Consider the following 56,147-nt stretch of genomic DNA (forward strand, 5'->3'; position numbering starts at 1 on the left):
CCGAGACCGGGGCCGCGTCCGTGCCCGGCCTGTTCGCCGCCGGCGAGTGCTCGGGCGGGATGCACGGATCGAACCGGCTCGGCGGCAACTCCCTGTCGGACCTGCTGGTGTTCGGCCGGCGCGCCGGTCTCGGCGCCGCCGACTACGTGCAGGGCCTCGGGCACCGTCCACGCCTCGCGGACGCGGACGTCGTCGCGGCGGCGCGTACGGCGCTGGCGCCCTTCGATCCCGCCGAGCCCGCGACGGCGGAGAACCCGTACACCCTGCACACCGGGTTGCAGCAGTGCATGCAGGACCTGGTGGGCATCATCCGGCGCGCGGACGAGATCGCCCGCGCCCTCGACGATCTCGCTGCGTTGCGGGCACGGATCCGCAACGTCGCCGTGGAGGGGCACCGGCAGTTCAATCCCGGCTGGCACCTCGCCCTGGATCTGCGCAACATGCTGCTCGTGAGCGAGTGCGTGGCCCGGGCGGCGTTGCTGCGCACCGAGAGCCGGGGCGGGCATACCCGCGACGACCACCCGTCGATGGATCCGAACTGGCGCCGGACGCTGCTGGTGTGTCGCACGGACGACGGCGACGGCTCGATCCCGGATGTCACCGTCGCGCCCGAACGTCAGGTGCCCATGCGTCCGGACCTGTTGGCGCTGTTCGATGTCGAGGAACTCGCCAAGTACTACACCGACGACGAACTCGCGGAACATCCGGGACGGAGGCCGTAGCCATGGGCTACCGAGCGGCATTCAGGATCTGGCGCGGCGACGACGGGGGCGGCGAACTGCGCGACTACACCGTCGAGGTGAACGAGGGGGAGGTCGTTCTCGACATCGTCCACCGGCTGCAGGCCACCCAGGCTCCCGACCTGGCGGTGCGATGGAACTGCAAGGCGGGCAAGTGCGGGTCCTGCTCGGCGGAGGTCAACGGCCGTCCGCGGCTGCTGTGTATGACCCGGATGTCGGTCTTCGCGGAGGACGAGGTGGTCACCGTGACCCCGCTGCGCACCTTCCCGGTGATCCGGGACCTGGTCACCGATGTGTCCTTCAACTACGCCAAGGCCCGGGAGATCCCGGCGTTCGCGCCCCCACCCGACCTGGCGCCGGGGGAGTACCGGATGCGGCAGATCGACGTGCAGCGGTCGCAGGAGTTCCGCAAGTGCATCGAGTGCTTCCTGTGCCAGAACGTCTGCCACGTGGTGCGCGACCACGAGGAGAACAAGGAGGCGTTCGCCGGACCCCGGTACCTGATGCGGATCGCCGAACTCGAGATGCATCCGCTCGACGTGGCCGACCGGCGCACCGCCGCCCAGGAAGAGCACGGACTGGGGCTGTGCAACATCACCAAGTGCTGCACCGAGGTGTGCCCGGAGAACATCCACATCACGGACAACGCGCTGATCCCGATGAAGGAACGCGTCGTCGACCGTCGCTACGACCCGATCGTCTGGCTCGGAAACAAGCTGTTCCGGCGCTGACCGGTCCGGCCGAATGTCACATGCGTTCAGTTGAACCGCACCGGTGTGACATTCGGTCCGGGCGCCTCGGCGCCGCCCGCGTGCACCCGGGTGCGGATGCCGTCGACGAACAGGGTCAGGCCGAAATCGAAGCGCACGGCCGGATCCCCGTCGAGCAGGTCGTCGTCCGAACCGGCCGCGGTCTCGGTGGCGACGTCGGGGGAGACGGGCTTGCGGGTCAGCGCCCCGAGTTCGGCGAGTTGCAGGCGGGACTGTTCGTCGACGGTGTGGCCGAGGACGTAGTGCAGCAGCGCGTATCCGGCGAGCTCGGCGTGCGCCCGGGACAACCGGGCCCGGAGCCCCGCCGCGACGAATGCCTCGCGCACCCGCGCAGTGGTCAGGCGCGACGCGTAGGTCGCGGCGACGAGTTCCGCGCCGTCTCGGTGCGCGAGCAGTGCGGCGCGGAAGCGATGCGCGAGTTCGCTGAGGGCGCCGTCCCACGTGGACGCGGTGGGCGGGGCCGCGACGCCGTCGAGGATGCGGTCGGCCATCGCCCCGAGCAGGGTCTGCTTGTTCGGGAAGTGCCAGTACAGGGCCCCGGGCTGGACGCCGAGCGAGGTGGCGAGCTTCCGCATCGTCAGGTCGCCGAGCCCGTACTCGTCGAGGATCGCCATCGCGCCGTCGAGGACGTCGCCGCGTCGCAACTGCACCGTTCGCTCCCGTCTGGTTCCCGAGCATCCGTCGCGTTGACAGTAGACCACCGTCACCCTAGCCTGAACGTCGTTCAAGTGAACGGTGTTCAAGTGTGCCGCGACCCGCATCCTCCAGGAGACTCCCGTGACCCAGGCCCCCGCCCGTGCCGACATCCTCGCCCTCGCCCGCGAACAGGTCCTGGGGCGTGGCGAGGGACTCGACCGCGAGCAGGTGCTCGAGGTGCTGCGGCTGCCCGACGACCGGCTCGAGGACCTGCTCGGCCTGGCCCACGAGGTCCGCATGACCTGGTGCGGCCCCGAGGTCGAGGTGGAGGGCATCATCAGCCTCAAGACCGGCGGCTGCCCCGAGGACTGCCACTTCTGCTCCCAGTCGGGACTGTTCGCCTCCCCGGTCCGCTCGGCGTGGCTCGACATCCCCAGCCTCGTCGAGGCCGCCAAGCAGACGGCCAAGACCGGCGCGACCGAGTTCTGCATCGTCGCCGCCGTCCGAGGGCCCGACGCGCGTCTGATGGCTCAGGTCGCCGCCGGTGTCGAAGCGATCCGCAACGAGGTCGACATCCAGGTGGCGTGTTCGCTCGGCATGCTCACCCGGGAGCAGGTCGACCAGCTCGCCGCGATGGGAGTGCACCGCTACAACCACAACCTCGAGACCGCCCGCTCGTTCTTCCCCCAGGTCGTCACCACCCACACCTGGGAGGAGCGGTGGGAGACGCTGCGGATGGTCCGTGAGGCCGGGATGGAGGTGTGCTGCGGCGGCATCCTGGGCATGGGGGAGACGCTCGAGCAGCGCGCCGAATTCGCCGCCGACCTGGCCGCCCTCGAACCCGACGAGGTGCCCCTGAACTTCCTCAACCCGCGCCCGGGCACCCCGTTCGGGGACCTCGAGGTCCTGCCGGCGGCGGAGGCGCTCAAGGCCGTTGCCGCCTTCCGGCTCGCGCTGCCGCGCACCATCCTGCGCTTCGCCGGCGGCCGCGAGATCACCCTCGGCGACCTCGGCGCCAAGCAGGGCATCCTCGGCGGCATCAACGCCGTCATCGTCGGCAACTACCTCACCACCCTCGGCCGGCCCGCCGAGTCCGACCTCGACCTGCTCGGCGAGCTGAAGATGCCGATCAAGGCGCTCGGCGAGACCTTCTAGGAGGCCGGTGTGTTCAATCCGTTCACCGGCCGGCCCGTGGACGAGGGCGCCCCGGTCCCGGCCGCGGCCCGGCTCGGTCTCGAACCGCCCCGGTTCTGCGAGCAGTGCGGACGGCGGATGATCGTGCAGATCGCCCCCGACGGCTGGTGGGCCCGGTGCTCACGGCACGGGATGCTCGATTCGAGCCTGACCGAACGTCGCTGAGACGGGGGCCGGCCGCCGGCGGGCACGGTCGCAGCGCGTCCGCCGGCGGCCGGACCCGGCTCAGTCGAGGATGGCGGTCGCTTCGACTTCGACGAGCACATCCGGCTCGAACAGGTAGTCCACGCCGACGAGGGAGGCCGGCGGCACCGGCACGGGCAGCCCGATCTCCTCGGCGACCTGTTCGAGGCCCGCCATGAAGTCGGTGATCTTCTCCGGTGCCCAGTTCGTGACGTAGAAGGTCAGCCGCAGGACGTCGCCGAACCCCGCCCCCGCACCGGCCAGTCCGGTTGCGGTGTTCCGCAACGCCTGGGCGACCTGTCCCGCCAGATCGCCGGGTGAGACGGGGGTGCCGTCCGCGAGCCGGGCGATCTGGCCGGCGACGTGGACATGGCGGGTGCCCGTGCCGACGGCGACGTGGTGGTACGGGGTGGGCTGGGTCATGCCTTCGGGGGTCAGGTATCGAACGGTCATGGGGTGCTCCTCGCTCATCGATCCGAACAGGTATCACAGTGATACTTGGTCTCCGAAGGTCACTTCAACGAGACTAGGTGTCGTGCGCGATACCACCTCGGACGCCCTCGGTGCACTCACGGTCACCGCACCGCATCGTGAGCTGCTCGATCAGATCCTCGACAAGTGGTCGTTGGCGGTGTGCAACGAGCTGTGCGAGCGTCCGAGCCGGTTCAACGAGCTGCGGCGCGCGATCCCCGCCGTGACGCAGAAGTCGCTGACCGCGACCCTGCGTCGACTCGAACGCAACGGCATCGTCGAGCGCACGCTCCTCAGTTCCCGCCCGGTCGCGGTCGAATACCGGATGACCCCGCTCGGTAAGACGCTCCGCCCGCCGGTCGACGTCCTCCTCGCGTGGGCCGACGCGCACCTGCCCGAAATCGACGCCGCCCGCGCGCGCTTCGATGCGGAGTCGGACCTCGCCTGAGGCGCCGCGTCCGGGGCTCGCGGAATCGGGGTGCGCGCGAACTCCGGGTGCGATCCGGGCGCCGTGCGGCGGGCCAGGGCGGATCACCCCGGGTGCTGACCCCCGCCCCGCCGGGTCCACCCGGGCGCCGGCACCGGTCAACCCGGCGGGCGCAGGGCGGCGAACTCGTCGGTGACGCGCAGGCGCGACTCGGTGAAGCGGAACAGCGCGGGAGGCCGGCCGCCGGCCCGGCCGGACGGCGCGGTGGTGCCGGTGGGGGTCAGGACGTCGCGCCGCTTGAGCACGCGCTGCAGGTTCGTGGCGTCCACCTGGTATCCGAGTGCCGCGCAGTAGATCTCGCGCAACGTGGACATGGCGAACTCGGCCGGGGCCAGCCCGAAGGCGATGTTGGTGTACGACAGCTTGGCGGCCAGGCGGGTGCGCGCGTTCTCGACCATGATCCCGTGGTCGAAGGACATCGCCGGCAGGTCCGAGACGGGATGCCAGGCGGTGTCCCCGGGTAGCCGGGGATCGGAGGTGATCGGCACCAGCCCGAGGTACGTCGAGGCGATCGTGCGCGGTCCCGGCACGCGGTGCGGATCGGAGAACACCGAGAGCTGCTCGAGGTGCGCCACCTCGCGCACGTCGACCTTCTCGGCCAGCTGGCGGCGCGCGGAGGTGGTGAGGTCCTCGTCGTCGCGGAGGCGGCCTCCGGGCAGCGACCAGGTGCCCGCCTGCGGGTCGAGGGCACGCTGCCACAGCAGCACTCCGAGCTCGGTCTTCGTGCCCCCGTGGGTGTCCGGGAATCGGCGGACCTGGAACACGACGATGAGCACTTCGTGAAGGGTGCTACCATGTGTCATGTTTTCGATCCTAAGTCGAAAACCACCGAATACGGAAATCCGGGCACAGCCCGCCCGGTGCACGGCGAAGGAGCAGGCCATGACCACTACGACGTGGGCGGGCGCACAGACCCCGATCCAGGACGGACCCGCCGGTTACACGGGCGTCGAGGCGACCCCGGAATGGGCCGAGGAGGTCCGGCGACTGGCGCGTGAGCGCAACGCCACGTTGCTGGCGCACAACTACCAGCTGCCCGCCATCCAGGACGTCGCCGACCACGTCGGCGACTCCCTCGCCCTCTCGCGCATCGCCGCCGAGGCCGAGGAGGACACCATCGTCTTCTGCGGCGTGCACTTCATGGCCGAGACCGCGAAGATCCTCAGTCCCACCAAGACGGTCCTCATCCCCGACGAGCGGGCCGGCTGCTCGCTCGCGGACTCGATCACCGCCGAGCAGTTGCGCGAATGGAAGGCCGATCATCCCGACGCGGTCGTCGTGTCGTACGTCAACACCACCGCCGAGGTCAAGGGCCTGACCGACATCTGCTGCACCTCCTCGAACGCGGTCGACGTCGTCGCCTCCATCGACCCCGACCGCGAGGTGCTCTTCCTGCCCGACCAATTCCTCGGCGCCCACGTCAAGCGCGTGACCGGCCGGCAGAACATGCACATCTGGGCGGGCGAATGCCACGTGCACGCCGGGATCAACGGCGACGAACTCGCCGCCAAGTCCAAGGCGCACCCCGACGCCGAGCTGTTCGTCCACCCCGAGTGCGGCTGCGCGACGTCCGCGCTGTACCTCGCGGGCGAGGGCTTCGTCGCCGACGACAAGGTCAAGATCCTGTCGACCGGCGGCATGCTCGACGCGGCCCGCGCCACCGGCGCGAAGCAGGTTCTCGTCGCCACCGAGGTGGGCATGCTGCACCAGCTGCGCAAGGCCGCACCCGGAGTCGACTTCCAGGCCGTCAACGACCGCGCGTCCTGCCCCTACATGAAGATGATCACCCCGGCCGCGTTGCTGCGCTGCCTGCAGGAGGGCAAGGACGAGGTCCACGTCGACCCGGCCGTCGCCGAGCGGGCGCGGCAGTCGGTGCAGCGGATGATCGCCATCGGCAACCCCGGCGGCGGGGAGTGACCATGTCCTCCGGTGTCGGCGCGGCCCGAGCGGAACGGCAGGACACGATCCGCTGGGAGGCCCGCGCCGACCTCGTGGTGGTCGGGGGCGGCGTGGCCGGCCTCACCGCCGCCCGCGCCGCGTCCCGGCGCGGACTGCGGGTACTGACCGTCAGCAAGGGCGGCCCCACCGACACCGCCACCCAGTACGCGCAGGGCGGCATCGCCGTCGTCGCCCCGGGCCCGGCGGATTCCGTGGACGCCCACGTCGCCGACACGTGCGCCGCCGGTGCCGGTCTGTGCGACGAGGCGGCCGTGCGGTCCATCGTCTCCGGCGGCCAGGATGCCGTCGCCGCGCTCACCGACCTCGGCGCCGTGTTCGACCGCGGCCGCGACGGCGGCATCGCCCGCACCCGCGAGGGCGGGCACAGCACCCGGCGCATCATCCACGCCGGCGGCGACGCCACCGGCGCCGAGATCCAGCGTGCCCTGGGCGCCGCCGGCCTGCCGGTGCTCTTCGGGGCCGCCGCCGCCCGCGTCCTCACCGACGACGGTGGAGTCACCGGGCTGCTCGTCCTCGACGGCCGGGGCCTCGGTGTCGTCCACGCCCCGGCCGTGCTGCTGGCCACCGGCGGTCTCGGGCAGCTGTACGCGTGCAGCACCAACCCGGCCGGCGCCACCGCCGACGGGATCGCGCTGGCGCTGGACGCCGGCGCCGCCGTCGCCGACCTCGAGTTCGTGCAGTTCCACCCGACCGTGCTGTTCGCGGCCGGATCCGTCGGCCGCCGCCCACTCGTCAGCGAGGCCGTGCGCGGCGAGGGCGCACGCCTCGTGGACAGCGCCGGCCGCTCGGTCACCGCCGGAGCGCATCCCCTCGGCGACCTCGCACCGCGCGACGTCGTCTCCCGTGCCATCGCCACCCGGCTCGCCGAACTCGGCGACGACCACGTCCTGCTCGATGCGCGGCACCTGGAGGGATTCGCGCGGCGGTTCCCGACCGTCACGGCCTCCCTCGCGCAGGTGGGCCTGGACCCGGCTCGGGACCTGATCCCCGTCGCCCCGGCCGCGCACTACTCGTGCGGTGGGGTCGTCACCGACGTGTGCGGCCGCACCGGCGTTCCGGGGCTGTACGCGGCGGGCGAGGTCGCCCGCACCGGCCTGCACGGGGGCAACCGGCTCGCCTCCAACAGCCTGCTCGAGGGCCTCGTCGTCGGCGAACGCGCCGGCGTGGCAGCGGCCGAGGAACGCGGTGGACTGCGCGTCGAGACCGCCGACGCCGACCTGCCCGCGCGGCCCCGCGCACCCCGGGCGGCGCTGCAGCAGCTGATGACCCGGCACGCCTCCGTCGTCCGCGATGCGACCGGACTCGCCGTCGCCGGGGCGAACCTCGCTGCCGCCCCGACCGACCGGTGCGCCGACGCGCCGGCACTCGAGGACGCCGCGCTCACCGTCGCGGCCCGGGCCCTGACCCTCGCAGCCGGCGCCCGGACCGAGAGCCGCGGATGCCACACCCGTTCGGACCATCCCGGCACCGACCCCGCCCAGCGTCGCAGCCTCGAGACGCGGCTCGATGCGGACGGCGAGATCACGCTGCACACACCACAACTCACAGGAGCGCACTGAATGGCCAGTACCGAGCTGCCCGCCGGACTCGATCGGGACGAGACGCTCGCGCTGGTGCGCGTCGCCCTCGACGAGGACCTGCGCTACGGCCCGGATGTGACCACCGACGCCACGGTGCCCGCCGATGCCGTGGCCACGGCATCGGTGGTGCCGCGCAGCCCCGGCACCGTCGCCGGGATCGACATCGGTCTGCTGGTGCTCGACGAGGTCCTCGGCGCCGGCACCTACGAGGTGCTCGACCGTGCCGTCGACGGGCACCGCGCCGAGGCGGGGGAGACCGTCCTGACGGTGCAGGCACCCACCCGGGGCCTGCTCACCGCCGAGCGCACCATGCTGAACCTGATGTGTCACCTGTCCGGCATCGCCACGGCCACCGCTCGGTGGGTGGACGCCGTCGCCGGCACCGACGCGAAGATCCGCGACAGCCGCAAGACCCTGCCCGGCCTGCGCGCGCTGCAGAAGTACGCGGTGCGGGTCGGTGGTGGGGTCAACCACCGGATGGGTCTCGGCGACGCCGCGCTGATCAAGGACAACCACGTCGTCGCCGCCGGTTCGGTCGTCGCGGCGCTGCGGGCCGTGCGGGCCCAGGCCCCCGGCCTCGAGTGCGAGGTGGAGGTCGACAGCCTCGAGCAGTTCGACGAGGTGCTCGCCGAGAACGTCGAGCTGATCCTGCTCGACAACTTCCCGCTGTGGCAGACGCAGATCGCGGTGCAGCGGCGTAACACCCACGCGCCGCGGACTCGGCTCGAGTCCTCCGGGGGCCTGACCCTCGACGTGGCCGCGGACTACGCCCGCACCGGCGTCGACTACCTCGCCGTCGGCGCGTTGACCCATTCGGTGAGCGTCCTCGACCTCGGTCTCGACATGTGACGCCACGCCGCGCCGCGCGTGGCGCCGGCCGCGCCGATCGCGTACAACTGGCTACGTATCCGCCGCCGTGAGGCACCTCACGGCGGCGGCGCGCGTCCGGCGGGTCACAGGGGGCCCACCACGAACGAGTTCCCCGGCGGGGGAGCGGAGAGAGTTCGCATGCGTCTGCCGATGGCACCGACCGACTCGATGTTCCTGCTCGGCGAGTCGCGCGAACATCCCATGCATGTCGGGGGACTGATCCTGCTGCAGCCGCCGCCGGGCGGCGACGCCCGTACCCTGCGCACCTTGTTCGACGCGGCCCTCGCCCGTGACGACGTGGCGTCCCTGTGGCGCCGACGAGCCGTCCGCTCGCTCACCACCTTCGGGATGTGGGCGTGGGAGGACGATCCGCACTTCGATCTCGAGTACCACGTCCGGCGCGACGCGCTGCCGCAGCCCGGCGGGAACGCCGAACTGCGCGCGCTGGTGTCCCGGCTGCACAGCACCCTGCTCGACCGCAGCCGGCCGCTGTGGGAGATGCACCTGATCGAGGGTCTCGCCGACGGCCGGTACGCGATCTACACGAAGATCCACCACGCCCTCGCCGACGGGGTCGGTGCCATGCGGCTGCTGCACCGGGCCCTGAGCGCCGACCCGGACCGCACCGACATGCCGGCGCCCTGGTCGCCCTTCCCGTCCCCGGACCCGGTGCACTCCGCGGTGGGGACCGCGCTCGACCTGCCGGGCGTGACGGTGCGCGCCGTGCGCGGCGTGATCGGCGAGACCGTCGGGATGGTGCCCGCCGTGGTCGGGACCGTGGACCGGGCCCTGCGGGGCCGAGGTGGCGCGATGTCGCTCGCGGCGCCGCGCACGATGTTCAACGTCTCCATCGCCGGTGGCCGCCGCTTCGCCGCGCACGACTGGTCGCTGGTGCGGCTGCGGCGCGTCGCCGAGGCGGCCCGCGCCACCGTCAACGATGTCGTTCTCGCGATGTCCGCGGGAGCACTGCGCGCCTATCTGCTCGAACACGAGGCCCTGCCCGACGATTCGCTCGTCGCGATGGTGCCGGTCTCGCTGCGGCGGGAGAAGACCACCGAGGGCGGCAACGACGTCGGCGTCCTGATGTGCCCGCTGGCGACCCACCTCGACGACTCGGCGGCGCGCCTGCTCGCCGTCAGGGACGCGATGGTCGACGGCAAGCAGTCCCTGCGGGGCCGCTCCCAGACGGCGCTGCTCACCGTGAGTGCCCTGGGCATGGCACCGCTCGCGGTGGGGGTGCTCACCGGCAACCGGGCCGTGGTCCGCCCGCCGTTCAACGTGATCGTCTCCAACGTGCCCGGCCCGACCGAGCCGCTGTACTGGAACGGTGCCCGCGTCGACGCCCTGTACCCGCTGTCGGTGCCGGTCGACGGGCAGGCCCTCAACATCACCTGCACCAGCACCGACGACCGGATCGCCTTCGGTCTGACCTCGTGCAGCCGCAGCGTCCCGCGGCTCGATCGTCTCCTCGGGCACCTCGACGACGAACTCACCGCACTCGAACGCGCCTTCGGGGTGCCGGCCGCCGGCCACGATCGGTCGGGCTAGGCTCGCCGGCGTGACTTCCTTCGAGCCCGCCGTCGTCGCGGCCGTGACCCGGCACATGAACGACGACCACGCCGACGACAACCTGCTGGTGGTCCGTGCGTTCGCCGAACCCACGGCAGACGTCGCGCGCATGACCGGCGTGCACACCGAGTTCGGCGAGTGGGTCGCCGAGGTGGGCGGCACCGAGACGACGGTGCGGGTGCCGTGGCTCGAACCCGTCGCCGACCGGGCGGGGATCCGTACCGCGGTCGTCGCCCTGTATCACGCCGCGTGCGAGCGGCTCGGCGTGCCGCCGCGACAGCACTGACCGGACGCTAGGCCGCGGTGGCCGTGCGGCGCACGGTGGCGAGGAACGCGGCGGCAGCGAAGAACAGCCCGGAGAACACCCGGCCGGTGAGGCGCTGCTGGTGTGGCGAGCGCATCAGCGTCAGCACCCGTGCCGCCAGACCCGTGTATCCGGTCATGACGATCATGTCGACGGTCACCATGGTCGCCGCGATGATCAGGTACTGCTGCAGCAGCGGAGCCCCGGGATCGAGGAACTGCGGCAGTACGGCCAGCATGAACACCACAGCCTTCGGGTTGCTCGCGTTGATCAGGAAGCCGCGGGCCACCAGGACCGGTGCCGAGCCGAGACCCGGCGCCGCGTCGGGGGTGACCTCGGTGGGCCGCGTGCGCCACTGGCGCACTCCCAGATAGACGAGGTAGGCGACGCCGAACCACTTGATCACCGTGAAGGCGGCGGCGGATCCGGCGAGGATCGCGCCGACGCCGGCGGCGACCACGACGATCTGCAGCAGCAGGCCGAGTTGCAGTCCGACGATGTTCCACCAGCCGCGCCGCAACCCGTGGGCGAGGCCCGAGGACATCGATGCGATGGCGCCGGCGCCGGGGGAGAGGCTGATCATCCAGGACGCGCCGAGCAGGGCCACCCAGGTCTGCCAGGTCATCCCGCCATGCTACGACCGGGCCGGGCGGGTCATCTCGGCACCGGTGCCGGCACCGGCACCGGCCAGGGCTCGCCGGTGACGGCCCGGTAGGCGGCGACCCCGTCGGTCGGGCGGCGCATCAGATCCGGATCGGTGCGCACGTCGACGGTGTAGAGGCCGAAACGTGGTGTGTAGCTTCCCCACTCGTAGTTGTCGGTGATCGACCAGTAGTTGTATCCGAAGACGGGGGCGCCGTCGGCCGCGGCTCGGCGCACCCGGTCGACGTGCTCACGCAGGTGTCGCGCCCGGGTCCAGCCGTCGGCGCGGGGCGCCCCGTCGGCGGTGGGCATTCCGTTCTCCACCACGTACAGCGGCAGCCCGGGGTAACGGTGGGTGTAGTGCATCAGCGCCTCGTACATCCCGTCGGGATGCGGAACGATCGAGGCGAAGTCGTCGGTGAGCGCGTGGATCGCGCTCGGGTTGTCCACCGTGGCGCCGTAGTAGTAGTCCAGGCCGAGGAAGTCGAGGGTGTCGCGGACCCGGTCGACGAACAGCGTGTCGAGTCCGGTCTGGACGCCGGGTATGTATGCGGTGTTCGACGTCACGCGCGCCCCCGGATCCAGTTCGTGGATCCGGGCATAGACGGCGCGGTGCGCGACGACCAGGGCGTCGAACATGCGCGGGACGTCGCCGGCGGTGAGCCCGCCGAAGGCGAGTTCCTTCTGGACGTAGATGGTCGGTTCGTTGATCGTCACCCACATCACCCCCTGCCCGGCGTACCGGGCGACGACCCGCTCGGCGTTGGCGAGCCACGCCTCGATCGTGGCGGGATCGCGCCAGCCGCCGCGGTCGGCGATCCAGCCGGGGTACACCCAGTGGTCGAGGGTGATCATCGGGATCATGCCGTGCCCGCGCACCGCCGCGACCACGTCGTCGTAGTAGCGCAGTTCGGTCTCGTCCCAGTCGTGTGGGGTGGGTTGGATGCGGGACCACTCGACCGAGAACCGGAACACGTCCACCCCGAGGCCTGCGGCGGCGGCGATGTCCTCCCGGTAGCGGTGCCGGAAATCCACCGACGTGCCGACAGGTTCGCGGGTGCGGCCCGCCGCGGCGTATCGGGTCCAGTTGCTGTCCGGCGGTGAGCCTTCGGACTGGAAGCCCGAACTCGACACGCCCCACAGGAACCCGTCGGCCGGGGCGTGGGCGGGCGCCGCCGGCGCCGCCGCGGCGGGGGTTGCGACGACGGCCAGTACCACCGCCACCGCGGCCGCCGCGACCGCGGCCGCCCGGACTGCGGTGGCGGAGATCCTCATCGGGAGTGCGCGGCGATCCGGGCAGCGAGCCGTGGCCACAGGTCGGCGAGGGCGCGCCGGCCGACGAACAACCCGAGGTGCCCGGCATCGACCTCGTGCACCGTGATGTCACCCGCGGGGGTGCGCACCTGGTCGGCGAGGGCGAGGACCTGTCCCGGTGGCACCACGAGGTCGTGTCGACCGAGGACGATGTGCACGGGGCACTCGACGGCGGTCAGGTCCACCGTGCCGGCAGCGGTGGTGACGGCGCCGGCGACAAGGTCGTTGCCGATGAACAGGTGCTCGAGGATCCACGTCCGGAACGCCGCAGGGATCTCCTGCCGCCAGAGGAACCACCGGCGTTCCTCGATCGCCTGGGCGAGGGTCTCGGGGTCGTCGAGCAGACCCAGCAGTTCGAGGCTGCGCTCGATCTCGCTCACCGGGTCGGTGGGCAGCACCCCGAACAGCCGGCCGGTGTCGTACCACAGGTTCAGCACGGACGTGGACACCGCGCGGGGCAGGTGGTCGAAGGCGACGGCAGCGGGACGGTCGGCGTGGAAGTCGATCGGCGCCCCCGCGACGGTGAGGCTGTGCACGGTCTGCGGGTGCAGGGCGGTGTGCATCGCCGCGAGCCAGCCGCCCTGGCTGCCGCCGATCAGGTTGACCCGACCGCCGAGCAGGTCGACGGCCTCGGCGAGGACGGCGAGATGGTCGTCGAGGGAGGCGCTGTCGGTGGCCGGACCGGCGGGGGCCCAGTCCAGGCAGTACAGCCGTGTCAGCCCGCCGCCGCGCAGGGCCTGGACCTGACTGCGGTCGGAGGAGAGATCGACGATGCACGAGTGCGACCCGGACTGCGGCGGCAGCAGCAGGGTGGGTACGGCTTCCGGTTCCGGGGCGTCGGGGTCGCTGCAGTCACGCAGCCGGGTGAGCGGCCAGGAGTGTGCGACGGGCCACGGATGCGCCCAGTGCGGCGGTTCGCGGTCGGTGAGCGCCCGCCACCAGTCGGCGATGTCGGTCGCGACGTCGAGTGGATGCGCGCCGCGCCGGGCCAGGGTGGCCAGGTAGCTGCTCCAACCGGCGATCGCCGCCGCCCCGAGACGGAACGGGGCGGCGGCGATCGCGACGGTCTGCAGGGCATCCATGGGGTTCATTGAACCGGCGCCCGGTGTGGTGGTACGGCTTCTCCGTCGTGATCGCGACGGAAAAGACGCACAATCGATCACTTGAGGAGATCGCGGGCGGTGGTGGTGACCGTGGCGGTCAGCTCCCGGGCGAAGGAGACCTGCGCCTTGGTGAGGTCCTCGACCCAGCCGACGGGGCTGGCGGAGGCGAGCTTCTCCTGCAGGTCGAGCAGGCTCGACACGGCGCGCTCGTAGGTATCGACGGTCAGGTTGCCGCTCTGCTTGGCGGCGTCGACGACCTTGTCGTTGAACTCGCTCAGGCGGGCGGCGCTGTCGTCGAGGGCCTTGGTGAACTCGGCGGTGGCCTGGTTGGCGGCGGCGGTGGCCGACTCGGCGATCTTCTGAGCGGCGGCGGTGGCGTCCGCGGTGGCCTTGGCAGCGGCCTCGTTGGCCTTGGCGGCGTCGGCGGTGGTCTTGGCGACGGCGGCGTCGACCGGGGTCTTGGCGGTGGTCATGGCGTTCCTTCCGTTCGAGTGTGCGACAGCGCCTCGGAGGACGCTGTTAGCAGGTTAGCAGGATGATTGCTAACGGGCAAGTCCTCAGCTGAAGACGTACGTACCCGGAGCATCCTCGAGCGGGGGATGGGCGGTACTCCCCATGGCCGGCGGCGCCACCAGTTCCCCGGCGCGCTTGTTCGACCACGCCGTCCAGTCCTCCCACCACGAGTGCTCGTAGCGGGTGGCGGCCTCGTCCCAGACCTGCGGATCCGCGGGCAGGGGGGTGCCGGACTCGGCGTCCGGCGCGCCGACGGCCTTGAACCACACCCGCTTGCCCGGGGGGTTCACCGCACCGGCGACGTGCCCGCCGTTGGTGAGCACGTAGCGCACGTCGCCCCCGAGCAGGTTCACCGCCTGGTACGACGACGTCCAGGGCACGATGTGGTCGTTGATCGCGCCGACGACATAGGTGTCACACGCGATGTCGTGCAGGTTCAGCGGCTGTCCGTCGAGCACGTAGAGGCCCTCGGCGAGCTCGTTGCGGCCGTAGAGCGACCGGAGGTAGTGCGAGTGCATCTCCGCGGGCATGCTCGTGCTGTCCTCGTTCCACGCGAGGATGTCGAAGGCCGCCGGCTTCTCGCCCTTCATCCACCGCGAGACCCAGTAGTTGAAGACGAGGTCCTTCGCGCGGATCATGTCGAAGCTGCCGGCCATCTCCTTGCCGGACAGGAAGCCCTGCTGCCGCATCCGGAACTCGACGAGGTCCAGCGTCGCCGGGTCGGTCAGCAGACCCAGTTCCCCGACCTGGCTGTAGTCGAGCAGCGTGTTGAGCATCGTGAAGGCGCTCACGCGCTTGTCGCCGACGGCGAACGCGCGCGCGGCGGCCATCGCGGCCATCGCGCCGCCGAGGCAGATGGAGAGCACCTCGATCTTCGGCGAGCCGGTGATCTCCTCGACCACGTCCAGCGCAGTGGCGATGCCGTCGACGTAGTAGTCGTCCATCGTGATGTGCCGCATCGACTCGTCCGGGTTCCGGTACGAGATCATGAACACGGTTCGGCCGTGCTGGACCGCCCATTCGGCGAGGCTCCGGCCGGGCGCGAGGTCGAGGATGTAGTACTTGTTGATCCAGGGCGGTGCGGCCAGGATCGGCACCGCGTGCACCTGCTCGGTCTGCGGCGCATACTGGATCAGCTCGATCAGGTCGTTGCGGAAGACCACCTTGCCGGGTGTGGCCGCGAGGTTCTCGCCGACGGTGAACGCGTCCGAATCCACCTTCAACGGCAGGCCGCCGCGGTTGAGGATGTCGTGCGCGGCGTAGCGGGCGCCGCGCAGCAGGCTCGCCCCGCCGGTCTCGAAGGCGCGGGTGAGCACACCGGGATTCCACAGGAAGTTCGACGGCGCCAACGCGTCGAACATCAGGTTCGCGAACTGGCGTGCCTTACCGTCCTGCAGCGGATCGCCGGAGCCGGCCTCGGTGAGTTCCTCGACGTAGGCCCGCGTGGCCAGGTAGCTCTGCAGGAGCGAGAAGTACGCGGGGTTCTCCTGCCACGCGGTGTCGGAGAAGCGGCGGTCCCGCGGGTCGACCGGCATCGGTGCGTCGGGATCGTTCGCGTTGAACACGCGGGTGGCCGCGGCCGGGATCTTCGCCAGCCGGCCCGCGTACTCCGCCGTCGCGGCGGTGACGGCCTGAGGGTTGCGGACCGCGCGTCCGGCCACCGACGTCACTGCGGGACCCCAGCCGATCGGGTCCAGGGTCGACTTCAACTTCTTGTGCACGTGGTCGAGCAAGGGACATCTCCAGACGAGGAAGAGGGGTGTGTCCCGAGGGTGACACCGCGTGCCGAGCCGCGCATCTTACCGCGAGGTACATGCGAGCTGCACGTGCCGGGCATGGTCCGGGGCGGGCCCCTCACCAGCCGAAACATGAGGAAGGCTCACATTGGCGGGTGCGATGTGAACTTCCTCACTCCGTGCCGTCGTCGGGGCGCGCGCCACGACGACGCTTGCCCACCGTCACCTCCCGGAACGCCTCGTACATCTCCACCAGCGACCGGCGCTGCGCGTTGGTCAGGTCCGGATCCTCGTGGATCGCGCGGACCACCGCCGACTCGCCCGGGTCCGGCCGGCCCACCTCCGCCGTCAGCGCGTCGGCCGACAGATGCAGCTGCTCGGCGATCGCCTGCAGCACGCGCTCGCTCGGTGCGCGCAGGTTCCGTTCGATCTGCGACAGGTACGGGTTCGAGATCCCCACCATCGCGGCCAGCTGCCGCATGGGCAACTCGGCGAGCTCACGTTGCCGGCGGATCAGCTCCCCCAACGTCGGGGGGCGCGACGCATCGTCCTCCATGGGGTCAGCATAGGTCCGGCTGCCCCTCGCTCCGGAGCGCGCCGACGGCGCGTTCGGGGACTGCCGTCGAGGGTGATCGCCGCCATCACGGATAATGGAACGGACCCCCGTTCGCGAGAGAGGACACCTCATGCTTGCCCGCACCGACCTGCGCGGTCGAACCCCCACCACTGCGGAGCTGAGGGGCGCGCTGCCCCGCGGCGGAGTGGATGTGGACGCGGTGCTGCATCAGGTGCGGCCCGTCGTCGAGGACGTACGCGACCGAGGCGCCGTCGCGGCCCTCGACTACAGCGAGAAGTTCGACGGGGTCCGTCCCGACCGCGTGCGGGTCCCGAGGGTCGAACTCGACCGGGCGCTCGACGAACTCGATCCCGCCGTGCGTTCGGCGCTGGTTGTGGCGATCGAACGCACCCGCACGGTGCACCAGGACCAGCGCCGGACCGACACCGTCACCGAGGTCGTGCCCGGCGGCACCGTCACCGAACGCTGGGTGCCGGTCGAGCGGGTGGGGCTGTACGTGCCCGGCGGCAACGCCGTCTACCCCTCGTCGGTCGTGATGAACGTCGTGCCCGCCCAGGCCGCCGGTGTCGAGTCGCTCGTCGTCGCCTCCCCGCCGCAGGCGAACTTCGGGGGCCTGCCGCACCCGACGATCCTCGCCGCTGCCGCCCTGCTCGACGTCGACGAGGTGTGGGCCGTCGGCGGGGCCCAGGCCGTGGCGCTGCTCAGCTACGGCGGCACCGACACCGAGGGTGCCGAACTGGCGCCCGTGGACATGATCACCGGCCCGGGCAACATCTACGTCACCGCCGCCAAGCGCCTGTGCCGCGCCGTGGTCGGCATCGACGCCGAGGCCGGCCCCACCGAGATCGCCATCCTGGCCGACCACACCGCCGACCCGGTGCACGTCGCCGCCGACATGATCAGCCAGGCCGAGCACGACGTCATGGCGGCGTCGGTGCTCGTCACCACCAGCGCCGACCTCGCCGACGCCGTCGACGCCGCCGTCGACGCCCAGCTCGAGCGCACCAAGCACCGCGAACGTGTACGGACCGCGTTGTCGGGCAGCCAGTCCGGGATCGTCCTCGTCGACGATGTCGACCAGGGTCTGCAGGTCGTGAACGCCTACGCCGCCGAACACCTCGAGATCCAGACCGAGAACGCGTCCGCGGTCGCGGCGCGGGTGCGGGCTGCGGGCGCGATCTTCGTCGGTCCCTGGGCGCCGGTCAGCCTCGGCGACTACTGCGCCGGCTCGAACCACGTGCTGCCCACCGCCGGCTGCGCCCGGCACCAGTCCGGCCTGAGCGTGCAGACGTTCCTGCGGGGCATCCACGTCGTCGAGTACACCCGGGAGGCGCTCGAGGACGTCGCGGGACACGTGATCACCCTCGCCACCGCCGAGGACCTGCCCGCCCACGGCGAGGCGGTACGGCTGCGCTTCGAGGACCAGCAGTGAGCACGCCGGGATCCGGTATCACCGTCGACGACCTGCCACTGCGGGAGAACCTGCGCGGCAAGTCCGCCTACGGTGCGCCGCAGCTGACGGTGCCGGTGCAGCTGAACACCAACGAGAACCCGCACCCGCCGACGCAGGCGCTGATCGACGACGTCGCCGAGTCGGTGCGCGAGGCTGCCGCGCAGCTGCACCGCTACCCCGACCGTGACGCCGTCGCGCTGCGCACCGACCTGGCCGCCTACCTCACGCGGCAGACCGGGGTCGCCGTGAGCGTCGAGAACGTCTGGGCCGCCAACGGATCCAACGAGATCCTGCAGCAGATCCTGCAGGCCTTCGGCGGCCCGGGCCGCTCCGCGATGGGGTTCGTGCCGTCCTACTCGATGCACCCGATCATCGCCGACGGCACCCAGACCGAGTGGTTGCCCACGTACCGGGGCGAGGACTTCACCCTCGACGTCGACTCGTCGGTCGCCGCCATCCGGGTGCAGCGCCCCGACGTGGTCTTCGTCACCAGCCCCAACAACCCGACCGGACACAGCATCCCGCTGGACGAGCTGCGCGCGATCTGCGCGGCCGCCCCCGGCATCGTGATCGTCGACGAGGCCTACGCCGAGTTCTCCGCCGCCCCCAGCGCGCTCGCCCTGATCGACGAGTACCCGGCCAAGGTGATCGTCTCGCGCACCATGAGCAAGGCGTTCGCGTTCGCCGGTGGCCGGCTCGGCTACCTCGCCGCCGCGCCCGCCGTCGTCGAAGCGCTGCTGCTCGTGCGGCTGCCCTACCACCTGTCGGTGCTCACCCAGGCCGCCGCCCGCGCCGCGCTGCGCCACGCCGACGAGACTCTCGGCTCGGTCGCGCGGCTGTGCGCCGAACGCGACCGCATCGTGACCGAGCTGACCCGATTCGGCTACCACGTGGTGCCTTCGGATGCGAATTTCGTCCTGTTCGGCCGCTTCGCCGACGCCGCCGCCACCTGGCGCCGCTACCTCGACGAGGGAGTGCTGATCCGGGACGTCGGCATCCCCGGGTTCCTGCGCACCACCGTCGGCCTGCCCCACGAGAACGACGAACTGCTACGGGTGAGCGAAAAGCTCGCCGCCACCGAGATCGAGGACGCGCGATGAGCGAGCAGACCACCCCCACCCCGCGCACCGCGCGGATCGAACGGACCACCAAGGAGTCGTCCATCGTCGTCGAGCTGAACCTCGACGGCACCGGCCGCACCGACATCGCCACCGGTGTCCCGTTCTACGACCACATGCTCACCGCACTCGGTCAGCACGCCAGCTTCGACCTGACCGTGCGCGCGCAGGGCGACATCGAGATCGAGGCGCACCACACCGTCGAGGACACCGCCATAGTCCTCGGCCAGGCGCTGAACCAGGCGCTCGGGGACAAGCGCGGCATCCGCCGCTTCGGGGACGCCTTCATCCCGATGGACGAGACCCTCGCGCACGCGGCGGTGGACGTCTCCGGCCGTCCCTACTGCGTGCACACCGGCGAACCGGACTACATGGTGCACTCGGTGATCGGCGGTTACCCCGGCGTGCCGTACTCGACCGTGATCAACAAGCACGTGTTCGAATCCCTGGCCTTCCACGCCCGCATCGCCCTGCACGTCCGCGTGCTCTACGGCCGCGACCAGCACCACATCACCGAGGCCGAATTCAAGGCCGTCGCGCGAGCGTTGCGCCAGGCCGTCGAGCCGGATCCCCGGGTCAGCGGCGTGCCGTCGACCAAGGGCACCCTGTAGTGGACGTCGTCCTGACCTACGGCCTGTTCATGGTGGCCGGCCTCGCCGCAGGCGGCACCTGGTCGATGTGGCGGGCCGGGAACAACCTCTTCGCCGGAGTGCTGCTGGCGCTGACCCTGCTTGCCGCGATCGCCGGCGTGCTGAGGCTGCTCTGACCCCCTCGGATCGGCCCGGCCTGATCGGGGTGCCGGGCCTGCCCGCCGCCTGGGCGATGGCGGCGGGCGCGTTCGCCGGCTTCTCCCTGCTGCTGCCCGTGGTGCCGCAGGCCGTCGCCGACGCCGGCGGCAGCGGCACCCTCGCCGGGGCGGTGACGGCGGTGTTCATGGCCGCGACCGTGCTCACCCAGCCGGCCGTCCCGCGCCTGGTCCGGGCCCGCGGCTACCGCACCGTGCTCGCCGCCGGATGCCTGCTCCTCGGCGTGCCGTCGCTGCTGCTCCTGCTGTCACTGCATCCGGCCGTGGTGCTGCCGACCTCCGCGGTGCGCGGCATCGGCTTCGGCATGATCACCGTGGCCAGCGCCGCGCTCGTGGCCGAACTCGCCCCCGCCCGGCTGCTCGGTCGCGCCACCGGGGCACAGGGCATCGCCATCGCCGCGGCGCAGATGGTCGGCCTGCCGCTCGGCCTGGCCGTCGCCGAGCGGGCCTCCACCGTGCCCGTGTTCGTGCTCGGCGCAGCGGTGCCCACGTTCGCGCTCGTCGCGATAGCGCGCCTGCCGCGGGTGGTCGCCCGCCGCCCCGGCGCGGCCGGAAGCCGCATGCCGCTCGGCGCACTGGCCCTGCCGGCGGTGGCGATCGCCGCCGGCGCTGTCGCCTACGGTGGCCTCACCTCGCTGCTGGCGATCGCCGTACCCGCGGCCTCCGGGTACGTGGCGGTCGCGTTGGCGCTGATCAGCGCGTCCACCCTCGTCGGCCGCTACGGTGCCGGCGCGGTCGCGGACCGGATCGGCGCGGGCCGGCTCCTGCCGGCCGGGCTCGGTCTGGTCGCCGTGGCGATGGTGCCGTTCGCGCTCGCCGCGGACGAGCGCGGTGGCGCGGCGGTACTGCTCGGTGCGGCCGTGGTATTCGGTCTCGGTTTCGGGATCGTCCAGAACGACGCGCTGATGCTGGCGTTCCGTCGCGCCGGACCCGCCCACATCGGCGCCGCGAGCGCCGCCTGGAACATCGGCTTCGACGCGGGCACCGGGGCCGGATCCCTGCTGCTCGGCGGGATCGCCACCGTCGCAGGCTATCCCGCCGCCTTCGCCACCGTCGCGCTGCTCGTGCCGCTCCTGCCGCTGCTCGCGCGGATCGCCGGGCCGTCGGAGCGGCGCGGCGCGGCCCCATAGAATCGAGGCCATGAGCGCAACCAAGGTCGCCGTCCTCGACTACGGCTCCGGCAATCTGCATTCGGCGACGCGCGCGGTGGCGCGCACCGGCGTGCAGGTGGAGGTGACCGCCGACCCGCAGGTCGCGCTCGCCGCCGACGGCCTGGTCGTGCCCGGTGTCGGCGCGTTCGCGGCGTGCATGGCGGGACTGAAGGCGGTGCGCGGGGACCGCATCATCGGCCAGCGGCTCGCCGGCGGCCGTCCCGTGCTCGGCATCTGCGTCGGCATGCAGATCCTCTTCGACAAGGGTGTGGAATTCGGGGTCGAGACCGACGGCTGCGGCGAATGGCCCGGCACCGTCGAACGCCTCGATGCGCCGGTACTGCCGCACATGGGGTGGAACACCGTCGACGCCCCCGACAACAGCGTGCTGTTCGCGGGCATGGACCCCGACACCCGGTTCTACTTCGTGCACTCCTACGCCGCGCAGACGTGGGAGCTGCCGCCGTCGGAGCTCATCGCTCCGCCCGCACTGACCTGGGCCGAGCACGGCGTGCGGTTCCTCGCCGCGGTCGAGAACGGCCCGCTGTCGGCGACGCAGTTCCATCCCGAGAAGTCCGGTGACGCCGGGGCCGAACTGCTGCGCAACTGGGTCGGCAGTTTGTGAACCGCGGCGCGGGCGACGACCCGGCCCGGCCGGGCTTCTCACTCGGCCGGCTGGCCCTGACCGCGATGGGTGCCGCCACGGGCGTGCTCCTGCTCGCCACCGTCGTGATCGTGGTGCTGCAACCGGGGCCCGTCGTCGCGTTGATCGTCGCCCTCGCCGGCGTGGCCGGCGCGATCGGCGCGATGGGCGTCGTCTCGACACGGATGACGCGCCGCGCCTTCGGCCGCGACGGTAACGATGTGCCGCGCCGCGACGGTAACGATGTGCCGCGCCGCGACGGTAACGATGTGCCGCGCCGCGACGGGGACGATGTGCCGCGCCGCGACGGTAACGATGTGCCGCGCCGCGACGGTAACGATGTGCCGCGCCGCGACGGTAACGATGTGCCGCGCCGCGACGGGGACGTTTGACCGTCGGGGCCGGTGCTCGGCGGCCGCCGCGACCCGCTAGCATGGGCGCAGTGAGCCTGGTCCTTTTGCCTGCAGTCGATGTCGCCAACGGTGAAGCAGTTCGCCTCGTCCAGGGAGAGGCGGGCAGCGAGACCAGCTACGGCTCTCCGCGCGATGCCGCCCTCGAATGGCAGAACGCCGGCGCCGAATGGGTGCACCTCGTCGATCTCGACGCCGCCTTCGGGCGTGGCTCCAACCGCGAGCTCCTCGCCGACGTCGTCGGCGAGCTCGATGTGAAGGTCGAACTGTCGGGCGGTATCCGCGACGACGAGTCCCTCGAAGCGGCGCTGGCCACCGGGTGCGCCCGTGTCAACCTCGGCACCGCCGCCATCGAGGATCCCGACTGGTGCGCCCGCGCCATCGCCGAGTACGGCGACCGCATTGCCGTCGGACTCGACGTCAAGCTCATCGACGGACAGTGGCGTCTGCGCGGCCGCGGCTGGGTCTCCGACGGCGGCGACCTGTGGGAGGTCCTCGCGCGGCTCGACCGCGACGGTTGTAGCCGGTACGTCGTCACCGACGTCACCAAGGACGGCACCCTCACCGGCCCCAACCTCGATCTGCTCGCCCAGGTCTGCGCCGCCACCGACGCTCCCGTCGTCGCCTCCGGCGGCGTGTCCGCCCTCGACGACCTGCGGGCGATCGCCGGTCTCGTCGACCGGGGCGTCGAGGGTGCCATCGTCGGCAAGGCGCTGTACGCCGGCCGGTTCACGCTCACCGAGGCACTCGACGCGGTCTCGCGCTGATCCGATGACCACGCCCGCCGACCTGTCCAGCCTGCTCGCCGTCGCCGGCGAGGTGCTCGACGTCGCGTCGGAACGTTTCGTCGCCGGTCGCGGGGCGCCGCGCTCGGTGGACAAGGGCCCCAACGACTTCGCCACCGACCTCGACCTCGAGCTCGAACGGAGCATCTCCTCCGAACTCGAGCGGCGCACCGGCATCTCCGTGCACGGCGAGGAGTTCGGCGGTCCCGAAGCCGATTCGGGCACGGTATGGCTGCTCGACCCCATCGACGGCACCGTCAACTACTCGGCCGGGCTCCCCACGGCGGGGATCCTGCTCGCGCTCGTCCGGGACGGCGACCCGGTCCTCGGACTGACCTGGTTGCCGTTCGTCGGAGACCGGTTCGCGGCCACCGCCGGCGGGCCGCTGCTGCGCAACGGCCGTCCCCAGCCGCCGCTGCAGCCGGCGGCTCTCGGGGAGGTGATGGTCGGTGTGGGCAGCTTCGACATCGACAGCCGCGGGCGCATCCCGGGCCGACGCCGTCTCGATGTCATCACCGAGCTCAGCCGCCGGGTCTCCCGCCTGCGCATGCACGGTTCGACCGGAGTGGACCTGGCGTACACGGCGGCCGGCGTGCTCGGCGCGGCCGTCGTCTTCGGGCACCACCCGTGGGACAACGCCGCCGGTGTCGCTCTGGTCCGGGCAGCCGGTGGCCGCGCCACCGACTTCGCCGGCGAGCCCTGGCGCATCGGATCCGGTTCGGTGGTCGCCGGAGCGCCGGGTGTGCACGAGGAGATACTCGACATCGTGGGATCGCTCGCCGGTCCCGTCCCCGAGGAGGACCGAATTACATGACCCTGGCAGTGCGGGTGATCCCGTGTCTGGACGTCGACGCCGGCCGCGTCGTCAAGGGGGTGAACTTCGAGAACCTGCGCGACGCCGGTGATCCCGTCGAGCTCGCCGCTGCGTACGACCTGCAGGGCGCGGACGAGTTGACCTTCCTCGACGTCACCGCGTCCAGCGGCGATCGCGGCACCATGCTCGACGTGGTCAGCCGCACGGCCGAACAGGTGTTCATCCCGTTGACGGTGGGCGGCGGTGTGCGCACCGTCGAGGACGTGGATCGGCTGCTGCGGGCCGGCGCGGACAAGGTCAGCATCAACACCGCTGCCATCGCCCGCCCCGAGGTGCTGCGCGAGATGTCCGAGCGGTTCGGCTCGCAGTGCATCGTGCTGTCCGTCGACGCCCGCACCGTGCCCGACGGCGAGGACGACACCCCGTCGGGCTGGGAGGTCACCACGCACGGCGGTCGTCGGGGCACCGGCATCGACGCCGTCGAATGGGCCCGCCGCGGCGCGGAACTCGGGGTGGGGGAGATCCTGCTGAACTCGATGGACGCCGACGGCACCAAGTCCGGATTCGACCTGCCGATGATCCAGGCGGTGCGCGCCGCGGTCCACGTGCCGGTGATCGCCAGCGGCGGCGCCGGAGCGGTGGAGCACTTCGCGCCGGCCGTGCACGCCGGCGCCGACGCGGTGCTCGCGGCCAGCGTGTTCCATTTCGGGGAGCTCACCATCCCGCAGGTGAAGGCGGCGATGCGCGCAGAGGGGATCGAGGTGCGATGAACAGGCTGGATCCGGCGATCGCGGCGCGGCTCAAGCGCAACGAGGCGGGGCTGTTCGCCGCCGTCGCGCAGGAACGCGCCACCGGCGAGGTGCTGATGATGGCATGGATGGACGACGAGGCGCTCGCGCGGACCCTCGAGACCCGCACGGCGACGTACTTCTCGCGTTCACGCGGACAGTACTGGGTCAAGGGCGAGACCTCCGGCCACACCCAGCACGTGCACGAGGTGCGGCTCGACTGCGACGGCGACACGGTGTTGCTCGTCGTCGACCAGGTCGGGGCCGCGTGCCACACCGGCACCCACACGTGCTTCGACGCGGACGTCCTGCTCGCCGCCGAATAGGCGCCTCCGGCGCCGGTGTGTCCTTTGGGCTGCTCCAGCAGCCCAAAGGACACACCGGCCGCGGAGCGGCCGTCAGATGACGATCGGCGCGCCGGTGAGCAGGCTCCACAGGCCGAGTCCGAGGAACACGACGGTGCCGATGGCCGACCGGATCGGATCCCCCGTGAGGAAGCCTTCCGCGGCCCAGCCGACGAACTCGGTGAACAGTTCCGACGATCCCATGCTGATCCTTCCGAGAGGTGATGCATGACGAGGACGGTGTCCGAGGGGAAATCGACCGACCGGATTGTTTCGTTACGCCTCGTCGACCGGCGGTGCGGCACAATGCACCCATGCCTCTCATCCAGATCAGCCAGACCCCCGGTCTCACCGTCGAGCAGAAGCGCGCCACCATCGAGGCGGTGACCAAGGCCTACGCGGAGGCGACGGGCAAGGATGCGAAGTCGGTGTGGGTGACCATCACCGAGGTGCCGCGGGAGCAGTGGGGAGTCGGAGGTGTCCCGCTCGGGTAGAGCGCACCGCCCGCGACGCGCGCCGGCCGACGGTCCCGGCCGGCGGATCCTGGCAGGATCGCCGTATGGAGTCCGCGAACCTGACCCGAGCCGAAACCGCCGAGCGTTCCCGGGCCGTGTCGGTCCGCAGCTACCACGTCGAGCTCGACCTGCGCGGCGCCCCGGACGCCGGGAACCCCGGCTTCACGACCACGACGACGGTCGAGTTCTCCGCGACTGCGGACGCGACGTGGCTCGACTTCCTCGGCCCCGCCGTGGAGTCGGTCGTGCTCAACGGCGCCGCGGTGCCCGTCCGGTACGACGGCGCGCGCATCGGGCTGAGCGGCCTGCGCGCGCACAACGTCGTCACCGTCGTCGCCACCGCAAGCTACAGCAGGTCCGGCGAGGGTCTGCACCGGTACCTCGATCCCGCCGACGGCCGGACCTACCTGTACACGCAGTACGAACCCGCGGACGCGCGACGCGTGTTCGCGTGCTTCGAGCAGCCGGACATGAAGGCGCCGTTCACCTTCGTCGTGTCCGCCCCGGCGGGCTGGCAGGTGCTGTCCAATCAGCATGTCGCCGAACGTGAGTCGCTCGGCGACGCCCAGACGGTGAAGTTCGCGCCGACACTGCCGATCTCCACCTACATCACCGCCGTCGTGGCGGGACCGTACCACCGCGCCGAATCCTCGTGGAGCCGGGACGAACTCGCCGTTCCCCTGGCCGTGTTGTGCCGCGCCTCGCTGGCGCAGTACCTCGACGCCGAAGCGGTCTTCGCGGTGACCCGGCAGGGGATGGACTTCTACGCCGACCATTTCGGCTATCCCTACCCGTTCGGCAAGTACGACCAGGTGTTCGTGCCCGAGTACAACCTGGGTGCGATGGAGAATCCGGGGTGCGTCACCTTCACCGAGGCGTACGTGTTCCGCGGCGCCGCCACCACCGCGCAGTACCAGGCCCGCGCGAACACGATCCTGCACGAGATGGCCCACATGTGGTTCGGCGACCTCGTCACCATGACGTGGTGGGACGACCTGTGGCTCAAGGAGTCCTTCGCCGACTACATGGGCGCGCTGGTCAGCGCCGAGGCCACCGAGTTCACCGACGCGTGGGTCGCCTTCGCGAACCGGCGCAAGGCATGGGCCTACCTGCAGGACCAGTTGCCGACGACCCACCCGATCGTCGCCGACATCGGTGACCTCGAGGCCGCCAAACTCAACTTCGACGGCATCACGTATGCGAAGGGGGCGAGCGTCCTCAAGCAGCTCGTCGCCTTCGTCGGGCGGGACGCCTTCTTCGAGGGCGCGCGGCGCTACTTCCGCAGGCACGCCTTCGGGAACACCACTCTCGCGGATCTGCTCGCCGAGCTGTCGGCGACGTCGGGGCGGGATCTGTCGGGCTGGGCGCGCGCCTGGTTGCAGACCAGCGGTGTGTCGACCCTGACGCTCGAGGACGCGGGGGAGGGGCGGTCCGCGATCGTCCAGCGGCCGGCGCGACCCCACCGGCTGGCCGTCGGGCACTACGACTTCGACGAGCACGGCGACCTGGTCTGCCGGCGCCGCGTCGAGGTCGACCTCGAGGCCGAACGCACCCCGATCGAGTGCGCGCCCGCGCCGCTGATCCTGCTCAACGACGCCGACCTGACCTACGCCAAGGTCCGGCTCGATCCACGCTCGCTCGAGACGGTGGAGCATTCGCTCGACCGCGTCGCCGACCCGCTGGCGCGGGGATTGATCTGGTCGGCGCTGTGGAACGCCACCCGTGACGGGGAGCTGAGCGCGGCGCGGTACCTGGCCGCGGTCCGCAGGTTCGCGGTGTCCGAATCGAATCCGGCCCTGCTGACCGCGCTGACGGCGAACGCGTCCTATGCGATCGAGCACTACCTGCCGATGACGAGCCGGCCCGAGCAGCGCCGCCTCTGGCTGGAAGCGGCCTGGACGGCGACGTTCACCGCCGAGCCGGGGTCGGACGGGCAACTCGCCTGGGCCCGCGCGGTCGCGACGGCCGCCACCGTCGACGACACCCGCGCCGCGGAGCTACGGGCGATGCTCGACGGGACCGGGAAGGCACCGCAGGGGCTGCGGTCGGATCCGGATCTGCGCTGGCAGCTGTGGACCGCCCTGGCGGCCACCGGGCACGCGGAACCCGCCGATCTCGACGGGGAACTCGCCCGCGACGACACCGGTTCCGGACGGACCGCTCGGCTGCGCGCCCTGGCCGCGCGACCACTCGCCGCGGTCAAGGAACAGGCGTGGACCGCGATCCTCACCGACACGGCGCTGTCGAACGAGCACCTCGACGCCACCATCGCCGGGTTCCGGGCCGGGGCGCACCGGGAACTGATCGCCCCGTTCGACGACGACTACTTCGCCGCGATCCGCACGGTGTGGTCCGAGCGCAGTATCGAGATGGCGCGCCGGATCGTCGTCGGGTTGTTCCCGGCCGGGGACACCCTCGAGCCGAGCGACCGGTGGCTCGACGCGCACGCCGACGCCCCGGCGGCATTGCGGCGCCTGGTGGTCGAGCAGCGCGACCACCTGGCCCGCGACCTGCGGGCCCAGGCGCTCGGCTGAGCGGAGGTCCCGCCGGACCGGGCGGTCGTCGGAGTCAGGCCTTGCCGGTCCCGGCGGCGATGCCCCGGTCGAGTTGCCCGAGCAGTGCGGTGCCGAGCTCGGTGAGCGCGGCGACCTGTTCGTCGTCGAGGCCCCGGAACACCAGGGCCTGGACGGTCGCGACGTGACCGGGCGCCGCTTCGACGAGCTTGGTCATGCCGGCGTCGGTGAGCACCGCGTACGAGCCGCGCGTGCCGGGCACGCTCTGCCGGCGCACCCACCCGGCGTTCTCCAGCTTGGTCACCACGTGGGACAGCCGCGAGAGCGACGCGTTGGACAGCTGCGCCAGCTCGGACAGGCGCAGCCGCCGGCCGGGCGCCTCGGACAGCTCGGCGAGGACCGAGTAGTCGAAGTGGGTGAGCGCCGAGTCCCGCTGCAGCTGCGTGTCGAGCGCGGCCGGCAACCGGGTGATCAGTGCCACCAGTTTCCGCCAGGCCCGCTGCTGGGATGCGGTCAGCCACTCGGTGTCGTCGATCTGCGCGGAGCCCACTGGTGCACCGTCCTTTCTCGATCGTCCACCCTATCGGGACCGCCGGTGCGGGAGGCCGGCGTCCCGTCGGAGCCGATGGTCAGGGGCGCTGTCCCATGCCGGTGGCGACCTCGTGCAGTCGGCCGCCCATGCTGTCCGCCGTCAGGGGCGGCGTCGGCAGTCCCGCGCCGTCGCGGAGTCCGGTCAGGAACTCCTCGAGAGTGGCCCGGGGGGAGAACCGTGGGATCCACTCGAGATCCGTGCGGGCGCGGGTGCAGTCCATGAGCGGCAGCCGCAGCACCGTGTCGAGCAGCCCGGGGGAGGCGGGGGCGAGCCGGGCGTGCCAGGCGACGGCGACGGCCGCGTGCAGCGCCGCGGCCGGGACGGGCACCGTGCGGGCCCCGAGGATCTCGGCGAGGACTTCGGTGTCGACCGGGGGCTCGGCGGCGAGATTGAAGGCGCCCCGCACCGGTCGCAGCACGGCCCGCACGTACGCGTCGGCGGCGTCCTCGGTGTGCAGTACCTGCATCCGCAGCCCGGCGGTGCGAGGGACGACGGGCAGGGCGCGGACGAGGCGTCCGGGGACGAACGGTCCGGCGAACAGTCGGCGCTGGGCGGTGGCGGACTCGCGCTTGAAGATGAACCCGGGCCGCATCCGGACCACCCGGAGGTCGGGGTGCCGCAGTTCGAACGCGTCGAGCCAGCGTTCGAGGTACGCCTTCTCCCGCGGGTATGCGGCGCCGGGCCAGCCGTGGGTGGGCCAGCGCTCGTCGATCCGTTCGTGCTGGGGTCCCGGCGAGTAGGCGCCGACCGACGAGGCGTGCACCACGGCGGGGACGCCCGCCGCGGCGGCGGTCTCGAACACCCGGATCGATCCGAGAACATTGTTGCGCCAGGTGACCTCGGGTTTGTGGGTGGGCTGGAAGAGCCAGGCCAGGTGAACGACCGCGTCGGCACCCCGCAGCAGCTCGTGCAGGTCGTCGCGGGCGACGTCGGCGACGACGAAGTCGGTCTTGGGGCAGCGCCAGTCGGTGGGGCGGCGGGCGATGCCGATCACCGATCCGATGGTCTCCCGGGCGGCGAGTGCCGCCGTGACGCTGGTGCCCACGTTTCCGGTCGCGCCCGTGACGACCACTTTCGGGCCCTGAGTTCCGGTCATGGGCGGGGGATACCCGCCCCGTCGCCGATCCATCCCCGCCGGGACGTTCCGGAGGCCCCGGCGCGGCCTCGGGTAGTATTGTTGAAGCTTCAACATTAGGAGTTCGTGTGAGTCTCATGCCCGCCCTGTTCCTCAGTCACGGTGCGCCGCCCCTGGTCGACAGCGCGACGTGGGTGGCGCAGCTGCAGCGCTGGGCCGCCGACCTGCCGACCCCCACCGCGATCCTCGTGGTCTCCGCGCACTGGGAGTCCGCGCCGCTGACGATCGGTGCCACCACCACCGGTACCCCGCTCGTGTACGACTTCGGCGGGTTCCCCCGCCGCTTCTACGAGGTCACCTACCCGGCGCCCGGTGCCCCCGACCTCGCCCGCACGGTGGCCGCGCTCATGCCCGACGGCGAACCCGTCGTGCAGCAGCCGCACCGCGGTCTCGACCACGGCGCGTACGTGCCGCTTACCGTCATGTACCCGGACGCGGACATCCCGGTCCTGCAGATCTCCCTGCCCACCCTCGAGCCGGCGCGGCTGCTCGCGCTCGGCGCGCGGCTGCGGCCCCTCCGGGAGCAGGGTGTGCTCGTCGTCGGCTCCGGCTTCACCACCCACGGTCTGCCGTTCCTGCGCGACCCGCGTCCCGAGGCCGCCGCGCCGGGCTGGTCCGCCGAGTTCGACGCCTGGGCCGCCGAGCGGCTCGCCGCCGGCGACGTCGACGGTCTGCTCGACTTCCGCACCCGGGCGCCCGGCATGCCGTACGCCCACCCGACGATCGAGCACTTCGCCCCGCTGTTCGTCACCCTCGGCGCGTCGAGCGACCCGGAGCGGGCGCCCCGGCAGGTGATCGACGGGTTCTGGATGGGATTGGCGAAGCGCTCCGTCCAGGTGGACTGACCGTCAGTCCCGGGCCGCGCGCCGCGCCCGCAGCGCCGCGAGGGCGCGGTCCGCGTGCACGTCGGGGCGCACCTCGCTGGCGATCACCTCGAGCACGGTGCGGTCGGTGTCCAGCACGAACGTGGTCCGCTTGACCGGCGACAGCCGGGCGAGCAGCCCCCGGCGCACCCCGAACCGGGCCGCCACCTCGCCGTCCGGGTCGGACAGCAGCGGAAAGTCGAACGACTGGCGTGTCGACCATGCGCCCAGCCGGTCCACCGGGTCGGTGCTGATACCGACCCGGGTCGCGCCGACGGCCGCGAACTCGGCCGCCAGATCCCGGAAGTGGCACGCCTCCGCCGTGCACACGGGGGTGAACGCGGCCGGGTAGAAGAACAGCACCACCGGCCCGTCCGCCAGCAGCGCGGACAGGGTCCGCGGACGCCCGTCCTGGTCGTTCGCCGTGAAGTCGGGGGCGGTATCACCGGCTCTCATGTCCGGTGACGCTACCGCGACCGCGCTCGTCGCGGCAGGCCCTGGGATGATGGGCGCCATGTCCGGCGAGCCCACCACCATCCCCGCAGCGGCGCCCGACCCCACCGAGGGCGGTCGACCCGACTCCACCACCACCCGCGAGCAGTTCCGGCTCCTCGCCGCCGAGCACCGGGTCGTCCCCGTGACCCGCAAGGTCCTCGCCGACGCGGAGACTCCCTTGTCGGCGTACCGCAAGCTCGCCGCCGACCGGCCCGGCACCTTCCTGCTCGAATCCGCCGAGAACGGCCGGTCCTGGTCCCGGTGGTCGTTCATCGGCGCAGGCAGCCCCGCCGCGCTCACCGTGGTCGACGGCGAGGCCACCTGGTACGGGCACGTGCCCGCCGGGGCCCCCACCGGCGGCAACCCCCTCGACGTGCTGCGGCAGACGTTGCAGCTGCTGCACACCGAACGGCTGCACGGCCTGCCCCCGCTCACCGGCGGCATGGTCGGCTACCTCGGCTACGACGTCGTGCGCCGGATCGAACGGCTGCCCGAACACGCTGTCGACGACCTGCACATCCCGGAGACGGTGATGATGCTCGCCACCGACCTCGCCGCCGTCGACCACCACGAGGGCGCGATCACCCTCATCGCCAACGCCGTCAACTGGGACGGTTCCGACGAGCGCGTCGACGAGGCGTACGACGACGCCGTCGCCCGGCTGGACCGGATGACCGCGGCGCTGGCCGCGCCGGCCCCGTCGACCGTCTCGACCTTCGACCGCCCCGCCCCCGACTACCGGCGCCAGCGCACCACCGACGGCTTCGGCGCCGACGTGCGCCGGCTCATCGGCGAGATCGAGGCCGGCGAGGCGTTCCAGGTGGTGCTGTCCCAGCGCTTCGAGATCGACTGCCCCGCGGCGCCGATCGACGTCTACCGGATGCTGCGGGCCTCGAACCCGAGCCCGTACATGTTCCTCATGCACGTTCCCGACGGCGACGGCGGCACCGCGTTCTCCATCGTCGGCTCGAGCCCGGAGGCGCTGGTGACCGTCGCCGACGGCGTCGCCACCACGCATCCCATCGCCGGCACCCGCTGGCGCGGCACCAGCGAGGAGGAGGACATCCTGCTCGAGAAGGACCTGCTCGCCGACGAGAAGGAGAACGCCGAGCACCTCATGCTCGTCGACCTCGGCCGCAACGACCTGGGCCGGGTGTGCGAACCCGGCACGGTCAAGGTGCACGACTACCGGCACATCGAGCGTTACAGCCACGTCATGCACCTCGTCTCGACCGTGACCGGTCGCCTCGCCGAAGGCCGGCACGCCCTCGACGCGGTCACCGCGTGCTTTCCCGCCGGGACCCTGTCCGGTGCCCCCAAGGTGCGGGCGATGGAACTGATCGACGAGCTCGAACCGACCCGGCGCGGCATCTACGGCGGCATCGTCGGCTACCTCGATTTCGCCGGTGACGCCGACACCGCCATCGCGATCCGTTCCGCCCTGGTCAAGGACGGCGTCGCCTACGTGCAGGCCGGTGCCGGCGTCGTGGCCGACTCCGACCCGGTCTACGAGGACACCGAAGCGCGCAACAAGGCCATGGCGGTGCTCTCCGCCGTCGCCGCCGCCGGCACCCTCACCCCGTACGACGGGGACCGGTCGTGAGTGCTCGCGACGCCACCGGGCGGCGCCGCGGCGCGACCGCCGCGCTGCTCGCGACCGCCGCCGCCGCGCTGTGGGGTGCGAGCCGCCTGACCTGGGTGACCGTCACCTCCTCCGACGGCCTCGGTGAGGACCGGGTCACCGGGCTCGTCGGGGGGACGTGGGCGGCTGCGCTGACCCCGCTCGCCCTGGCGCTGCTGGCCGCGGTCGCGGCGTCCTTCGCGGTGCGCGGGTGGGCACTGCGGGTGCTGGCGGTGCTCGTCGCGGTCGTCGCGGTCGCTGCCGCCGTTCCGGCGGTGGGCCTGCTCACCGGGAGCGCCGACGACGCGACCGCGGCGCGCATCGCCGAGTTGCCCGCACGCGCCGAGGTCACCTCCCTCACCGTCGCCACCGCCCCGGCGCTGCTCGCCCTGGCCGGTGCCGTCGCCGCGCTGGCCGCCGCGGTGCAGCTGTGGCGCACCCCGCGGGCCCGGGCGGGGCTGTCGTCCCGCTACGACAGCCCCGCCGCCCGCCGGGAGGCCACGGTCCGCCGGGACACCGCCGACGAGCCGGTCACCGAACGCACGCTGTGGGACGCGCTCGACGCGGGGGAGGACCCCACGGTCGACGCCGCCGACGACCGGTCCGCCGATCGAGGCGGGGAGGGCGGCACCGACGATTCGGGGACCCGCCGCACGGGTCGGTGAGGGCGCGCACTACCCTTCAAGAAACTCCGATGAGCTTTCTCACATCGGATTGACAGGGGCGAAAGGACTTCGAGCCACGATGACAGTTCTCGACTCGATACTCGAAGGGGTGCGCGCCGACGTCGCCGCCCGGGAAGCGGTCCTCGACTTCGCTGCGGTCAAGGCCGCGGCCGCCGCCGCGCCCCCGTCCCTCGACGCCAAGGCCGCGTTGCTCGAGCCGGGAATCGCCGTGATCGCCGAGGTCAAGCGGGCGAGCCCGTCGAAGGGTGCGCTCGCCGACATCTCCGATCCCGCCGAACTCGCCAAGGCCTACGAGGCCGGCGGTGCCCGCGCGATCAGCGTGCTCACCGAGCAGCGCCGGTTCCAGGGCAGCCTCGAGGACCTCGACGCCGTGCGGCGCGCGGTGCGGATCCCGGTGCTGCGCAAGGACTTCATCGTGGGGCCGTACCAGATCCACGAGGCGCGTGCCCACGGCGCAGACATCGTGCTGCTCATCGTCGCCGCCCTCGAACAACCCGTGCTGACCTCGCTCGTCGACCGTGTCGAATCCCTCGGGATGACGGCGCTCGTGGAGGTGCACACCGAGGAGGAGGCCGACCGGGCCCTCGAGGCCGGCGCCACGGTCATCGGAGTCAACGCCCGCGATCTCAAGACTCTCGAGGTCGACAAGAGCACATTCGCCCGGATCGCGCCGGGGTTGCCGACCGAGGTCGTCAAGATCGCCGAGTCCGGGGTGCGCGGTCCCTCCGATCTGCTCACCTACGCCGGCGCGGGCGCCGACGCGGTGCTCGTCGGTGAGGGTCTGGTGACCAGCGGCGACCCGCGCCACGCGGTTGCCGAACTGGTCACCGCCGGCACCCATCCGTCCTGCCCGAAGCCCGCGCGCTGAGCGCAGTCCGGTGCACCGCCGACGGCCCGGACCCGGCGACGAGGCGGGGGCGACGTTGGGGCAGACTGGACGGGTGAGCACAGACGATCCCGTACTTTCCGCCAAGGGCCGCGGTCTGCCCCGCATGAGCGCCGCAGTGGCCGAGCACAGCGCGCACGAACCCGACCCCGGCGGCCACTTCGGGGTCTTCGGCGGGCGGTTCGTCCCCGAGGCGCTGATGGCGGTCATCGAGGAGGTCACCGCCGAATACGACAAGGCGCGGGTCGACAACGGGTTCCTCGACGAACTCGATCGGTTGCAGCGCGACTACACGGGCCGGCCGTCCCCGGTGTACGAGGCCAAGCGGCTGAGCGACCACGCCGGCGGCGCCCGGATCCTGCTCAAGCGCGAGGATCTCAACCACACCGGCTCACACAAGATCAACAACGTGCTCGGCCAGGCCCTGCTCGCCAAACGGATGGGCAAGAGCCGGGTCATCGCGGAGACCGGCGCCGGGCAGCACGGTGTCGCCACCGCCACCGCCTGCGCGCTGCTCGGCCTCGACTGTGTCGTCTACATGGGCGAGGTCGACACCGAACGGCAGGCCCTCAACGTCGCCCGGATGCGCCTGCTCGGCGCCGAGGTCGTCGCCGCCACCAGCGGCTCGCGCACCCTCAAGGACGCGATCAACGAGGCGATGCGCGACTGGGTCACCAACGCCCACAACACGTACTACTGCTTCGGCACCGCCGCCGGCCCGCACCCGTTCCCGATGATGGTGCGCGACTTCCAGCGGATCATCGGCCTGGAGGCGCGCGCGCAGGTGCAGGCGCTCACCGGACGGTTGCCCGATGCCGTCACCGCCTGCGTCGGCGGCGGGTCCAACGCCATCGGCATCTTCCATGCCTTCCTCGACGACCCCGGCGTCCGCCTGGTCGGCTTCGAGGCCGGCGGCGACGGCGTGGAAACCGGGCGGCACGCCGCCACCATCACCGGCGGCACGCCCGGCGCGCTGCACGGCGCCTACTCCTACCTGCTGCAGGACGAGGACGGGCAGACCGTCGAGTCCCATTCGATCTCCGCCGGCCTGGACTACCCCGGCGTCGGACCCGAGCACTCCTACCTCAAGGACATCGGCCGCGCCGACTACCGGCCCGTCACCGACACCGAGGCCATGGACGCGTTCTCGCTGCTCTCGCGCACCGAGGGCATCATCCCCGCCATCGAGTCGGCGCACGCCGTCGCCGGGGCCCTGGAACTGGGTCGCGAACTCGGCCCCGGCGCGGTCGTGCTGGTCAATCTGTCCGGCCGCGGCGACAAGGACGTCGACACCGCCGCGCGGTGGTTCGGGCTCCTTCCCGCCGACCCGGCCACCCCCGACACGACGGAAGGATCCGCGCAGTGAGCGCCCAGCAGCCGCAGTCCCGCCTCGGCGAGGTCTTCGCCCGATGCAAGGCCGAGAACCGGGCCGCGCTCGTCGGCTATCTCCCCGCCGGGTACCCCGACCTGCCGCGCTCGATCGAGGCGTTCGAAACGCTCGTGCAGGCCGGGTGCGACATCGTCGAGGTCGGCATCCCCTACAGCGACCCGGTGATGGACGGCCCCACCATCCAGGCCGCCGCCGACGGGGCACTCACGGCGGGTTTCCGGGTGCGGGACGTGTTCCGCGTCGTCGAGGCCGTCGCCGCCGCCGGGGGCCACGCCGTCGTGATGACCTACTGGAACATCGTCCTCAAGTACGGGATCGACGAGTTCGCCCGCGACCTCGCCGCCGCCGGAGGACTGGGCATCATCACCCCGGACCTCATTCCCGACGAGGCCGAGCGGTGGATGGCGGCGGCGGACCGGCACGGGCTCGACCGCATCTTCCTCGTCGCCCCGTCCTCGACCGCCGAGCGTCTCGCCACGACCGTCGACTCCTGCCGCGGATTCGTCTACGCCACCTCCACGATGGGCGTGACCGGCGCCCGCGACGCCGTCTCGGACATGGCGCCCGAACTCGTCGCCCGCGTGCGCGAGCACTCGCAGATTCCCGTGGGTGTCGGCCTGGGCGTGCGGTCGCGGGACCAGGCCGCCCAGATCGCCGCCTACGCCGACGCGGTGATCGTCGGCTCGGCGCTGGTGGCCGCCGTGGCGCAGGGCGCCGACGCGTTGCGCGCGCTCACCACGGAACTCGCGGAGGGCGTGCGCTCGGCTAGCGTGGCCACGTGACCTCCACCGCCGTACCCGCCGCCACCGTCCTGGCGTATCTGCCCAGTCCGCCGCAGGGGGTGTGGTACCTCGGGCCGATCGCGCTGCGGGCCTACGCCCTGTGCATCATCGTCGGGATCGTCGTCGCGATCTTCTGGGGCGACCGCCGCTGGGTCGCCCGCGGCGGCGAACCGGGCACCGTGCTCGACGTCGCGGTGTGGGCGGTGCCGTTCGGTCTGATCGGTGGCCGCCTGTACCACGTCGCCACCGACTGGCAGAAGTACTTCGGTGCGGGCGCCGACCCGGTCGACGCGCTGAAGATCTGGCAGGGCGGGCTGGGCATCTGGGGGGCGGTCGCCCTCGGCGGGGTGGGCGCCTGGATCGGGTGCCGTCGCCGCGGCGTCCCCCTGCCCGCCTTCGGTGACGCGCTGGCCCCGGCGATCCTGCTGGCCCAGGCCATCGGCCGGCTCGGCAACTGGTTCAACCAGGAACTCTACGGTCGGGAGACGACCGTGCCGTGGGGCCTCGAGATCTACGAACGCCGCAACGACGCAGGACAGACGAGCCCGGACCTCATCGACGGAATCTCCACCGGGCAGGTCGCGGCGGTGGTGCACCCGACGTTCCTGTACGAGCTGGTGTGGAATCTGCTCGTCGTGCTGCTGCTCGTATTCGTCGACCGGCGATTCCGCATCGGACACGGCCGACTGTTCGCTCTCTACGTGGCCGGATACAGCGCGGGCCGCTTCTTCGTCGAACTCATGCGGTCCGATCCGGCCACCGAGATCGCCGGGATCCGGATCAATTCCTTCACGTCCGCCATCGTGTTCGTCCTCGCCGTCGCCTACGTCGTCGTCGCGCGCAAGGGCCGGGAAGCGCCGGAGGAACTGAAATCCCGCCGTCCGGGTGGCGCAGACGAGGCCGCCGCGGCCGGTGGCGCAACCGAGACCGACGACGGGCACCGCGACGGCGCGTCCGGGTCGGTGGTGCCGGCCGAGCCCGGCGGTAAGGTCGAGTCAGGTACGCGCAGCGAGAACGAAGGGGACAAGTCGTGACCACATCCGACCCGGGATCCCCGGGTCCCACATCCGACGCGGGGTCCCCGGAGCCCACGGGCCCGGATCTGCGGAAGAAGGACGAGACCTCCACGGGGCCGGACCTGCGCAAACAGGCCGCCGCCGAGGAGACGTCCGAAGCCGGCGCGAGCGCCGCACCACGCGACGGCGAGCCGGCCTCCACCGAGGAACTGCCCGCGTTCGGTGGCACCGCCGACTACGATCCGACCGCCCAGGCGTCGCTGTCCGTTCCGCCGCCCACCACCGAGTCGACCGCGCCCACCTGGGGTACGGCGGGACCGGGCTGGAACACCTATGCGGGCATGGGCAACGGTCCGGGCTGGGGCACCACGCCGAGCTATCCGCCGCCGTCGAGCGAAGGGCAGTACGGCACCGCGCACGACTCCGAGGCACAGACCGGCGGCCGGTACGGCGGCACCGGACCCGTCTACGGCACACCCGACCCGCAGTTCCAGGGCGCGCCGCAGTACCCGCCGGCCTCCGCACCGGGCTACGGATCCTCCGGTTACGGGCCCACCGGTTACGGTGCCTACGGCGATCCCTCCGCCCCGTACGGGCGGGATCCGGCGACCGGCGAACCGTACTCCGACAAGTCGAAGACCACCGCGGGTCTGCTGCAACTGCTGCTGCCCTTCGTCGGGATCTGCGGCGTCGGACGGCTCTACCTCGGGAGCACCGCCGTCGGCCTCATCCAGCTGCTGGGGCTGTGGATCGGCGGCCTGCTGGCGATCGTCCTGATCGGTTTCGTGATCATGCCGGTGATCTGGGTGTGGTCCGTCATCGACGGGATCATGATGCTCACCGGCAGCGTCCGCGACTCCGACGGCCGCCCGCTGCGGCCCTGACCCACCCGCCCGGCGGCCGGTCGCGCACCTCGCGCGGCCGGCCGTCGCGCGCGTAGACTGACCGCCACCGGGACCGATCCCCGGTTCGACCGTCGGGCGGACCTGGTCCGGCCACCCACACCGCACAGCGCACGCCCGTCGTGGCGACCCCGTCGGGGCCGCTCATCCGACGACGCGTGACGTCGCCCCACACCGGCGACGTGGAGGTGGACCGGTGCGGCATTCCGGGATGCCCGAGGCCCGCGGACTCTACGACCCCGCCCGCGAATCGGATTCCTGTGGCGTGGGCGCGGTCGTCGACCTGCGCGGCCGCAGCACACACCGGACCGTCACCGACGCGCTCACCGCGCTGCGCAACCTCGGCCACCGCGGCGCCAGCGGCCGGGAACCCGCCAGCGGGGACGGCGCCGGTATCACCCTGGCCCTCCCCACCGCCCTCTTCGATGCCGTCGCCGGCGTCGAGCTGCCGCCGCCCGGGTGCTACGCCACCGGCCTGTGCTTTCTGCCCCGCGACCCACGCGCCCGGGCAGCGGCCCGCGAACGGATCCACACGCTCGCCGCCGAGGAGGACCTCGAGATCCTCGGCTGGCGCGAGGTTCCCGTCGACCCGGCCGGCCTCGGGCGCACCGCCGAGGCCTGCCGCCCCCACGTCAGCCAGCTGTTCGTCGCCGCCGCAGGCGCGGACGGTGCCCGCCCCGCGGGCCTGGACCTCGACCGGCGGGTGTATCCGCTGCGGCGCCGCGCCGAGCACACCGGCGACGTCTACTTTCCGTCGCTGTCCGCCCGCACCGTCGTCTACAAGGGCATGCTCACCGCACAGCAACTGCCGGGGTTCTACCCCGACCTGCGGGACCGGCGTTGCGCCAGCGCGATCGCACTCGTGCACAGCCGCTTCTCCACCAACACCTTTCCGTCCTGGCGGCTCGCGCAGCCGTTCCGGTACAGCGCCCACAACGGCGAGATCAACACCATCCGCGGCAACCGGAACCGGATGCACGCGCGGGAGGGGCTCCTGCGCACCGGGCTGCTGCCCGGCGACCTGACCCGCCTGTTTCCGCTCTGCACCCCCGACATGTCCGACTCCGCGACCCTCGACGAGGTCCTCGAACTGCTCCATCTCGCCGGGCGTTCGCTGTCGCACGCGGTGACCATGCTCGTCCCGCCCGCCTGGGAGAACGCGCCCGGACTCGATCCCCGGCGCCGCGCCTTCCACCGCTTCCACGCCGCGCTGCTCGAACCGTGGGACGGACCGGCGTGCCTGCCCTTCACCGACGGACGGTGGTTCGGGGCCGTGCTCGACCGCAACGGGTTGCGGCCGGGCCGCTGGTGCCGCACCGCCGACGACCGGGTCCTGTTCGGCAGCGAGACCGGAATGCTCGACGTGCCACCGGAACACATCGTGCACAAGGGCCGGCTCGAGCCGGGCCGGATGCTCCTCGTCGACACCGCCACCGGGCGCATCGTCCCGCCCGACGAACTGCTCGACACCCTCGCCGCCGCCCACCCCTACGACCGGTGGCTGCGCGAGGGTCAGATCGACCTGGCGGATCTGCCCCGTCCGGCCGGGCACCCCGCCGCGGACCACGAGCCGGATCGGGACCACCGGCTGTTCGGCTACACCCGCGAGGACCTCGAGGTGCTGCTCGAACCGATGGCCGCGACCGGTGCGGAACCGCTCGGATCGATGGGCGCCGACATCGCCCCCGCGGTACTGTCGCCGCGCCCCCGGCTGCTCTACGACTACGTCGTCGAGCTGTTCGCCCAGGTCACCAACCCGCCGTTGGACGCCATCCGCGAACGGGTCGTCACCTCGATGCGGCGCGTCGCCGGCCCGGAGGGCAACCTGTTCGACGCCTCCGCGAAGTCGTGCCGGCAACTGGTGCTTCCCGGTCCGGTGCTCGACTCCGACGACCTCGCCGCCGTCGCGGCACTCGGCCCGGGCGGCCCGCGTCCGGCCCTCGCCGCACGGGCGCTGCCCGCGCACTTCGCGGTCGGTGGCGACCCCGGCGAGGCCCTCGCGGCGGGACTCGCGGCCCTGCGCCGCGCCGCCGACGCCGCCCTCGACGACGGTCGCGGCATCCTGATCGTCACCGACCGCGGGTGCGGTCCGGACCGCGTCCCGATCCCGTCGCTGCTCGCCGTCGCCGCCGTGCACCACCACCTCGTCCGCACCCGGCGGCGCACCCGCGTCGCGCTCCTCGCCGAATCCGGCGACGCCCGCGAGGTCCACCATGTGGCCGCGCTGGTCGGGTTCGGCGCCGCGGCGGTCTGCCCGTACGTCGCCTTCGGCACCGTGCGCTCCCTCGCGGCCGCCGGGCGCATTCCCGGCACGGACCCGGCGGCGGCCGCGGCGAACTACCGTCGCGCCCTCGTCACCGGTGTCCGCAAAGTGATGGCCAAACTCGGCATCTCGACCCTCGCCTCGTACACGGCGGCGCAGACGTTCGAGGCCGTCGGCCTCGCCCGGGAGGTCGTCGACGAGTACCTGCCCGGTACCGTCTCCCGACTGGGCGGCGCCGGGCTCGCCGACCTGGCCCGCGACGCCCGTCGCCGGCATCGGCATGCCTTCGGGAACCGTTGTGCCGACACCCTTCTCGACAGCGGCGGCGTGTACCGGTACCGGCGCGACGGCGAACCCCATCTGTTCACCCCCGAGACGGTGTTCCTGCTGCAGCACGCGACCCGCACGGGACGCGCGGACGTCTACGCACGCTACTGCGCCGAGGTCGACCGTCTCGCCGCCGCGGGCGCCACGCTGCGCGGGCTGCTGCGCACCGTCGCCGCGGAGCCGATCCCGCTCGACGAGGTCGAGCCGGAGGCGGAGATCGTGCGCCGCTTCGCCACCGGGGCCATGAGCTACGGGTCGATCTCCGGGGAGGCACACGAGGCCCTCGCCGTCGCGATGAACCGGCTCGGCGGCCGCTCGAACTCGGGGGAGGGCGGGGAGGAGCGCGACCGGCTCGGCGACCCGCTGCGGCGCAGTGCCGTCAAACAGGTCGCCAGCGGCCGCTTCGGCGTCACCGCCGACTACCTCGCCGACGCGACCGACCTGCAGATCAAGATGGCTCAGGGAGCGAAACCCGGTGAAGGTGGCCAGCTTCCCGGTCACAAGGTGTATCCGTGGATCGCCCGCACCCGGCACGCCACGGCGGGCGTCGGCCTGATCTCCCCACCGCCGCACCACGACATCTACTCCATCGAGGACCTCGCCGAACTCGTCCACGACCTGCGGTGCGCCAACCCGCGGGCCCGCATCCACGTCAAACTGGTCAGCGGTGTCGGCGTCGGGATCGTCGCCGCCGGTGTCGCCAAGGCCCATGCCGACGTGGTCCTGATCTCCGGCCACGACGGTGGCACCGGCGCCGCACTGCTCACCGCCCTGCAGCACGCCGGCACCCCGTGGGAGATCGGGCTCGCCGAAACCCAGCAGACCCTCGTGCTGAGCGGCCTTCGCGACCGCATCACCGTGCAGTGCGACGGCGGTCTGCGCACCGGTCGGGACGTGCTGATCGCGGCGCTGCTCGGCGCCGAGGAGTTCGGGTTCGCCACGGCGCCCCTGGTGGTCCTCGGCTGCATCCTCATGCGGGTGTGTCATCTCGACACATGCCCCGTCGGGATCGCCACCCAGAATCCCCGACTCCGGGAGAAGTTCACGGGCAGAGCAGAATTCGTGGAACAGTTCTTCCGGTTCGTCGCCGCGGACGTGCGCCGGCGGCTCGCGGCGCTGGGCCTGGCCCGCCTCGACGACGCCGTCGGCCGGGTCGACCTGCTCGAACCCGACGCGGCGCTCGCGCACTGGCGTCGCCGCGGGCTCGATCTCGCGCCGCTGTTCACCCCGCCCGCCGACGCCCTCGGCGCGCCCCCGCAGCGCCGCCGCACCCGCCCGGCCGCCGGACCCCCCGACGCGCCGTTGGACCGGGACCTGATCGCCCGCGCCGGCCCCGCCCTCGACCACGGCCGGCCCGTGCAGCTGACCGGGGTCGTCACCAACCGGGACCGCGCCGTCGGCACCCTGCTCGGCTGGACCGCCGGCCGACGGTGCCCCGCGGGTCTGCCCGAGGACACCGTGCGGATCGACCTGCACGGCAGCGCCGGACAGTCCCTCGGCGCCTTCCTGCCCACCGGGATCACCGTTACCGTCACCGGCGACGCCAACGACTATGTCGCCAAGGGTCTGTCCGGCGGGCGCGTGGTGGTGCGCCCCGACGCGGCCGCGCCGTTCGACCCGCACGAGCAGATCGTCGCCGGCAACACCGTCCTGTACGGGGCGACCTCCGGCGAGTTGTTCCTGCACGGTCGGGTGGGGGAGCGCTTCGCCGTGCGCAATTCCGGCGCCGACGCCGTGTGCGAGGGCACCGGCGACCATGCCTGCGAGTACATGACGGGCGGCCGCGTGGTGATCCTCGGACCCACCGGCCGCAATCTGGCCGCCGGTATGACCGGGGGTCTGGCCTACGTCCTCGACCTCGAGCCCGGCCTCGTCAACACCGACTCGGTGCAACTGCAACCGGTCGACCCCGCCGAGCTCGCGCAGGTGCGGGATCTGATCGCCCGCTACCGCGCACGCACCGGATCGGCAGTCGCCGGGGAACTGCTCGCCGACTGGGCCGGCAACGCGGGGCGCTTCACCGCGGTGGTGCCCGAGGATCTGATCCGGCTCCGCGCGACCGCCCACGAACGGCCCACCCCGGTCGGAGCCGACGGTGCCTGACCCCCGCGGATTCCTGCGTTACGACCGCTGCGAGCCGCCGCGCCGGCCCGCCGCCGAACGCGTCCGCGACTGGGCAGAGGTGCACCGCGCGCAGTCCCCCGACGAGGAGCTCCGCACGATCCGGGAACAGGCCGCCCGCTGCATGGACTGCGGACTCCCGTTCTGCCACAGCGCCGGAACGGGCTGCCCGCTCGGCAACCTGATCCCCGAATGGAACGACCTGGTGCGCCGCGACCGGTGGGCCGAGGCCGCCGACCGACTGCACGCCACCGACAACTTCCCCGAGTTCACCGGCCGGTTGTGCCCGGCCCCGTGTGAATCCGCCTGCGTGCTGGCCCGGGACGACCACGCCGCCGGCGTGACGGTCGAACGGATCGAACGGGCGATCGCAGACCGGGCGTGGGCCGACGGCCGCGTGCCGCCCCGCCCCCCGGTCCGCCGCACCGGCAGATCCGTCGCCGTCGTCGGCTCCGGCCCGGCGGGTCTCGCCGCGGCCCAGCAACTCACCCGCGCCGGACACGCCGTGACCGTCCTCGAACGTGCCGACCGGCTCGGCGGCCTGCTGCGGTACGGCATCCCGGCGTTCAAGATGGACAAGGCGCTCGTCGACCGGCGTCTCGCGCAGATGCGCGCCGAGGGCACGGTGTTCCGCACCGGCACCGAGGCGGGGGTCGATCCGGATGTCGCCGCTCTGCGGGCCGAATTCGACGCCGTGGTCCTCGCGGTCGGGGCCGGACGCGCCCGCGACCTGCCCGTCCCGGGGCGCGGACTCGACGGGGTGCATCCCGCGATGGAGTTCCTCGTCGCCGCCAACCACGAGTGCGCGGGCGACGGACCCACCCCGATCAGCGCCGCCGGGCGGCACGTGGTGATCGTCGGTGGCGGGGACACCGGTACGGACTGCTTCGGCACCGCGCTGCGGCAGGGCGCGCGGTCCGTCACCCAGCTCGACTACCGGCCCCGCCCGCCCGGCCGGCGCGACGAGGACGTCACCCCGTGGCCACTCGTGCCGTGGGTGCTGCGGACGGCACCCGCGCACGAGGAGGGCGGGACCCGGCGGTTCGAGGTGACGGTGCAGCACTTCGCCGGGTCCGGTGGGCGGGTGCGGACGCTCGAACTGGCGGAGGTGGACGCGCGCCGCGCCCCCCGCGGGAACACCTTCGCCATCCCCTGCGACCTCGCGCTGCTCGCGGTCGGCTTCGAAGGGGTGCAGCGCGGACCGCTCCTCGAGGCCTTCGGCCTGGTCCCCGGCGGGCGAGGCACGCTCGGCTGCGACGACCACTGGCAGACCGCCACCCCGGGGGTGTTCGTGTGCGGCGACGCGCACCGGGGGGCGTCACTCGTGGTGTGGGCGATCGCCGAGGGGCGTGCGGCGGCGCACGGGGTGGACACTTTCCTGACGGGGGAGTCGGAGCTGCCGGCGCCGGTCCGTCCCGGCTCGCTGCACCTGGGCTTCCCGCGTTTTCCGCCCCGCCGGCCGGGGTAAGCCGCACGGGTGAGCGACCGTGCCGGTCGCGGCAGGAAGGAACGTCATGAGCACGATCATCGAATCGGTCGACGTCCACGTCCCGATCCGTACGGCCTACGACCAGTGGACGCAGTTCGAGGCGTTTCCCCGCTTCATGGAGGGCGTCGAGCAGGTCCGCCAGATCGACGACACCCACACCCACTGGGTCGTCACGGTGGCCGGTGGCACCAGGGAGTTCGACGCGACGATCACCGAGCAGCATCCCGACGAGCGGGTCGCATGGAAATCCGACGCCGGTCCGGACCATGCCGGCGTGATCACCTTCCACCGGCTCGACGAGTCCACCACGCGGGTCACCGCTCAGATGGATGTCGACCCCGACGGCGTGATGGAGAACGTCGCCGACAAACTCGGGCTGCTCGACCTGCGCATCAAGGGCGACATGCAGCGCTTCAAGGAGTTCATCGAGAAGCGGGGCGTCGCCGACGGCGGCTGGCGCGGCGACGTCGATCGTCCCGGTTCGTGAGCGCAACCCGGAAGGAGGAGGTCGTGACGGCGAAGAAGTCGAGGGACGAGGACGACGGACCCAAGGGCGGCCGGCCCGGCCCGGTGGACGAGGGCAAGGACGGCGGCATGGCGACCCGGGAGAACGCCCCGGAGATCGCCGAGAACGCCACCGACGACTGATCGGGGAACCGGAACGGGGCGGTGCGGCCGAGCCGCACCGCCCCGTTGCCGGTGCGCACACCCGTCGCGGGTTCCGGCTTCCCGGGTCGAGGCAACCCCGAAGCCGGAGGTCCTGGACGTCGATGGGTCCTGGACGTCGATCCGCGGCGTCACCCCGCCGGTGAGCGGACGGCGAACTGCAGTCCGAAGTTGTTCAGGGTGGCCGGCAGCGGTCGTGCCGGATCCGGCTTCAGCCGGGAGGTCAGCGTGAATTCGGCGCCGGCGAGCAGGTGCGCGAGCAGGGTACTCGTGACGAACAGGACGAGATTGCGACCCGGGCACCCGGCCGGGCCGACACTGAACGGCACGAGCGCGGGATACCGGTCCGCCCGGCCGTCGAGCCAGATCTCCGGCGCGAACCGGTCCGCGAACGGCAGCGTCTCGCGATCGCGGTGGAAGGCCGGCGCCAGCACGACGAACCCGGTCCCGGACGGGATCGGGTAGCTGCCGCGCTCGTCGCTCCACGTCGTGTCGGCCGTCGAATCCCGCAGGATCGCAGGGGTGGTCGGCCACAGCCGCGTCGTGTCGAGGACGCACCCACGCAGGTATTCGAGCGGTGCGGGGGTCCCGAGGCCGGCGGCGGCGATGTCGCTGCGGGCCCGCGCCCGTTGTTCGGGATGGGTGGCGAGTACTGCGAGGGTGCGAGCGGTGACCATGCCTGCGGCGTCGAAGGCGAACAGCCAGTGCGGAATCTGCCCCTGCGGATCGACCGCGGCCGGTTCGGCGATCTCTCCGAGCGCGCCGGCGAGGGTTCCGACGGGAGCCCGCTCGACGTAACCGTGCAGCCGCTCGGTGAACCGGTCGCGCAGCCGATGGCGCACCGGATGGGCGTAGGCCCAGTTGCCGTCGGACCGCAACCGCCACAGCTGATCGGTGAGGGTGTCGTCGTCGCGCGCCGCATCGCCGAGGACGAGCCTGCGCACCAGTCGCCACCAGCACCGGGTGAACTCGGCGGCGCTGAGGCCGCCCTCCGCGCGGGCGCGGCGCAGCAGCCCGTTCGCCTCCTCCTCGATGGTGTGCAGCATCGGTGTGGCGAGCCGGTGCAGGTCCCGATCGGTGTCGAGCGCCGCCTCGTTGACGGCACGGCGCCTCTCCCGCAGCGGGGTGCGCGAGACGAGCACGCCGTGCGGCTGGAACGGACCGAGGGCAGCGCGCTTCTCGACCGTCGCGGCGGTGTAGGACCCGGCGTCGGTGCGCAGCACGGCATCGACGTCCTGGGGGGAGAGCACCACCGCGAGGGTCCGCCCGGGCAGGGCGAGGGTGAGGGGAGCGTCCCCGTAGCGGTCGCGCAGGCGCGCGACGGTGGCGACGATGCGCGCGTCGGCCTGTGTCCGCTCGAGCAGACCCATCACCCTGCGACGGCGTGCGATGGCGCCCGCGGCGACGAACGGCAGGCCGACCTCGGCGGCGAACCGGGCGGTGTCGGCCGCGGAGGCCCGCCGGGCACGAGGCGGGGAGGGGCTCTGAACTACGGGGCCGGTCATCGGCGGTCTCCTCCCGACGCAGGGTCACGGTCACGGGAGGAATCGCCGCCCGGACGGATCGCTAAACGTGATCCGGCCGCACCGAGCCCGATTCAGGCGCTCGCCGCCGCGGTGGGACCGGTCCCGCTGGCGCGCAGGTCCGTGAGAAAGGCGTTGGCCCACCGGTCGACGTCGTGATGGAGCACCTGGGTGCGCAGCGACTGCATCCGGCGGGCCGCGGTGGCCGGATCCTCGGTGGCGGCGACGACGATGGCACGTTTGACGGCGTCGAGGTCGTGTGGATTGACCAGGTGGGCGCGGCGCAGTTCGCTTGCCGCCCCGGTGAATTCACTCAGGACGAGGGCTCCCGTGCCGTCGGCCCGGCACGCGATGTACTCCTTGGCGACGAGGTTCATGCCGTCGCGCAGAGGCGTGACGAGCATGACGTCCGCGGCGCTGTACAGGGCCATGAGCTCGTCCCGGTCCACGGGCCGGTGCAGATAGTGCACCACCGGCCGGCCCAGCTGTCCGTACTCGCCGTTGAGGTGACCCACCTTGCGTTCGATGTCCTCGCGCAGCTGCGCGTAGGCGGACACGCGCTCGCGGCTCGGGGTGGCCAGCTGCACCATGGCGACCTTCTCGGGGTCGAGGGTGCCCTCGTCGAGCAGCTCGTGCAGTGCCTCGAGCCGGATGTCGATGCCCTTGGTGTAGTCGAGGCGGTCCACGCCGAGCAGAAGGGTCTCGGGGTTGCCGAGTTCCTCGCGGACCTGCGCGGCCCGCTCACGGATGTGCGGGGACTGCACGCGTTCGGCGAAATGGGCCGAGTCGATCGAGATGGGGAAGGCGCCGACCTGCACGCGCCGGTCACCGACGTCGACGCTGCCCACACACGAGTCCAGGTCGGAGTGCGCGTTGGTGTGCAGCCCGAGCAGGCGCTGCGCCAGGAACAGGAAGTTGCGGGCGCCGCCGGGCAGGTGGAACCCCACCAGGTCGGCGCCGAGCAGGCCCTCCACGACGGCGGTGCGCCACGGCAGCTGGAGGAACAGCTCCGTAGGCGGGAAGGGAATGTGCAGGAAGAATCCGATCCTCAGGTCGGGCCGCAACTCGCGCAGCATCTTCGGCACCAGCTGCAGCTGGTAGTCGTGCACCCACACGGTGGCGCCCGGGGCGGCCGCCTCGGCCGCCGCCGCCGCGAAGCGGCGGTTGACCGCGACGTAGGTCCGCCACCACGTCCGGTCGTAGACGGGTGCGACGATCGCGTCGTGGTACAGCGGCCACAGTGTCGCGTTGGAGAAGCCCTCGTAGTAGTCGGCCACCTCGCCTTCGGTGAGCGAGACGGGGTGCATCGTGATGCCGTCCTCGGTGAAAGGCTCGAACGCGACGTCGGCGGCGCCGGGCCAGCCCACCCATGCGCCGTCGGCGGCGCGCAGCACCGGTTCCAGGGCGGTGACGAGTCCCCCCGGGCTGCGGCGCCACCCGCCTCGTCCGTCGTCGGCCGAAGGGTCGTAGTCGACCGGGAGCCGATTGGCCACCACCACCAGGTCCGCTGCGGTCATCGCGTCGCGCCTCCTTGCTCGACACCGGGGCCGGTCGCTCCGGCGAGTGCCGTCGAACTCGTACTTATGACAAGTAGTTTTTGTCTATCACTCGCGGCGGAGCAGGGAGGCACTTCGAGGCGCCCGAGATCCCGCGTCGTCCCGCCTCCGCTCGCACTCGATAGATAATCTGTCTCGCAGAACAAAGATTTTGTCAAACGCTGCGTGCACTCCGATCGGGTCGGCGTGCCCGCGAGCAGACGCGGTCCCGCGCGCGGCGACGTGCATGCGCCGGTCGCCCGGCGGTTTCGGCACCCGGGGAACGGGGTAGCCCGACTGTGGGTTAGCCGGCACCCACGTGCCGACCGGCGGGCCGGCGAGCCGGCCTGCGGAGGTACTACACACGAGCCTGTAGGAGGAATCGAAGATGGCGAAGTTCACCGTCCCCGGCCTGAGCGACAGCGAAGGGGTCCGGGTGGCCGAAGTGCTGCAGAATCGCCTCAGCGCCTACAACGACCTGCACCTCACCCTCAAGCACGTGCACTGGAACGTCGTGGGACCGAACTTCATCGGCGTGCACGAGATGATCGACCCGCAGGTCGAAGCGGTCCGGGGATTCGCCGACGACGTCGCCGAGCGCATCGCGGCCCTCGGTTCGTCGCCGAAGGGAACCGCGGGCGCGATCGAGAAGGACCGTTCGTGGGACGACTACTCGGTCGGGCGGGACACCGCCCAGGCGCATCTCGCCGCGCTCGATCTGGTGTACGACGGCGTGATCGGGGACTGCCGCAAGGCGATCTCGGAGGTCGGGGAGATCGATCCGATCACCGAGGATCTGCTCATCGGGCAGACGCGGGATCTCGAGAAGTTCCAGTGGTTCGTCCGGGCCCATCTCGAGAACGCCTCCGGGACCCTGACGCACGAGGGCGCACGCACCGAGCAGCAGGCCGCGAACGAAGCCCGTTGAGCGGGCGGCGGCCGGGTTGCCGGTTGCTCGACTACGCACCGGTCGCCGGCGGGCGACCGGTGCGTCTGTTACGAGGTGGCTGCGCTGTCGTCGGTGGCCGCCCGCAGGCGCGCGTTGTCCGACTCGAGGCGCGCGTTGGCGTCCTCGAGGCGGGCGTTGTCCGATTCGAGGCGCGCGTTGTGGGATTCGAGGCGCGCGTTGTGGGATTCGAGACGGGCAGTGTGGGACGCCAGTTCGGCGTGGTGCGACTCGAGCCGGAAGATCTGGGCGATGCCGGCCAGATTGATGCCCTCGGACAGGAGCTCGCTGATGCGTCGCAGGCGCGCCACGTCGTCGTCGCTGTAGCGGCGGGTGCCGCCCCGGGTGCGCGCCGGGCTGAGCAGTCCGCGACGCTCGTACAGCCGCATGGACTGCGGGTCGACCCCGGACAGCTCGGATGCCACCGAGATGCCGTAGACACCGCGGCGGGGGTGCGGCACCGGCTCCTTCCTCGTCTTCTCCATTCCAGGTTCCCTCGTTCGGTGTCCTCGCTGCCACGGTCTCCGGTGGACCGGAATCTACCCGATCACCACAGGAAACCTGCAGTACCGGAGACAGTTGCAGGTGGGGCGGCGGGGACGTCGATCGTCCGTCGCGAGCCGTCTCGGTGCGATTATCTCTTTCATGTGACACAGATTTTATCGCCCGGCCCGCTCGTCGCCCACCGCCGTCTCCGTGGCGTTGCTCCGGCCCGCCGGCTGCGGATCGCCCGCCGTGCTCCGCCGTCGCCGCGGGGGTACTAGGCTCGACCGCGTGACCCGACGCACCAAGATCGTTTGCACAATGGGCCCGGCCACGGCAGACCCCGAGGTCCTGAGGGAACTCGTCGACGCCGGGATGGACGTGGCCCGCCTCAACTTCAGCCACGGCACCCACGCCGACCACGAGGCTCACTACCGCCGCGTGCGGGAGGCCTCCGATACCAGCGGGCATGCCGTCGGCATCCTCGCCGACCTGCAGGGCCCGAAGATCCGCCTCGGCCGGTTCGCCGAGGGCCCGACGGTGTGGAAGACCGGTGAGATCGTCCGGATCACCGTCGACGACGTCGAGGGCACGCACGACCGGGTCTCGACCACCTACGAGCAACTCGCCGACGACGCGCGCCCGGGGGATCGCCTGCTCGTCGACGACGGCAAGGTCGGCCTGGTCGTCGAGCACGTCGAGGGTCCGGACGTGGTCTGCCGCGTGACCGAGGGGGGACCGGTCAGCAACAACAAGGGCGTGTCCCTGCCGGGGATGAACATCTCGGTGCCGGCGCTGTCGGAGAAGGACATCGAGGACCTCGAGTTCGCCATGCGGCTCGGCGTGGACTTCGTCGCGCTGTCGTTCGTGCGTTCCCCGGCCGACATCGAGCTCGTGCACGAGGTGATGGACCGGGTCGGGCACCGGGTGCCGGTGATCGCCAAGCTCGAGAAGCCCGAGGCCATCGAGAATCTCGAGGCGGTCGTGCTGGCGTTCGATGCGGTGATGGTCGCCCGTGGTGACCTCGGCGTCGAGATGCCGCTCGAGGAGGTGCCCCTGGTGCAGAAGCGGGCGATCCAGATCGCCCGCGAGAACGCCAAGCCCGTCATCGTGGCCACCCAGATGCTCGAGTCGATGATCGAGAACTCCCGGCCGACCCGCGCCGAGGCCTCCGACGTCGCCAACGCGGTGCTCGACGGCGCGGACGCGGTGATGCTCTCCGGCGAGACGTCCGTCGGCAAGTACCCGGTCGAGACGGTGCGGACGATGGCCCGCATCATCGCGGCCGTGGAATCCGATCCCACCCGGGTGCCGGCGCTGACCCACGTGCCACGCACCAAGCGCGGGGTGATCTCCTACGCGGCACGGGACATCGGCGAACGGCTCGAAGCCAAGGCGCTGGTGGCGTTCACCCAGTCCGGCGACACGGTACGGCGCCTGGCGCGACTGCACACCCGGCTGCCGCTGCTGGCGTTCACCCCGGTGCCGCACATCCGCAGCCAGCTGGCGCTGACCTGGGGCACCGAGACGTTCTCCGTCGAACCGGTCGACACCACCGACGTGATGGTGCAGCAGGTCGATGCGGCGCTGCTCTCCCTCGGCCGATACCAGCGCGGCGACCTCGTCGTCATCGTGGCCGGGTCCCCGCCCGGCCGCTCCGGCTCGACCAACCTGATCCACGTGCACCGGCTCGGCGAGAAGGACACCCATTGAGCCGTCGCACCGCGACCGATCTCGAGGTCCTCGTCGATCTGCTCGATCTCGCGCAGATCGACGAGGACCGCTACCGCGGAGAGCACCCGGCCCAGGTGGGCAGCCGCACCTTCGGGGGCCAGCTCGTCGCCCAGGCACTGATCGCGGCCGGCCGCACCGTCGGCGACCGGCCGGTGCACGCGCTCAACGCTCACTTCATCCGCGGTGGCGACGTCAAGGCGCCGATCGAGTATCGGGTGGCCCGGCACCGCGACGGCCGGGACTTCGCGAACCGCATGGTCACCGCGTCCCAGAACGGCCAGGAGCTGTTCGTCATGCTCGTCGCCTTCCAGCGGTGGGGTAAGGGACTCGAGCATGCGGTGAGCGTTCCGGAGGTGCCCTACCCGGACGTGCTGCCGCCGCTCGGGGACCACCTGTCCGGTTTCGAGGATCATCTGCCGCACTTCGTCAATGCCCTCAAACCGATCGACATGCGCTATGCCAACGACCCCGCGTGGATCCTCAAGGGCACCGGGGAACGGCTCTCGCACAACCGGGTGTGGATGCGCGCCGACGGCGCGTTGCCCGAGGACGCGCTCCTGCACGCCGCCACCCTGGCCTACAGCTCCGACACCACCGTGCTCGATTCGATCCTCACCACCCACGGGTTGTCCTGGGGGCTGGACCGCATCGTCGCCGCGACCGTCAACCACTCCATGTGGTTCCACCGGCCGGTCCGGTTCGACGAATGGACGTTGTACGCCACCGAGTCCCCGGTCGCGGCGGGCTCGCGCGGGCTCGCGACGGGCCGCTACTTCACCCTCGAGGGGGAACTCGTGGCCACGGTCGTGCAGGAGGGGCTGATCCGCCACTTCCCGCGCCGCGGCTGACGCGGGCGACCGCGTTCCGCGCCGCCGCCTGCGCAGTTCCTCGTCCCCGCCGGGCGCCCCTCAGTGCTCCACCCGGCTGCGGCGGTTCTCGAGCTCGTCGAGGATCAGCCCCAGTCCGTAGCCGAACTCGTCCGCGAACGAGTAGTCCTTCCCGATCACCAGTTCGCCGATCAGCTCGGCCAGGTAAGGGTAGGTGTCGGCCGGCACGTCGAGCTCCGAGGCGAACTCCTCGGCGCCGTCCGCCGCCGCAAAGGGCAGTTTCAGTTCGGTGAGCACGAAGCCGTACACATATGCGTCGACGACCGAGAAGGCGTGGGACGCCAGGGCCACCGGGAAGCCGTTCGTGCGCAGGCAACCGAGCACGGCATCGTGGTGCCTCAGGAGCGACGGACCCGGCGAACGGCGGGACTCGATCAAGGTGAGCGCCCAGGGATGCCGGGCGAGCACGTTCCGGGCCGAGGTCGCCCGGTGGAACATCGCCTGCCGCCACGGTTCGCCCGGTCCGGGCAGCACGATTCCCGCGAAGATCCAATCCGCGAGCCCATCGAGCAGCTCGGCCTTGTTGGCGATGTGATGGTAGAGCGACATCGCCTCCACACCCAGCTCCTTCCCGACGTTACGCATGCTCACCGCGGTGAGGCCGCCGCGGTCGGCTACGCGAACCGCGGCTTCGATGATCCCGATGCGGCTCAGAGCCGGCCGTTCGTTCATGTCTCCCTCGCGACCCTTGCGGACTTACAGCCGTAAGCCTAATGTCGCCAGACAAGACTTACATGTGTAAGGGAGGGCTTGTGAAGGCTGCAGTTGTCGACAGGTACGGGCCACCGCACGTCGTCCGCGTCGCAGAGGTGCCCACCCCGACCCCCAGGGACGCGGAAATCCTTGTCCGCGTCGCCGCCGCGGCCGTGACGGCCGCGGACTCGCGGATCCGCGCGGCTCGCTTCCCGAGCGGGTACGGACCGTTCGCCCGACTGATGTTCGGTGTGTTCCGGCCCCGGCGAAAAATCCTGGGCAGCACCTTCTCCGGTGTCGTCGAGTCGGTCGGGGCGAAGGTCGGCGGGTACTCCCGCGGCGACGAGGTGTGCGGCATGACCGGACTCGCGATGGGGACGCACGCGGAGTACGTCACGGTCGCGGCGGAGCGGGTGGTCCGCAAACCGGCAGCGGTCAGTCACACCGATGCAGCGGCGCTGCTGTTCGGCGGGAGCACCGCGCTGCACTTCCTGCGGGACAAGGCCGCGGCGGGACGCGGCGGTTCGGTGCTCGTGAACGGGGCGTCGGGTGCGGTCGGAACCAGCGCCGTCCAGCTGGCCAAGCATTTCGGCGCCACCGTCACGGCCGTCACCAGCACGCCCAACGTCGGCCTCGTCGCCGGACTCGGCGCCGACACGGTCGTCGACTACACGGTCACCCCGGTGTCCGACCTGACAGACCGGTTCGACGTCGTACTCGACACCGTCGGCAACCTCACCCCCTCGTCCGGCCGGACGCTCCTGACCGACGGGGGCGTTCTGCTGCTTGCGGTGGCGAACCTGTGGGAGACGCTGCGCCCCGGTGCCGATGTCAAGGCGGGCGCTGCGCCCGAGCGAACCGAGGACTTCGAGTTCCTCCTGGAGTTGTCGGCCGCCGGCCGGCTCGTCACCGTCACCGACGACATCGGGGGACTCGAGCAGATCGTCTCGGCCCACGCGCGAGTGGACTCCGGCCACAAGGTCGGCAACCTCGTCGTCCGACCGGCGGGGTGACCGCACCGCTTCGAAGCCGAGGATTCTGCCGAGCCGGCGGCGCTGCGATGCCGGAAACTGGGCTGATGACGATGTTCACCCCCATCAGCCCGGCCGTCCTTGCCGACGCCATCGCCGAGCGCGCCGCCGGGCACCACGGACGGGTGTGTGTCGCGATCTCCGCCGCCGACGCGGCCGCACCGCTGGATCTGGCCGAGCAGGTGGCCGCCCGCCTGCGCGTCGAGGGGCGGCCGGCGGCCGTGCTGTCGCTGCACGACTTCGTGCGCCCGGCCTCGCTCCGGTTCGAGCACGGGCGCACCGACCAGGAGAGCTACCGCGCGAACTGGTTCGACTTCGGGGCGCTCGACCGCGAAGTGGTCCGGGGCCTGCGGGAGAACGGACGGTGGCTGCCGAAACTGTGGGACGAGGTGGAGGACCGGTCGGCACGCGCGCGGCGGATCGACGCTCCCGACGGTCAGGTGCTGACGATCGCCGGGCCCATGCTGCTCGGTCGGGGACTGGGCTTCGACGTCACGGTGCACCTCGCGATGTCGCAGGCCGCGTTGGATCGGCTGACGCCCGCCGAGGACCGCTGGACGATCCCGCCACTGCTCGGGCACGACGCCGCGACGGCCGCCGACGCCGACATCGTCGTGCGGTACGACCACCCGGACCGGCCGGCGATGCACGCTGCCGGTGCGGTCGGCGGGGACCGGCGAGCCGGGCGGGGGCGATGAACCCGTGACCGGGCGGGGGCGATGAACCCGTGACCGGGCGGGGGCGATGAACCCGTGACCGGGCGGGCCCGGAGGCCGGACAGCCGGAAGACCGCACACACGTGCCGCCTGGTCGAGCCCGGGCCGGCGACGAACGGACCCTCCGCGCGCCGCGGCCCTTGTCCCCGCCGTCAGAGCTTGTAGCCGATCGTCCGCAGCAGGGCCTTGCGGTCGGCGACATCGGCGCTCGTCTCCACGCCCACGGGCGGGTTTCCGTCGATCACCCCGGCGATGCCCCGACCGAGATCGGTCTCGGCGACGATGATCTCGACCGGGTTGGCCGTGGCGCAGAAGATGCCGCAGACCTCCGGTACCTGCTTCAACGTGTTCAGGAAGTTCACCGGGTACCCGTCCTCGACGAACACGAAGAACGAGTGACCCGCGCCCACCGCCAGGGCGTTGCGCCGGGCCAACTCGACGAGCCGGTCGTCGTTGCCGGAGAAGCGCACGAGGCGAGGCCCGGACGCCTCGCAGAACGCCACGCCGAACCGCAGGTGAGGACTCACCCCGGCCAGTGCTTCGTGCAGATCCTCGACGGTCTTGACGAAGTGGGCCTGCCCGACGACGACGTTCATGTCGTCGGGCTTGTCGATCGCCACGATGTGCAACTCCACGATCGCCTCCTCGGATGCCCTGCGGACCGACAGACGTCGCCAGTCAGTCTGCCCGGCCGCGCCCCTCGGGGCAACGATCCCGCAGTCGGCGCCGAACGGAAGCTCTACCGCCGAACCTTCGGCGGGCGTCCCGGCACGGAGCATCCCGATCCGACCGTCCGGAGGACTTTCTCCCTCGGACCCGGGCGGGTCGACCGCCGGCACCGCACGCCCACGATGCGGGGCGTGAGGACCAATGCCCCTATGCCGGTCGTCCGGGGCGGCGCATGATCGGCTCGACGCGAACGGAGGGAGCGGCCGTGACGACGAGCAGCGACGCGGTGATCCGCAAGACGGCCGGCGAACTGCGGGTTCCGCCGAACCTGTCGGACTACGAGACCACCTGCGCTCGATTCACGTGGGAGCAGGTGGCGGCGCAGATGCCGGGCCCGCCGGGCGGCGGATGCAACATCGCCTGGTCGGCGGTCGACCGGCACGCCGACGGCCCGCTGCGGGACCGGCCGGCGCTCCGGTTCCTCGCACCGGGGGACGCAACCGGCCGCATCGAGGTCACGGAGTTGTCGTACCACGACCTCGCCGACCGGGTCCGCCGCTTCACCCGCGTCCTGCGCGACCTCGGGATCGGCAAGGGCGACCGGCTGTTCGTGTTCGCCGACCGGATCCCCGAGCTGTACATCGCTGTCCTCGGCGCCCTGCGCAACGGCACGGTCGTCACCCCGCTGTTCTCGGCCTTCGGTCCCGAA

59 protein-coding genes (2 of these 59 cut by a window edge) are annotated in these 56,147 nt (G+C 72.0%); 41 read left to right on the forward strand and 18 right to left on the reverse strand.

The features are described from left to right. Both RR3_RS08975 and RR3_RS08980 read left to right on the forward strand, forming a co-directional pair. Positions 1-722, forward strand: partial view of a fumarate reductase/succinate dehydrogenase flavoprotein subunit gene (locus tag RR3_RS08975; RefSeq protein WP_017681413.1) — the final stretch only. The gene continues 1,195 nt to the left of window position 1, outside the view; the window shows 722 of its 1,917 coding nt (coding positions 1,196-1,917); its start codon lies beyond the left edge, outside the window; its stop codon occupies positions 720-722. Between the two features lie 2 nt (positions 723-724). Next, positions 725-1,471 (forward strand): succinate dehydrogenase/fumarate reductase iron-sulfur subunit, encoded by a 747-nt coding sequence (locus tag RR3_RS08980; protein WP_010595243.1) that lies wholly within the window; start codon positions 725-727, stop codon positions 1,469-1,471. 26 nt (positions 1,472-1,497) lie between these two features. Here RR3_RS08980 and RR3_RS08985 read toward each other — a convergent pair whose 3' ends face one another. Then, positions 1,498-2,160, reverse strand: coding sequence for a TetR/AcrR family transcriptional regulator C-terminal domain-containing protein (locus tag RR3_RS08985; protein ID WP_040272579.1), 663 nt, complete (start codon positions 2,158-2,160; stop codon positions 1,498-1,500). Positions 2,161-2,287: 127 nt separating this feature from the next. Here RR3_RS08985 and bioB point away from each other — a divergent pair, with 127 nt between their 5' ends. Beyond that, complete coding sequence (gene bioB, locus RR3_RS08990) at positions 2,288-3,301, forward strand: biotin synthase BioB (protein ID WP_026137926.1); 1,014 nt, start codon at positions 2,288-2,290, stop codon at positions 3,299-3,301. A gap of 9 nt (positions 3,302-3,310) precedes the next feature. Next, entirely contained in the window at positions 3,311-3,505 is a 195-nt protein-coding gene (gene bsaP / locus RR3_RS08995) for a biotin synthase auxiliary protein BsaP (protein WP_003935826.1), read from the forward strand. Between the two features lie 60 nt (positions 3,506-3,565). Here bsaP and RR3_RS09000 read toward each other — a convergent pair whose 3' ends face one another. Then, positions 3,566-3,976, reverse strand: a complete 411-nt coding sequence (locus RR3_RS09000) for a RidA family protein (protein ID WP_017681416.1) — start codon at positions 3,974-3,976, stop codon at positions 3,566-3,568. Positions 3,977-4,058: 82 nt separating this feature from the next. Here RR3_RS09000 and RR3_RS09005 point away from each other — a divergent pair, with 82 nt between their 5' ends. Next, the gene (locus tag RR3_RS09005; RefSeq protein ID WP_010595247.1) at positions 4,059-4,442 is read left to right on the forward strand and encodes a winged helix-turn-helix transcriptional regulator; all 384 of its coding nucleotides are present in this window, start codon (positions 4,059-4,061) and stop codon (positions 4,440-4,442) included. A 137-nt stretch (positions 4,443-4,579) separates the two neighbouring features. On the opposite strand, the gene RR3_RS09010 is transcribed toward RR3_RS09005, so the two are convergent. Next, the gene (locus RR3_RS09010) at positions 4,580-5,284 is read right to left on the reverse strand and encodes an NUDIX hydrolase (protein ID WP_010595248.1); all 705 of its coding nucleotides are present in this window, start codon (positions 5,282-5,284) and stop codon (positions 4,580-4,582) included. Between the two features lie 79 nt (positions 5,285-5,363). Between RR3_RS09010 and nadA the strand changes: the two genes are divergently transcribed. The 5 genes from nadA to RR3_RS09035 all read left to right on the forward strand — a co-directional run bounded on the left by nadA (position 5,364) and on the right by RR3_RS09035 (position 10,745). Continuing rightward, on the forward strand, positions 5,364-6,398 hold the full coding sequence (nadA, locus tag RR3_RS09015) for a quinolinate synthase NadA (RefSeq protein WP_010595249.1): 1,035 nt from the start codon (positions 5,364-5,366) through the stop codon (positions 6,396-6,398). 2 nt (positions 6,399-6,400) lie between these two features. Beyond that, positions 6,401-7,999, forward strand: a complete 1,599-nt coding sequence (locus tag RR3_RS09020) for an L-aspartate oxidase (protein ID WP_064066007.1) — start codon at positions 6,401-6,403, stop codon at positions 7,997-7,999. Beyond that, entirely contained in the window at positions 8,000-8,869 is an 870-nt protein-coding gene (nadC, locus tag RR3_RS09025; protein ID WP_010595251.1) for a carboxylating nicotinate-nucleotide diphosphorylase, read from the forward strand. Between the two features lie 159 nt (positions 8,870-9,028). Next, positions 9,029-10,438 (forward strand): WS/DGAT/MGAT family O-acyltransferase, encoded by a 1,410-nt coding sequence (locus RR3_RS09030; protein WP_040272575.1) that lies wholly within the window; start codon positions 9,029-9,031, stop codon positions 10,436-10,438. Positions 10,439-10,448: 10 nt separating this feature from the next. Then, positions 10,449-10,745, forward strand: coding sequence for a DUF2470 domain-containing protein (locus RR3_RS09035; RefSeq protein ID WP_010595253.1), 297 nt, complete (start codon positions 10,449-10,451; stop codon positions 10,743-10,745). Between the two features lie 7 nt (positions 10,746-10,752). Here RR3_RS09035 and RR3_RS09040 read toward each other — a convergent pair whose 3' ends face one another. From RR3_RS09040 to RR3_RS09065, 6 genes are all read right to left on the reverse strand, one after another. Beyond that, entirely contained in the window at positions 10,753-11,388 is a 636-nt protein-coding gene (locus RR3_RS09040; RefSeq protein WP_040272571.1) for a LysE family transporter, read from the reverse strand. A 29-nt stretch (positions 11,389-11,417) separates the two neighbouring features. Then, a complete protein-coding gene (locus tag RR3_RS09045; RefSeq protein ID WP_059174644.1) occupies positions 11,418-12,680 on the reverse strand; it encodes a family 1 glycosylhydrolase in 1,263 nt (420 codons plus the stop codon). Further along, positions 12,677-13,801, reverse strand: a complete 1,125-nt coding sequence (locus RR3_RS09050) for a DUF3141 domain-containing protein (RefSeq protein WP_064066006.1) — start codon at positions 13,799-13,801, stop codon at positions 12,677-12,679. Before RR3_RS09050 ends, RR3_RS09045 begins: the two co-directional genes overlap by 4 nt. A gap of 77 nt (positions 13,802-13,878) precedes the next feature. Then, a complete protein-coding gene (locus RR3_RS09055; protein WP_010595257.1) occupies positions 13,879-14,295 on the reverse strand; it encodes a hypothetical protein in 417 nt (138 codons plus the stop codon). Positions 14,296-14,379: 84 nt separating this feature from the next. Continuing rightward, positions 14,380-16,068 carry a PHA/PHB synthase family protein gene (locus tag RR3_RS09060; protein WP_017681423.1) on the reverse strand — a complete coding sequence of 563 codons (1,689 nt, stop codon included), beginning with the start codon at positions 16,066-16,068 and terminating at the stop codon, positions 14,380-14,382. 175 nt (positions 16,069-16,243) lie between these two features. Then, positions 16,244-16,627, reverse strand: coding sequence for a helix-turn-helix domain-containing protein (locus RR3_RS09065; RefSeq protein WP_010595260.1), 384 nt, complete (start codon positions 16,625-16,627; stop codon positions 16,244-16,246). 130 nt (positions 16,628-16,757) lie between these two features. Here RR3_RS09065 and hisD point away from each other — a divergent pair, with 130 nt between their 5' ends. The 11 genes from hisD to hisI all read left to right on the forward strand — a co-directional run bounded on the left by hisD (position 16,758) and on the right by hisI (position 24,941). After that, complete coding sequence (gene hisD, locus RR3_RS09070) at positions 16,758-18,080, forward strand: histidinol dehydrogenase (protein WP_026137929.1); 1,323 nt, start codon at positions 16,758-16,760, stop codon at positions 18,078-18,080. Continuing rightward, a complete protein-coding gene (locus RR3_RS09075; RefSeq protein ID WP_010595262.1) occupies positions 18,077-19,201 on the forward strand; it encodes a histidinol-phosphate transaminase in 1,125 nt (374 codons plus the stop codon). The genes hisD and RR3_RS09075 overlap by 4 nt, the downstream gene beginning before the upstream one ends. Further along, the gene (gene hisB / locus RR3_RS09080; RefSeq protein WP_010595263.1) at positions 19,198-19,830 is read left to right on the forward strand and encodes an imidazoleglycerol-phosphate dehydratase HisB; all 633 of its coding nucleotides are present in this window, start codon (positions 19,198-19,200) and stop codon (positions 19,828-19,830) included. The genes RR3_RS09075 and hisB overlap by 4 nt, the downstream gene beginning before the upstream one ends. Continuing rightward, the gene (locus tag RR3_RS24880; protein WP_017681426.1) at positions 19,830-19,985 is read left to right on the forward strand and encodes a CG2302 family histidine operon protein; all 156 of its coding nucleotides are present in this window, start codon (positions 19,830-19,832) and stop codon (positions 19,983-19,985) included. The genes hisB and RR3_RS24880 overlap by 1 nt, the downstream gene beginning before the upstream one ends. Before the next feature lie 29 nt (positions 19,986-20,014). Next, positions 20,015-21,154 (forward strand): MFS transporter, encoded by a 1,140-nt coding sequence (locus tag RR3_RS09085; RefSeq protein ID WP_010595264.1) that lies wholly within the window; start codon positions 20,015-20,017, stop codon positions 21,152-21,154. A gap of 10 nt (positions 21,155-21,164) precedes the next feature. Continuing rightward, positions 21,165-21,800 carry an imidazole glycerol phosphate synthase subunit HisH gene (gene hisH / locus RR3_RS09090; protein ID WP_010595265.1) on the forward strand — a complete coding sequence of 212 codons (636 nt, stop codon included), beginning with the start codon at positions 21,165-21,167 and terminating at the stop codon, positions 21,798-21,800. 65 nt (positions 21,801-21,865) lie between these two features. Then, a complete protein-coding gene (locus RR3_RS09095; protein WP_234420224.1) occupies positions 21,866-22,210 on the forward strand; it encodes a hypothetical protein in 345 nt (114 codons plus the stop codon). A 50-nt stretch (positions 22,211-22,260) separates the two neighbouring features. Beyond that, positions 22,261-22,995 (forward strand): bifunctional 1-(5-phosphoribosyl)-5-((5-phosphoribosylamino)methylideneamino)imidazole-4-carboxamide isomerase/phosphoribosylanthranilate isomerase PriA, encoded by a 735-nt coding sequence (gene priA, locus RR3_RS09100; protein ID WP_003935804.1) that lies wholly within the window; start codon positions 22,261-22,263, stop codon positions 22,993-22,995. 4 nt (positions 22,996-22,999) lie between these two features. After that, positions 23,000-23,827 carry an inositol monophosphatase family protein gene (locus tag RR3_RS09105; RefSeq protein ID WP_010595266.1) on the forward strand — a complete coding sequence of 276 codons (828 nt, stop codon included), beginning with the start codon at positions 23,000-23,002 and terminating at the stop codon, positions 23,825-23,827. Further along, the gene (gene hisF, locus RR3_RS09110; RefSeq protein WP_010595267.1) at positions 23,824-24,597 is read left to right on the forward strand and encodes an imidazole glycerol phosphate synthase subunit HisF; all 774 of its coding nucleotides are present in this window, start codon (positions 23,824-23,826) and stop codon (positions 24,595-24,597) included. Before RR3_RS09105 ends, hisF begins: the two co-directional genes overlap by 4 nt. Then, the gene (gene hisI / locus RR3_RS09115) at positions 24,594-24,941 is read left to right on the forward strand and encodes a phosphoribosyl-AMP cyclohydrolase (RefSeq protein ID WP_010595268.1); all 348 of its coding nucleotides are present in this window, start codon (positions 24,594-24,596) and stop codon (positions 24,939-24,941) included. The genes hisF and hisI overlap by 4 nt, the downstream gene beginning before the upstream one ends. A gap of 72 nt (positions 24,942-25,013) precedes the next feature. On the opposite strand, the gene RR3_RS24885 is transcribed toward hisI, so the two are convergent. Next, positions 25,014-25,163, reverse strand: a complete 150-nt coding sequence (locus RR3_RS24885; RefSeq protein WP_017681430.1) for a hypothetical protein — start codon at positions 25,161-25,163, stop codon at positions 25,014-25,016. 20 nt (positions 25,164-25,183) lie between these two features. Here RR3_RS24885 and RR3_RS09120 point away from each other — a divergent pair, with 20 nt between their 5' ends. Further along, positions 25,184-25,453 carry a tautomerase family protein gene (locus tag RR3_RS09120; RefSeq protein WP_487250753.1) on the forward strand — a complete coding sequence of 90 codons (270 nt, stop codon included), beginning with the start codon at positions 25,184-25,186 and terminating at the stop codon, positions 25,451-25,453. Positions 25,454-25,518: 65 nt separating this feature from the next. Then, positions 25,519-28,008, forward strand: coding sequence for an aminopeptidase N (gene pepN / locus RR3_RS09125; RefSeq protein WP_064066220.1), 2,490 nt, complete (start codon positions 25,519-25,521; stop codon positions 28,006-28,008). A gap of 34 nt (positions 28,009-28,042) precedes the next feature. Here pepN and RR3_RS09130 read toward each other — a convergent pair whose 3' ends face one another. Together RR3_RS09130 and RR3_RS09135 are read right to left on the reverse strand one after the other, a co-directional pair. Next, a complete protein-coding gene (locus RR3_RS09130) occupies positions 28,043-28,537 on the reverse strand; it encodes a MarR family winged helix-turn-helix transcriptional regulator (protein ID WP_010595271.1) in 495 nt (164 codons plus the stop codon). A 79-nt stretch (positions 28,538-28,616) separates the two neighbouring features. Further along, positions 28,617-29,675 (reverse strand): NAD-dependent epimerase/dehydratase family protein, encoded by a 1,059-nt coding sequence (locus RR3_RS09135; RefSeq protein WP_029540099.1) that lies wholly within the window; start codon positions 29,673-29,675, stop codon positions 28,617-28,619. Positions 29,676-29,791: 116 nt separating this feature from the next. Here RR3_RS09135 and RR3_RS09140 point away from each other — a divergent pair, with 116 nt between their 5' ends. Further along, complete coding sequence (locus tag RR3_RS09140) at positions 29,792-30,559, forward strand: dioxygenase family protein (protein ID WP_010595273.1); 768 nt, start codon at positions 29,792-29,794, stop codon at positions 30,557-30,559. A gap of 3 nt (positions 30,560-30,562) precedes the next feature. Here the strand turns inward: RR3_RS09140 and RR3_RS09145 are convergent, their stop codons facing one another. Next, positions 30,563-31,033, reverse strand: a complete 471-nt coding sequence (locus tag RR3_RS09145; protein WP_010595274.1) for a peroxiredoxin — start codon at positions 31,031-31,033, stop codon at positions 30,563-30,565. A 58-nt stretch (positions 31,034-31,091) separates the two neighbouring features. On the opposite strand from RR3_RS09145, the gene RR3_RS09150 reads away from it, so the two are divergent. From RR3_RS09150 to RR3_RS24890, 11 genes are all read left to right on the forward strand, one after another. After that, the gene (locus RR3_RS09150) at positions 31,092-32,675 is read left to right on the forward strand and encodes an anthranilate synthase component I (RefSeq protein WP_010595275.1); all 1,584 of its coding nucleotides are present in this window, start codon (positions 31,092-31,094) and stop codon (positions 32,673-32,675) included. Then, a complete protein-coding gene (locus RR3_RS09155) occupies positions 32,672-33,358 on the forward strand; it encodes a TIGR02234 family membrane protein (protein WP_017681435.1) in 687 nt (228 codons plus the stop codon). The genes RR3_RS09150 and RR3_RS09155 overlap by 4 nt, the downstream gene beginning before the upstream one ends. Positions 33,359-33,437: 79 nt before the next feature. Further along, entirely contained in the window at positions 33,438-34,247 is an 810-nt protein-coding gene (gene trpC, locus RR3_RS09160) for an indole-3-glycerol phosphate synthase TrpC (RefSeq protein ID WP_010595278.1), read from the forward strand. Positions 34,248-34,371: 124 nt separating this feature from the next. Continuing rightward, on the forward strand, positions 34,372-35,631 hold the full coding sequence (trpB, locus tag RR3_RS09165; RefSeq protein ID WP_048771149.1) for a tryptophan synthase subunit beta: 1,260 nt from the start codon (positions 34,372-34,374) through the stop codon (positions 35,629-35,631). Beyond that, complete coding sequence (trpA, locus tag RR3_RS09170; protein WP_010595280.1) at positions 35,628-36,437, forward strand: tryptophan synthase subunit alpha; 810 nt, start codon at positions 35,628-35,630, stop codon at positions 36,435-36,437. Before trpB ends, trpA begins: the two co-directional genes overlap by 4 nt. Then, positions 36,434-37,471 (forward strand): prolipoprotein diacylglyceryl transferase, encoded by a 1,038-nt coding sequence (gene lgt / locus RR3_RS09175; protein WP_010595281.1) that lies wholly within the window; start codon positions 36,434-36,436, stop codon positions 37,469-37,471. Before trpA ends, lgt begins: the two co-directional genes overlap by 4 nt. After that, positions 37,468-38,337 carry a TM2 domain-containing protein gene (locus tag RR3_RS09180; RefSeq protein WP_064066219.1) on the forward strand — a complete coding sequence of 290 codons (870 nt, stop codon included), beginning with the start codon at positions 37,468-37,470 and terminating at the stop codon, positions 38,335-38,337. The genes lgt and RR3_RS09180 overlap by 4 nt, the downstream gene beginning before the upstream one ends. A gap of 214 nt (positions 38,338-38,551) precedes the next feature. Further along, entirely contained in the window at positions 38,552-43,048 is a 4,497-nt protein-coding gene (gene gltB / locus RR3_RS09185) for a glutamate synthase large subunit (RefSeq protein ID WP_459178864.1), read from the forward strand. Further along, complete coding sequence (locus RR3_RS09190; protein WP_064066217.1) at positions 43,041-44,534, forward strand: glutamate synthase subunit beta; 1,494 nt, start codon at positions 43,041-43,043, stop codon at positions 44,532-44,534. The genes gltB and RR3_RS09190 overlap by 8 nt, the downstream gene beginning before the upstream one ends. Before the next feature lie 46 nt (positions 44,535-44,580). Beyond that, positions 44,581-45,042, forward strand: a complete 462-nt coding sequence (locus RR3_RS09195; RefSeq protein WP_064066216.1) for an SRPBCC family protein — start codon at positions 44,581-44,583, stop codon at positions 45,040-45,042. Continuing rightward, positions 45,039-45,203, forward strand: coding sequence for a hypothetical protein (locus tag RR3_RS24890; RefSeq protein WP_156525166.1), 165 nt, complete (start codon positions 45,039-45,041; stop codon positions 45,201-45,203). Before RR3_RS09195 ends, RR3_RS24890 begins: the two co-directional genes overlap by 4 nt. 149 nt (positions 45,204-45,352) lie before the next feature. Here RR3_RS24890 and RR3_RS09200 read toward each other — a convergent pair whose 3' ends face one another. Together RR3_RS09200 and RR3_RS09205 are read right to left on the reverse strand one after the other, a co-directional pair. After that, on the reverse strand, positions 45,353-46,726 hold the full coding sequence (locus RR3_RS09200; protein ID WP_064066215.1) for a cytochrome P450: 1,374 nt from the start codon (positions 46,724-46,726) through the stop codon (positions 45,353-45,355). Positions 46,727-46,818: 92 nt separating this feature from the next. After that, positions 46,819-48,261: an alpha,alpha-trehalose-phosphate synthase (UDP-forming) gene (locus tag RR3_RS09205; RefSeq protein ID WP_017682168.1), complete on the reverse strand. Its 1,443-nt coding sequence runs from the start codon at positions 48,259-48,261 to the stop codon at positions 46,819-46,821. A 406-nt stretch (positions 48,262-48,667) separates the two neighbouring features. Here RR3_RS09205 and dps point away from each other — a divergent pair, with 406 nt between their 5' ends. Next, complete coding sequence (gene dps / locus RR3_RS09210) at positions 48,668-49,207, forward strand: DNA starvation/stationary phase protection protein Dps (protein ID WP_010595287.1); 540 nt, start codon at positions 48,668-48,670, stop codon at positions 49,205-49,207. Positions 49,208-49,275: 68 nt separating this feature from the next. On the opposite strand, the gene RR3_RS09215 is transcribed toward dps, so the two are convergent. Further along, positions 49,276-49,710: a MerR family transcriptional regulator gene (locus RR3_RS09215; RefSeq protein ID WP_010595288.1), complete on the reverse strand. Its 435-nt coding sequence runs from the start codon at positions 49,708-49,710 to the stop codon at positions 49,276-49,278. 289 nt (positions 49,711-49,999) lie between these two features. Between RR3_RS09215 and pyk the strand changes: the two genes are divergently transcribed. Both pyk and RR3_RS09225 read left to right on the forward strand, forming a co-directional pair. Continuing rightward, the gene (pyk, locus tag RR3_RS09220; RefSeq protein ID WP_010595289.1) at positions 50,000-51,421 is read left to right on the forward strand and encodes a pyruvate kinase; all 1,422 of its coding nucleotides are present in this window, start codon (positions 50,000-50,002) and stop codon (positions 51,419-51,421) included. After that, entirely contained in the window at positions 51,418-52,290 is an 873-nt protein-coding gene (locus tag RR3_RS09225) for an acyl-CoA thioesterase (protein WP_010595290.1), read from the forward strand. The genes pyk and RR3_RS09225 overlap by 4 nt, the downstream gene beginning before the upstream one ends. Positions 52,291-52,350: 60 nt before the next feature. Here the strand turns inward: RR3_RS09225 and RR3_RS09230 are convergent, their stop codons facing one another. Continuing rightward, a complete protein-coding gene (locus tag RR3_RS09230; protein ID WP_017682171.1) occupies positions 52,351-53,001 on the reverse strand; it encodes a TetR/AcrR family transcriptional regulator in 651 nt (216 codons plus the stop codon). Between the two features lie 80 nt (positions 53,002-53,081). Between RR3_RS09230 and RR3_RS09235 the strand changes: the two genes are divergently transcribed. Together RR3_RS09235 and RR3_RS09240 are read left to right on the forward strand one after the other, a co-directional pair. Then, the gene (locus RR3_RS09235; RefSeq protein ID WP_072786388.1) at positions 53,082-54,035 is read left to right on the forward strand and encodes an NAD(P)-dependent alcohol dehydrogenase; all 954 of its coding nucleotides are present in this window, start codon (positions 53,082-53,084) and stop codon (positions 54,033-54,035) included. 65 nt (positions 54,036-54,100) lie between these two features. Beyond that, positions 54,101-54,751 carry a nucleoside/nucleotide kinase family protein gene (locus tag RR3_RS09240; protein ID WP_048771048.1) on the forward strand — a complete coding sequence of 217 codons (651 nt, stop codon included), beginning with the start codon at positions 54,101-54,103 and terminating at the stop codon, positions 54,749-54,751. Between the two features lie 170 nt (positions 54,752-54,921). Here RR3_RS09240 and RR3_RS09245 read toward each other — a convergent pair whose 3' ends face one another. Then, positions 54,922-55,404, reverse strand: a complete 483-nt coding sequence (locus RR3_RS09245; RefSeq protein WP_010595294.1) for an adenosine-specific kinase — start codon at positions 55,402-55,404, stop codon at positions 54,922-54,924. A 266-nt stretch (positions 55,405-55,670) separates the two neighbouring features. Between RR3_RS09245 and acsA the strand changes: the two genes are divergently transcribed. Next, positions 55,671-56,147 carry the start of an acetate--CoA ligase gene (acsA, locus tag RR3_RS09250; RefSeq protein WP_172603627.1) on the forward strand. The gene runs 1,353 nt beyond the window's last position, so only the first 477 of its 1,830 coding nucleotides appear in the window; its start codon is at positions 55,671-55,673; its stop codon lies beyond the right edge, outside the window.

It is taken from the genome of Rhodococcus ruber NBRC 15591, from assembly GCF_001894945.1.
Taxonomy (GTDB): Bacteria; Actinomycetota; Actinomycetes; order Mycobacteriales; family Mycobacteriaceae; genus Rhodococcus; species Rhodococcus ruber.

What these genes read in the sequence shown, in the direction of transcription:
- RR3_RS08980 (WP_010595243.1), top strand. Translation starts at nt 725, where the DNA reads ATGGGCTACCGAGCGGCATTCAGGATCTGGCGCGGCGACGACGGGGGC.
- RR3_RS09000 (WP_017681416.1), bottom strand. Translation starts at nt 3,976, where the DNA reads ATGACCGTTCGATACCTGACCCCCGAAGGCATGACCCAGCCCACCCCG.
- RR3_RS09010 (WP_010595248.1), bottom strand. Translation starts at nt 5,284, where the DNA reads ATGACACATGGTAGCACCCTTCACGAAGTGCTCATCGTCGTGTTCCAG.
- nadA (WP_010595249.1), top strand. Translation starts at nt 5,364, where the DNA reads ATGACCACTACGACGTGGGCGGGCGCACAGACCCCGATCCAGGACGGA.
- RR3_RS09020 (WP_064066007.1), top strand. Translation starts at nt 6,401, where the DNA reads ATGTCCTCCGGTGTCGGCGCGGCCCGAGCGGAACGGCAGGACACGATC.
- nadC (WP_010595251.1), top strand. Translation starts at nt 8,000, where the DNA reads ATGGCCAGTACCGAGCTGCCCGCCGGACTCGATCGGGACGAGACGCTC.
- RR3_RS09030 (WP_040272575.1), top strand. Translation starts at nt 9,029, where the DNA reads ATGCGTCTGCCGATGGCACCGACCGACTCGATGTTCCTGCTCGGCGAG.
- RR3_RS09040 (WP_040272571.1), bottom strand. Translation starts at nt 11,388, where the DNA reads ATGACCTGGCAGACCTGGGTGGCCCTGCTCGGCGCGTCCTGGATGATC.
- RR3_RS09045 (WP_059174644.1), bottom strand. Translation starts at nt 12,680, where the DNA reads ATGAGGATCTCCGCCACCGCAGTCCGGGCGGCCGCGGTCGCGGCGGCC.
- RR3_RS09050 (WP_064066006.1), bottom strand. Translation starts at nt 13,801, where the DNA reads ATGGATGCCCTGCAGACCGTCGCGATCGCCGCCGCCCCGTTCCGTCTC.
- RR3_RS09055 (WP_010595257.1), bottom strand. Translation starts at nt 14,295, where the DNA reads ATGACCACCGCCAAGACCCCGGTCGACGCCGCCGTCGCCAAGACCACC.
- RR3_RS09065 (WP_010595260.1), bottom strand. Translation starts at nt 16,627, where the DNA reads ATGGAGGACGATGCGTCGCGCCCCCCGACGTTGGGGGAGCTGATCCGC.
- hisD (WP_026137929.1), top strand. Translation starts at nt 16,758, where the DNA reads ATGCTTGCCCGCACCGACCTGCGCGGTCGAACCCCCACCACTGCGGAG.
- hisB (WP_010595263.1), top strand. Translation starts at nt 19,198, where the DNA reads ATGAGCGAGCAGACCACCCCCACCCCGCGCACCGCGCGGATCGAACGG.
- hisH (WP_010595265.1), top strand. Translation starts at nt 21,165, where the DNA reads ATGAGCGCAACCAAGGTCGCCGTCCTCGACTACGGCTCCGGCAATCTG.
- RR3_RS09095 (WP_234420224.1), top strand. Translation starts at nt 21,866, where the DNA reads ATGGGTGCCGCCACGGGCGTGCTCCTGCTCGCCACCGTCGTGATCGTG.
- RR3_RS09105 (WP_010595266.1), top strand. Translation starts at nt 23,000, where the DNA reads ATGACCACGCCCGCCGACCTGTCCAGCCTGCTCGCCGTCGCCGGCGAG.
- hisF (WP_010595267.1), top strand. Translation starts at nt 23,824, where the DNA reads ATGACCCTGGCAGTGCGGGTGATCCCGTGTCTGGACGTCGACGCCGGC.
- hisI (WP_010595268.1), top strand. Translation starts at nt 24,594, where the DNA reads ATGAACAGGCTGGATCCGGCGATCGCGGCGCGGCTCAAGCGCAACGAG.
- RR3_RS24885 (WP_017681430.1), bottom strand. Translation starts at nt 25,163, where the DNA reads ATGGGATCGTCGGAACTGTTCACCGAGTTCGTCGGCTGGGCCGCGGAA.
- RR3_RS09120 (WP_487250753.1), top strand. Translation starts at nt 25,184, where the DNA reads ATGCATGACGAGGACGGTGTCCGAGGGGAAATCGACCGACCGGATTGT.
- pepN (WP_064066220.1), top strand. Translation starts at nt 25,519, where the DNA reads ATGGAGTCCGCGAACCTGACCCGAGCCGAAACCGCCGAGCGTTCCCGG.
- RR3_RS09135 (WP_029540099.1), bottom strand. Translation starts at nt 29,675, where the DNA reads ATGACCGGAACTCAGGGCCCGAAAGTGGTCGTCACGGGCGCGACCGGA.
- RR3_RS09140 (WP_010595273.1), top strand. Translation starts at nt 29,792, where the DNA reads ATGCCCGCCCTGTTCCTCAGTCACGGTGCGCCGCCCCTGGTCGACAGC.
- RR3_RS09145 (WP_010595274.1), bottom strand. Translation starts at nt 31,033, where the DNA reads ATGAGAGCCGGTGATACCGCCCCCGACTTCACGGCGAACGACCAGGAC.
- RR3_RS09150 (WP_010595275.1), top strand. Translation starts at nt 31,092, where the DNA reads ATGTCCGGCGAGCCCACCACCATCCCCGCAGCGGCGCCCGACCCCACC.
- trpC (WP_010595278.1), top strand. Translation starts at nt 33,438, where the DNA reads ATGACAGTTCTCGACTCGATACTCGAAGGGGTGCGCGCCGACGTCGCC.
- trpB (WP_048771149.1), top strand. Translation starts at nt 34,372, where the DNA reads ATGAGCGCCGCAGTGGCCGAGCACAGCGCGCACGAACCCGACCCCGGC.
- RR3_RS09195 (WP_064066216.1), top strand. Translation starts at nt 44,581, where the DNA reads ATGAGCACGATCATCGAATCGGTCGACGTCCACGTCCCGATCCGTACG.
- RR3_RS09200 (WP_064066215.1), bottom strand. Translation starts at nt 46,726, where the DNA reads ATGACCGGCCCCGTAGTTCAGAGCCCCTCCCCGCCTCGTGCCCGGCGG.
- RR3_RS09205 (WP_017682168.1), bottom strand. Translation starts at nt 48,261, where the DNA reads ATGACCGCAGCGGACCTGGTGGTGGTGGCCAATCGGCTCCCGGTCGAC.
- dps (WP_010595287.1), top strand. Translation starts at nt 48,668, where the DNA reads ATGGCGAAGTTCACCGTCCCCGGCCTGAGCGACAGCGAAGGGGTCCGG.
- RR3_RS09215 (WP_010595288.1), bottom strand. Translation starts at nt 49,710, where the DNA reads ATGGAGAAGACGAGGAAGGAGCCGGTGCCGCACCCCCGCCGCGGTGTC.
- RR3_RS09230 (WP_017682171.1), bottom strand. Translation starts at nt 53,001, where the DNA reads ATGAACGAACGGCCGGCTCTGAGCCGCATCGGGATCATCGAAGCCGCG.
- RR3_RS09240 (WP_048771048.1), top strand. Translation starts at nt 54,101, where the DNA reads ATGACGATGTTCACCCCCATCAGCCCGGCCGTCCTTGCCGACGCCATC.